The sequence below is a fragment of the Ancylobacter sp. IITR112 genome, assembly GCF_041415945.1.
GTDB lineage: Bacteria > Pseudomonadota > Alphaproteobacteria > Rhizobiales > Xanthobacteraceae > Ancylobacter.
The window spans coordinates 1,627,979-1,682,071 of the sequence record NZ_JBGCUS010000001.1 but is presented as its reverse complement, the minus strand read 5'-3'; the positions used below and the strand labels follow the sequence as shown (position 1 = coordinate 1,682,071).

Here is a 54,093-nt window from a genome sequence, read left to right as displayed (position 1 = left end):
GCCCTCCCCGCTCATGGCCGTGGTGTCGCAGAAGGCGGCGGAGGTGGCGCTGGTGGATATCGACGCGCTGAACGTCGCGGCCGTCATTCCCGTCGCCGCCGTGCCGGCCGGCCTCGCCACCAGTTCGGACGGGGCGACGCTCTATGTCACCCATCCCGACCTCAGCCTCGTCAGCCGCGTCGATCTCGCCGCACGGCGGGTCACGGCGACGTTCAAGGTCGGGCTGGAACCGTTCGGCATCGCTGTCAGCCCGGACGGGCACAGCCTGCTGGTGAGCGACTGGAGCGCCGACGCGCTGATCCGTCTCGACGCCGCCACCGGCGCCGAGACCGGCCGCGTGGCGATCGGCAAGGCGCCAGCGGGGCTGGTGCTGGATGCGGCCGGCACCCTCGCCTATGTCGCCGACCGTGAGAGCAATCAGGTCAGCGTGGTGCGCGTCGGCGACATGACCCGCATCGCCACCGTGCCGGTCGGGCGCGCTCCCTTCGCCCTCGCTCTGGGGCCTGATGGCGGGCGTCTCTATGTCGCCAATGTCCAGAGCGGCGATCTCTCCCTTATCGAGACCGGCGCGGCGCCGCGCGAGATCGCCCGGGTCAAGATCGGGCTCATGCCCTATGGGGTGGCGGTGACGCCGGACGGGCGCCGCGTGCTGGTGAGCAACCAGCAGAGCGGCCGGCTGGCCGTGCTCGATGCCGGCACCCGCACCGTGGCGCCGGAGCAGCCCCGGCTCGGCAGCTTTCCCGAGGGCATCGCGGTGGCCTCACCCACCCGCGCGGCGGCGGTGGACTGGGCCGAGGACGAGGTGGTGGTGATCGACACCGGCACAAGCGCCCTGCTCGGCCGCATCAAGGTCGGCACCAGCCCGCGCAATCTGATCGCCCTGCCCCGGAGCGGGCGCTGACGACCCTCTAGCCGCCCCAGTCGATGCGCGGCATTTCCCGCCGCACCGAATCGACGGCGGCGCGCAACTGCTCCACCCGCCATTGCCGGTAGGCATGCCCGCCGCCGGCCGTGCGGGCGATGCGGGCCGCCCAGTTCGGCGCGTCGCCCAGCGCCTCGATGGGGACAATGCCGACCTCGTGGGCGTCAATGCGGCCGAGACGGGGCAGCACCGTCTCGGCGATCCGCTGCGACACGTCGACTGGTGAAATCATGGCGATCCCCTCGCTGCGTCCCCGGCTCGTCGCGGTATGACGTGTCATTGTGAATCAATGATGGCGAGGGCGAAGCTTTCATCACCGCCCGACTCCATGTCGGACCTATTCCCGTTCGAACTTCCTCGGCCATGCGGTGTTAACCACGAGCTCAAGGAGGTAATCATGACGCTTCATCATTCAGCCAAGCCGCCGGAAGATCTTACCGATCGTAAGGTGGTCCGCTTTTTCTTCCGGGGTGACGACGATATCGTCGAATGTCTTGTGAGCTGGGAGGCGCTGGAGCGGCTGGAAAACGCCCCGCTCGCCAGCCGCGCCGACCGCCTCGCCCGGTTCGAGCAGCACCGCGCGCGCATTGAGGCGGCGGCGCTGCGCAAGATGAAACAGACAAGCGAGCGTCCGTTCGCCCTCGGGGCGCAGGAGGTGCTGGACGGGCCGGCGCTGGCTTGACCGCGCCGGGCGCCGATACCGCCTATTCCTGATCATTTCACTGTTTCCCGGAAACAGTGAAATGATCCAATTATTTGTTTTATATTGTTTTCTTCGCGCGAACCGGTATCCGCCTCACTCGAAAACGCTCCAAAGCGAGGCGGCGCGGAGTTAGCCCTGCAGCAGCTTTTCCGCCGTGTCGAGCGCGCGTCCGCAGGCCTGCGCGTCGCCGGCGGCGTCGGCTTCCTGCGCTTTCGCCAGCGCGTCGCTGAGCTGGTCGGCGGTGGAGGCGCCGCCATCGGCGGCCGTCTTCTGGCCTGCGGTCTGGGCGCGGACATCGGCGGGCGAGGCGGCCCGCCCGCTCAGCGTGTCGTTCATGCCGGCGGTGCCGCCGGTTCCCGGCGCCTCGCCGGCGCGCGGCGTGCCCGCATCGGGGGCGGTGGTGCCGGCCGCTGGTAGGTCGGTCGGGCCGGAGCCGGCATCGGTGGCGGCCACCTTCTTCTCCACCGCAGCGAGGCGGTCGGCGCAGGGGCCGGCCAGCGCCGCACCGGCGGTGAGGCTGAGCGCGGCGCCGACAAATGTGGCGGTGGCGACGGATCGAGAGGTATTCCCTAGCTTTTTCATGACGTTCCTCCTGCCAATGGATGTTGGCTGCGGGAACAACTTCCCGATGCGTCAGCCGTTCCCGCCGGGAACAGCGCACCGCGCCGGAGCCGCACGGCAGCCCGGCGCGTGTCGCGTTAAAAAGTCAAACAGTATGACTATTCAGACGGGCGGGACTGTGGCATAGATTCCCCGCCGGCAAGCGCCCGCAAGTGGCGCGACGGTGATACCTCACGGGAGAAACGCCAATGAATTTCAGGGCCTTGCTGCTCGCGTCCGCCGTGTCCGGCGCGCTGTTTTCGGTCGGCGCGCAGGCTGCCGACATGACCATCGGCTTTTCGCAGATCGGCTCGGAATCGGGCTGGCGCGCGGCCGAGACCACCGTTTCCAAGGCCGAGGCCAAGAAGCGGAACATCAATTTCAAGATCGCCGACGCCCAGCAGAAGCAGGAAAACCAGATCAAGGCGATCCGCGCCTTCGTCGCCCAGGGCGTGGACGCCATTTTCCTCGCGCCCGTGGTCGCCACCGGCTGGGATTCGGTGCTGAAGGAGGCCAAGGAGGCGAAGATTCCGGTCGTGCTGCTCGACCGCGACATCGACCCCTCGGGCAAGGAACTCTACCTCACCGCCGTCACCTCCGACAGCGTGCATGAAGGCAAGGTCGCCGGCGAGTGGCTGGTGAAGACCGTCGCCGGCAAGCCCTGCAATGTCGTCGAGCTTCAGGGCACGGTCGGCGCCTCCGTCGCCACCAACCGCAAGAAGGGCTTCGAGGACGGCATCGCCGGCGCTTCAAACGTCAAGATCGTGCGCAGCCAGACCGGCGACTTCACCCGTGCCAAGGGCAAGGAAGTGATGGAGAGCTTCATCAAGGCCGAAGGCGGCGGCAAGAACATCTGCGCCGTCTACGCCCATAATGACGACATGATGGTCGGCGCCATCCAGGCGATGAAGGAAGCCGGGCTGAAGCCGGGCACCGAGATCCTCACCGTCTCCATCGACGCCGTGCCGGATATCTTCAAGGCCATGGCGGCGGGCGAAGCCAATGCCACCGTCGAACTCACCCCGAACATGGCCGGCCCCGCCTTCGACGCGGTCATCGCCTATAAGGAAAAGGGCACCGTTCCGCCGAAGTGGATCCAGACCGAGTCCAAGCTCTACACCCAGGCCGACAACCCGATGGCGGTCTACGAATCCAAGAAGGACCTCGGCTACTGAGCCGGTGCGCGAAGGCCCGCCCGGCTTTCGCGATGCGACTGGGTTCCGTTCAAGGCTCTGAGCAGGTGACGCCGCGGTCCTCGCCCGCCGCCCCTGCCCTGCGCGAGCCGGCTCTTCCTCCGGCCGGCTCGCGCGGCTTTCCCGTCCCTTCCGAGGCCGTCATGCACCCCGCCGATCCGTCCCCCCCGCCGCTTCTGGCGCTGACCGGCTTCTCGAAGTCCTTTGCCGGCTTCACCGCGCTCGATCGTGTCGACTTCACCCTGCGCGCTGGCGAAATTCATGCTTTGCTGGGCGAGAACGGCGCGGGAAAATCCACCCTGATCAAGACCATGACCGGCGTGGTGGCGCGCGATGCCGGCCGGCTGGCGCTGGACGGGGTCGCCATCGCCCCGCGCTCGGCCGAAGAGGCGGTGCGCGCGGGGCTCGCCACCGTCTATCAGGAGGTCAATCTCGCGCCCAATCTCTCGGTGGCGCAGAACCTGTTCCTCGGCCGTCAGCCGACCCGCTTCGGGCTGGTGCGCGAGGGCGAGATGCGCCGGCGCGCCCGCGCCCTCCTCGCCGAATTCGGCCTGTCGATTGATGTCGCCGCGCCGCTGGAAAGCTATTCCGTCGCCGTGCAGCACATCGTCGCCATCGCCCGCGCGGTCGACCAGTCGGCCCGCGTGCTCATTCTCGACGAGCCGACCGCCAGCCTCGACGCGCATGAGGTCGAGGTGCTGTTCGCGGTGATGCGCCAGCTTAAGGCGCGTGGCATCGGCATCGTTTTCGTCACTCATTTCCTCGATCAGGTCTACGCCATTTGCGACCGCATCACCGTGCTGCGCAATGGCCGCCTCGCCGGCAGCGCGCCGATCGGGGAGATGCCGCGCCTTGATCTCGTGCGGCTGATGCTGGGGCGCGAACTCAGCGACGCCACCACCCAGCGCCCGGCCCGCGACGCCACGGCGCCGGCCGCCGAGATCGCCGCCTTTCGCGGCTTCGGCAAGGACGGCTATATCGCCCCGTTCGACCTCACCTTGCGCGCCGGCCATGTCGTCGGCCTCGCCGGTCTGCTGGGCTCCGGCCGGACGGAGACGGTGCGGCTGGTCTTCGGCGCCGAGCGGGCGGATCGCGGCACGGCGGAAGTCGCCGGCCGCCCGGTCACGCTCGGCTCGCCGCGCGAGGCGATGGCGCTCGGCTTCGGCTACTGCCCGGAGGAGCGCAAGACCGAAGGCATCGTCGCCGATCTCACCGTGCGCGAGAACATCGTGCTGGCGCTGCAGGCCCGGCGGGGCGCGCTCGCCCCCCTCTCGCGCCGCGAACAGGACGAGATCGCGGCGAAGTTCATCCGCCTGCTCGATATCCGCCCGCCGGACCCGGAGCGGCCCATCGGCCTGCTCTCCGGTGGCAACCAGCAGAAGGCGCTGCTGGCGCGCTGGCTCGCCACCGCCCCGCGCCTGCTGATCCTCGACGAGCCGACGCGCGGCATCGACGTCGGCGCCCATGCCGAGATCATAAGGCTGATCCGCGATTTGTGCCGGGATGGCATGGCGCTGCTCGTGGTCTCGTCGGAACTGGAAGAACTCGTCACCTATGCCGATGAGGTGGTGGTGCTGCGCGACCGGACGCAGGTCGCCCGGCTGGCGGGCGAGGCGATTAACGTGCCCGCCATTCTTGCCGCCATCGCGGACGCCCCCGCGCCCGCCCCGGCGGCGGCGTGAGGGACGGAGGATGGCCATGCGTCTTCCCCGCCTCGGCACCTCGCAGCTTGTCGCGCTGGCGGTGATCCTGCTCGCCAACTGGTTCGTCTCGCCGCAATTCTTCGACATTCGCGTGCAGGACGGGCGGCTGTTCGGCAGCCTGATCGACGTGCTCAATCGCGGCGCGCCGGTGGCGCTGCTGTCCATCGGCATGGTGCTGGTCATCGCCATGCGCGGCATCGACCTTTCGGTCGGCGCGGTCATGGCGATCTGTGGTGCCATCGCCGCCAGCCTTGCCGACAGCCATTCCCTGCCCGTTGTGCTCGCCGCCGCCCTCGGCGCCGGGCTGCTATGCGGGTTGTGGAACGGTTTTCTGGTCGCCCTGCTCGGCATCCAGCCGATTGTGGCGACGCTGATCCTCATGGTGGCCGGGCGCGGCATCGCCCAGCTCATCACCGAGGGGCGGATCGTCACCTTCACATCGCCGGAACTGGCCTTTCTCGGCGGTGGTTCGGTGCTCGGCCTGCCGACGCCGGTGGTGCTGACGCTCGGCATGATGGCGCTGACGCTCGCGCTGGTGCGCGGCACCGCGCTCGGGCTGATGATCGAAGCCACCGGCGGCAATCCCCGCGCCAGCGCGCTCGCCGGCATCGGCACGCGCCTCATCACCGTCGCGGTCTATGTCTGGAGCGGCCTGTGCGCCGCGCTGGCCGGCATCGTCGCCAGCGCCGACATTCTCGGCGCCGACGCCAATAATGCCGGGCTGTGGCTGGAACTCGACGCCATCCTCGCCGTGGTGATCGGCGGCACCTCGCTGTTCGGCGGGCGCTTCTCCATTCTGCTCGCCGTCGTCGGCGCGCTCATCATCCAGGCGATGAACACCGGCATATTGCTCTCCGGCTTTCCGCCCGAGACCAATCTGGTGGTGAAGGCGGTGGTGGTGCTCGCCGTGCTGCTCGCCCAGTCGCCCCGGCTCGGCGGTGCGCTGGCCGGGCTCGGCGTGCTGTTCAGCCGGTCGAAATCGGGAGGCAAGCGCCGATGATCCGCTCCTTGAGCCGGCTGACCCCGGTGCTCGCCACCGCTGCGGTATTCCTTGCCGGATTTGTCATCTGCTCGCTCATCTACCCCAACTTCGCCTCGCTGCGGGTGGTGATGAACCTGCTCACCGACAATGCCTTCCTGGTCATCGTCGCGGTCGGCATGACCTTCGTCATCATCTCCGGCGGCATCGACCTCTCGGTCGGCTCGGTGATCGGCTTCACCACCGTGTTCCTCGCTCTGGCGATCGAGCGCTGGGGCGTGCCGCCGCTCGCCGCCTTCGTGCTGATCCTCGTCCTGTGCGCGCTGTTCGGCGCCGCGATGGGGGCGATCATCCAGTATTTCGAGCTGCCGGCCTTCATCGTCACTTTGGCCGGCATGTTCCTGGCGCGCGGGGCGAGCTTCCTGCTGTCGACGGAATCGCTCCCCATCAACGCCGATCTCTACGCCCACCTCTCCGACCATGCCTTCCGCTTCGAGGGCGGCGCCCGGCTCACCGTGCCGGCGATGATCATGCTCGCGGTGGTGCTCGCCGGCATGGTGCTGCTGCACCTCACCCGCTTCGGCGCCAATGTCTATGCGCTCGGCGGCTCGCGCACCGCGACCGGGCTGATGGGCATCAATGTCGCGCGCACCACGGTGCTCATCTACACCCTCTCCAGCGTGCTCGCCGGGCTCGCGGGAATCGTGTTCTCGCTCTACACCTCCTCGGGCTATTCGCTCTCCGCCGTTGGTGTCGAACTCGACGCCATCGCCGCGGTGGTGATCGGCGGCACGCTGCTCTCGGGCGGGTATGGCTTCATCTTCGGCTCCTTCCTGGGCGTGATGATCCAGGGCCTGATCCAGACCTACATCAGCTTCGACGGCATGCTGTCGAGCTGGTGGGCGAAGATCGCCACCGGGCTCCTGCTGTTCGCCTTCATCGCCTTCCAGCAGCTCACCTTGCACCTGGCCCGCTGCTCGCGGCGCGCCCCGGCCGGAGTCCATCCATGAGCGCGCCCAACGCCTTGCAGATCATCGTCATCCCCACCCGCCGCTCGCATTCCAACCATGCGGAAGTGGCGCGCACCATCGGCATCGACATCATCGCCGGCCGCTATGGCGAAGGCGCCAAGCTACCGGGCGATGCCGAGCTGACGCTGCTCTTCGGCGTGTCGCGGCCGGTGCTGCGCGAGAGCGTGAAGACGCTGGTGGCCAAGGGCCTGCTCTCCACCAAGGCGCGGGTCGGCACGGTGGTGCGCGAGCGCGCGGCCTGGAACATGTTCGACGCCGATGTGCTCGCCTGGCATCTCGATGCCGGCATCGACAAGCGCTTCCTGCGCGATCTCTCGGAAATCCGCCTCGCGGTGGAGCCGCGCGCCGCCGCGCTGGCCGCCGAGCGGCGCAACGAGGAACAGCTGGCGGTGATGCGCCGCGCCGTGGCGCAGATGAAGGAGGAGCCCGGCGCCTCCGAAGGCTTCGCCGAGGCCGATCTGACGCTGCATGTGGAAGTGGCCACCGCCTCGGGCAACCCGTTCATGCGCTCGGTCGGCGCGGTGATCGAGGCCGCGCTGCGCGCCTCCTTCGTGCTCTCCGCCCCGGGCGACGCGCGCGAGCACGACATCGCGGTGGCCGCGCATGAGCGCATCGTCGAGGCCATCGCCGATGCCGATGCGGAAGCCGCCGCCGCCGCCATGACCAATGTGATCTTCAACGGCCTGCGCCGCCACGGCGCGGCGGGCTGACCGGGTGCCGACATGAGCGATGACGGAACGACCAACGATAACAAGAAGACGCTGCGCAGCCAGAAGCCTTTGCGCAGTCAGGCCTGGTTCGGCCGGCAGGACAAGATGGGGTTCTATTACCGCTCCTTCCTGAAGAATTCCGGCCAGCCGCAGGACCGTTTCGACGGACGCCCGGTGATCGGCATCTGCAACACCTGGTCGGAACTCACCCCCTGCAACATCCATTTCCGCGACCTCGCCGAACATGTGCGGCGCGGCGTGCTGGATGCGGGCGGCTATCCCCTGGAATTCCCCGTCTCCTCGCTCGGCGAGGTGACGATGCGCCCCACCGCCATGCTGTTTCGCAACCTCGCCTCGATGGATGTGGAGGAGGCGATCCGCGCCCACCCGCTCGACGGCGTGGTGCTGCTGATGGGCTGCGACAAGACCACGCCGGCGCTGCTGATGGGCGCGGCCTCTGCCGACCTGCCGGCCATCGGCGTGTCGGGCGGGCCGCAGCTTCGCGGCAATTACCGTGGCCAGATCATCGGCTCGGGCACCAACATCATCTCGATGAGCGAGCAGTTGCGCGCCGGCGAGATCACCATGGCCGAGTTCCACGAGGCGGAAGCGGGCATGAACCGCTCCTCCGGCTCCTGCATGACCATGGGCACCGCCTCCACCATGGCCTCGATGGTGGAAGCGCTCGGCATCGGCCTGCCGGAGAACGCCGCCATCCCCGCCGTCGACGCCCGCCGCAATCTGCTGGCGCGCATGGCCGGCCGGCGCATCGTCGACATGGTGCAGGAAGACCTCAAGCCCTCCGACATTCTCACCCGGGAAGCCTTCGAGAACGCCATCCGTGCGCTGGCCGCCATTGGCGGCTCGACCAATGCGGTTGTGCATCTGCTCGCCCTCGCCGGGCGCGTGGGCGTCGATCTCACGCTGGCGGATTTCGACCGGCTCGGGCGCGACATTCACTGCCTTGTCGACCTGATGCCGTCCGGCCGCTTCCTGATGGAGGATTTCTACTATGCCGGCGGCCTGCCGGCGGTGCTGCGGGCGCTGGGCGAGCGCGGCCTGCTGAACAAGGACGCCCGCACGGTGAACGGCCGCACCCTCTGGGAGAATGTGGCGACCGCGCCGAACTGGAACCCGGAAGTCATCACCCCCTTCGAGGCGCCGTTCAAGCCGGAGGCCGGCATCGCCATCCTCACCGGCAATCTCGCCCCGGACGGCGCGGTCATCAAGCCGTCGGCCGCCTCGCCGGAACTGATGCAGCACACCGGCCGGGCCGTGGTGTTCGAAAGCGTCGAGGAGATGCACCATGCGGTCAATGACGAGGCGCTGGATATCGATGCCTCCTGCATCATGGTGCTGAAGCATTGCGGCCCGAAGGGCTACCCCGGCATGGCGGAGGTCGGCAATATGCCGCTGCCGGCCAAGCTGCTGCGCGAGGGCGTGCGCGACATGATCCGCATTTCCGATGCCCGCATGTCCGGCACCGCCTATGGCACCGTGGTGCTGCATGTCGCGCCGGAGGCCACCGCCGGCGGACCGCTGGCGCTGGTGAAGAACGGCGATCTCATCACGCTCGACGTGCCCGCCCGCTCGCTGCACCTGCATGTGAGCGACGAAGAGATGGCCGCCCGCCGCGCCGCCTGGGTGCCGCCGGAGCCGCATGCCGCGCGCGGCTATCAGCGGCTTTACATCGACCACGTGCTGCAGGCCGACCGCGGCGCGGATTTCGACTTTCTGGTCGGGCGTTCGGGTTCGCCCGTTCCCCGCGACAATCACTGAGGTGCAGGATGACCCGCCTTTCCGCCGCCGGCCCCTATAAGGGTGTGTTCCCGGTCGCGCCGACCGTGTTCGACGCCGACGGCCGGCTCGATCTCGACGGCCAGAAGCGCTGCATCGACTTCATGATCGACGCCGGCTCGCACGGCCTGTGCATCCTCGCCAATTTCTCCGAGCAGTTCGTGCTGGCGGACGATGAGCGCGACCTCATCATGACCACGGTGCTGGAACATGTGGCGGGGCGGGTGCCGGTCATCGTCACCACCACCCATTTCGCCACCCATATCTGCGCCGAGCGCTCAAAGCGGGCGCAGGAGGCGGGCGCGGCGATGGTGATGGTGATGCCGCCCTATCACGGCGCCACCTTCCGGGTGCCGGAGTCGTCCGTCTACGCCTTCTACAAGGCGGTGTCCGACGCCATCGACATTCCGATCATGGTGCAGGACGCGCCCGTCGCCGGCACGCCGCTCTCCGTGCCGTTCCTGGCGAAGATGGCGCAGGAAATCGAACACCTCGCCTATTTCAAGATCGAGGTGCCGCAGGCGGCGAACAAGCTGCGGGCGCTGATCGAGGCCGGCGGCGACGCCATTATCGGCCCGTGGGACGGCGAGGAGGCGATCACGCTGATGGCCGATCTCGATGCGGGGGCCACCGGCGCCATGACCGGCGGCGGCTTCCCCGATGGCATCCGAGAGATCATCGACCCGTATTTTGCCGGGGATCGGGAAGCGGCGCTCGACGCCTATCAGCGCTGGCTGCCGCTGATCAATTATGAGAACCGCCAGGCTAGCTTCGCCACCGCGAAAATCCTGATGCAGGAAGGCGGGGTGATCCGCCACGACACGCTGCGCGCGCCGCTGCCGCCCGTGCACCCGGCAACGCGGGCCGGCCTGCTGGAACTTGCCCGCCGGCTCGATCCGCTGGTATTGAGGTGGGGTAAGTGAGCGCGATGGACATGACCGAACTCACCGGCGCTGCTCTCATCGGCTCCCGCGACCTCACCGGCGGGGCGAGCTTCCGCGCGGTCGATCCCGCCACCGGCGCGGCGCTGGAACCGGCGTTCTTCGAGGCCGGCCCGGCCGAGGTGGCGGAAGCCACCGCGCTTGCCGCCGCCGCCTTCCCGCTCTACCGCGCCACCACGCCTGCGGCGCGCGCCGCCTTTCTCGACGCCATCGCCGCCAATATCGAGGCGCTGGGGGATGCGCTGATCGCCCGTGCGGCGCGCGAGACCGGCCTGCCCGTCGCCCGGCTCACCGGCGAGCGCGCCCGCACCACCGGCCAGCTCCGGCTGTTCGCAAGCTGGGTGCGGGCGGGCGGCGCCGACGAGCCGCGCCTCGACAGCGCCCTGCCCGACCGCAAACCCCTGCCGCGCGCGGATCTGCGCCTGCGCCATATCGGCCTCGGGCCGGTGGCGGTGTTCGGCGCCTCGAACTTCCCGCTGGCCTTCTCGGTGGCGGGCGGCGACACCGCCTCGGCGCTGGCGGCGGGCTGCCCGGTCATCGTCAAGGGACATCCCGCCCATCCCGGCACCTCTGAACTCGTCGGCCGCGCCATCCGTGCCGCCGTCGCTGAGGCTGGTCTGGCGGAGGGCGTGTTCTCGCTGCTCACCGGCACGTCGCATGAACTGGGTTCCGCGCTGGTGGCCGATCCCCGCATCAAGGCGGTCGGCTTCACCGGCTCGCGCGGCGGCGGCCTCGCGCTGTGCCGCATCGCCGCCAACCGGCCCGAGCCGATCCCGGTCTTCGCCGAGATGAGCAGCATCAACCCGGTGTTCCTGCTGCCGGCCGCGCTGGAAGCCCGCGCCGAGGCGCTGGCCACCGGCTTCGTCGGCTCGCTGACCATGGGCGCGGGTCAGTTCTGCACCAATCCCGGCCTCGTCATCGCCATCGCCGGCGCGGCGCTGGACCGCTTCATTGCGGCGGCCGCCACGGCGGTGTCCGCCGCCCCGGCGGCGACCATGCTCACTCCCGGCATCGCCAGCGCCTATGCCAAGGGCGTCGCCACGCTGGAGGGCAGCGCCGACGTCACCGAGGTCGCCCATGGCGCGGAGGGCGGCGTCAATGCCTGCCGCCCGGCGCTGTTCGTCACTGAGGCCGCTGCCTTCCTGCGCGAACCCGTCCTCTCGCACGAAGTGTTCGGCGCCTCCTCGCTGGTGATCCGCTGTGCCGACGAGGCAGACATGGCGGCGGTGGCCGGGGCGCTGGAAGGCCAGCTCACCGCGACGCTGCATCTCGATCCCGCCGACCACGCGCTCGCCGCCTCGCTGCTGCCGGTGCTCGAAGACAAGGCCGGGCGCATCCTCGCCAATGGCTGGCCGACCGGCGTCGAGGTCTGCCACGCCATGGTGCATGGCGGGCCGTTCCCCGCGACCTCCGATCCGCGCTCGACCTCGGTCGGCACGCTCGCCATCCGCCGCTTCCTGCGCCCGGTCTGCTACCAGGACCTGCCGGAAGCGCTGCTGCCCGCCGCCGTGCAGGCGGAAAATCCGCTCGGCCTGCCGCGCCTCGTCGACGGCACGCTGGTGCTCGCCGGGGAGGCCCGCCCATGAGCCCGATCCGTCTCGCCCTTGTCGGCCTCGGCAAGATCGCCCGCGACCAGCACCTCCCCGCCATCGCCGCGACGGAGGGTATCGAGCTGGTGGCGGTGGCCAGCCGCAATGCCTCGCTCGACGGCGTCGCTCATTTCGCCACGCTGGCGGAATTGCTGGCGAGCGACACGCCGGTGGACGCGGTGGCGCTGTGCACCCCGCCGCAGGGCCGCCACGACCTCGCGGCGCAGGCGCTGGGCGCCGGCAAACATGTGCTGCTGGAAAAGCCGCCCGGCGCCACGGTGAGCGAGCTTGGCCCGCTGGTCGCGGCGGCGCAGGCGTCGGGGCGGACGCTGTTCGCCACCTGGCATTCGCGCTTCGCCCCGGCGGTGGAGCCGGCCCGCGCCTTCCTCGCCGAGGTGGCGCCGCGCGCGGTGCGGGTGACATGGAAGGAGGATGTGCGCGTCTGGCATCCCGGCCAGCGCTGGATATGGGAGCCGGGCGGGCTCGGCGTGTTCGACCCCGCCATCAATGCGCTGTCCATCCTCACGCGCATTCTCCCACGCCCGGTCTTCGTCACCGGCGCGGAACTGTCCTTCCCGTCCAACTGCGCCGCGCCCATCGCCGCCACCGTCGCTTTCGCGGATGCGGACGGGCTGCCGGTCGAGGCCGATCTCGATTTCCTGCAGACCGGCCCGCAGAGCTGGGACATCGAGGTCGATACCGACCGCGGCACGCTGCTGCTCGCCAAGGGCGGGGCGGAACTCTCGCTCGACGGGCAAGTGCTCAGCGCCCAGCCGGAGGCGGAATATCGCAACATCTACCGGCGCTTCGTCGACCTCGTTCAGACGGGGGGATCGGATGTCGACCTCGCCCCGCTGCAACTGGTCGCCGACGCCTTCCTGCTGGGGCGGCGCGTCGAAGTCGCGCCGTTCCATGACTGAGCCTTGAGGAGACACGCATGGACGGCAAAGCCACCAAGAGCGACGCACCCCTTCGCGACCGGCCCCTGCGCTCCCGCGCCTGGTTCGACAACCCCGACAATATCGACATGACCGCGCTCTATCTCGAGCGCTACCTCAATTTCGGCCTCAGCCAGGAGGAGCTGCAGAGCGGCCGGCCGATCATCGGCATCGCCCAGACCGGCTCCGACCTCTCCCCCTGCAACCGCCATCATCTCGAACTCGCCAAGCGGGTGCGCGACGGCATTCGCGAGGCCGGCGGCATCGCCATCGAATTCCCGGTCCACCCCATTCAGGAAACCGGCAAGCGTCCCACCGCCGGGCTCGACCGCAACCTTGCCTATCTCGGCTTGGTCGAGGTGCTCTATGGCTACCCGCTCGACGGCGTGGTGCTGACCATCGGCTGCGACAAGACCACGCCCGCGCTGCTGATGGCGGCGGCCACCGTGAACATTCCCGCCATCGCGCTCTCGGTCGGGCCGATGCTGAACGGCTGGTACAAGGGCGCGCGCACCGGCTCCGGCACCATCGTCTGGAAGGCGCGCGAATTGCTGGCGGCGGGCGAGATCGACCATGCCGGCTTCGTCAAGCTGGTGGCGTCCTCCGCGCCCTCGACCGGCTATTGCAACACCATGGGCACGGCGACGACGATGAACTCGCTCGCCGAGGCGCTGGGCATGCAGCTTCCCGGTTCCGCGGCCATCCCGGCGCCCTATCGCGACCGGCAGGAAGTGGCCTACCGCACCGGACTGCGCATCGTCGAGATGGTGCATGAGGATCTGAAACCGTCCGACATCCTCACCCGCGACGCCTTCCTCAACGCCATTCGGGTGAACTCGGCCATTGGCGGCTCGACCAATGCGCCGATCCACCTCAACGCGCTGGCGCGCCACGTCGGGGTGGAACTCTCCATCGACGACTGGCAGACCTATGGCGAGGAGGTGCCGCTGCTGGTGAACCTGCAGCCGGCCGGCGAATATCTTGGCGAGGATTACTATCATGCCGGCGGCGTACCGGCGGTGGTGAACCAGCTGATGGGCCAGGGCCTCATCGCCGAGGACGCGCTCACCGTGAACGGGCGCAGCATTGGCGAGAACTGCGCCGCTACACGCATCGAGGACGAGGCGGTCATCCGCCCCTATGACCAGCCGCTGAAGGAAAAGGCCGGCTTCCGCGTGCTGCGCGGCAATCTGTTCTCCTCCGCCATCATGAAGACCAGCGTCATCAGCGCCGAATTCCGCGTGCGCTACCTCTCCAACCCCGACGACCCGGAGGCCTTCGAGGGCCGCGCCATCGTCTTCGACGGGCCGGAGGATTATCACGCCCGCATCGACGATCCCGCGCTCGCCATCGACGATGGCTGCATCCTGTTCATGCGCGGCGCCGGCCCCATCGGCTATCCCGGCGCGGCGGAAGTGGTGAACATGCGGGCGCCGGACTACCTCATCAAGGCCGGCGTCCATGCCCTGCCCTGCATCGGCGACGGGCGGCAGTCCGGCACGTCGGGCTCGCCCTCCATCCTCAACGCCTCGCCGGAAGCGGCGGTCGGCGGCGGGCTCGCGCTGCTGCGCACCGGCGACCGCGTGCGCATCGATCTCCGGCGCAACAGCGCCAATATGCTGGTGCCGGAGGAGGAGCTTGCCCGCCGCCGCGCCGAGCTGGACGCAGCCGGCGGCTATGCCTACCCCGCCAGCCAGACGCCGTGGCAGGAAATCCAGCGCGGCCTCGTCGGCCAGCTGGAAACCGGCGCCGTGCTGGAAAACGCGGTGCGCTACCAGCGCATCGCCCAGACCAAGGGGATGCCGCGTGACAACCATTAGCGCGCCCGCTCCCGAGACGGCCACCGTCGCCCTCCTCTGCGCCGAGCGCTGCCATCTCGGCGAGGGCCCGGCCTATGACGCGGCGATCGACACCGCCTGGTGGTTCGACATCGTGGAGAAGCGGCTCTATGAGGCGCGGCTCGCCACGGGCGACATCACGGTGCACGCGCTTCCTGTCATGGCCAGCGCCCTGGCTCTTGTCGATGCCGAGCGCCAGCTGCTCGTCACCGAGGCCGGGCTGATGCTGCGCGACATCGCCTCCGGCCGGCTGGAAACGCTGGCCGCGGTGGAGGCCGACAAGGGCGGCAACCGTTCCAACGACGCCCGCGTCCACCCTTCCGGCACCTTCTGGTTCAGCACCATGGGCCGCAACGCCGAGACCGGCGCCGGCACCGTCTATGCCTTCCATGCCGGCGCGGTGGTGCCGCTGTTTCCCGCCGTCACCATTCCCAACGCCATCTGCTTCTCACCCGATGGAGCCATCGGCTATTTCGCCGACACGGCGATCGGCGAACTCTACCGTGTGCGGCTCGATCCCGGCTCCGGCCTGCCGCTGGAAGCCCCCACCCTTCTCCACCGCCATGGCGGCGAAGGCGGGCTCGATGGCGCCGTGACCGATGCCGAGGGGCTGATCTGGTGCGCCATCTGGGGCGGGGCGCGGCTCAACGCCTATACGCCGGCGGGCGATCTTGTCCGCAGCGTGCCCACCCCGGCGCACCAGACCAGCTGCCCGGTCTTTGTCGGCACGGGGTTCGACCGCGTGCTCGTCACCTCGGCCTGGGAGCACATGGACGACGACGCCCGCGCCGGCGACCCGGAACATGGCCGCACCTTCCTGCTCGACATCGGCGCCAAAGGCCGCGCCGAGCCGCGCGTCCTTCTGGGGGCGCGGTGATGGGCGGCGTCTCGCACATCGTCGTCGACTGGGGCACGTCGAGCTTCCGTCTCTGGGCGCTCGACGCCGGGGGCGCCGTGCTGGCGGAACGCCGCAGCGCGCAGGGGCTCGCTGCCTCAGGCGCCGAGGGCTTCGAGACGGTGCTGGAATCCCATCTCGCCGCGCTCGACATTCCCGACGGCGTGCCCGTCATGATGTGCGGCATGGTCGGCTCGCGCGCCGGCTGGGTCGAGGCCGCCTATGTTGCCACCCCCGCCGGGCTCGACGGGCTGACGGAGCAGGCGGCGCATGTGCCCTCCGCCCGACGCCTCATCCGCATTCTGCCCGGCATCGCCCAGCGCGGCGCGGCGGGGGCCGATGTCATGCGCGGCGAGGAAACCCAGCTTCTGCCGCTGCTCCGCGACGGCTTCGCCGGCACCGCCTGCCTGCCCGGCACCCACTCCAAATGGGTGCGGGTCGAAGAGGGCGCGGTCGCCGGCTTCGCGACCTTCCTCACCGGCGAACTGTTCCATTTGCTGCGCAGCGCCTCCGTCGTCGCGCCGGCGGTGGAGGGGGCGGCGCCCGTCGACCCCGCATCGGCGGATTTCGCCACCGGCGTCGATGACGGCCTCGCCGCGCCGGAGCTGCTCGGCCGCGACCTGTTCCGCCTGCGCGCCGGCTGGCTGCTGGACGGCGCATCGCCGGAGGCGACGCTGGCGCGGCTGTCCGGCCTGCTCATCGGCGCGGAACTCGCCGGCGCGGCCCGCATCGCCGGCACGGGCCCGGTAGCGCTCATCGCCTCCGGCGCGGCGGCGGCGCTGTACGGCACCGCGCTGAAACGGGCCGGGTTCGCCGCCGTCACCCTTCACGACGCCGAAGCCTGCGTGCGCGCCGGACTGCACGCGGCGGCGCTTCGGGCGTTCCGGCTGGAAAGGATCTCTGCATGAACGCCCCCTTCGCCCCCCGCGTGCCCTGGCCGCAGCTTCGGCGCGGGCTGGTGGCCATTCTGCGCGGCCTGCGCCCGGAAGAGGCGGAAGCCATTGTCGGCGCGCTCATCGAGGAAGGGCTGGAGGCGATCGAGATTCCGCTCAACTCGCCCGATCCCTTCGCCTCCATCGAGGCCGCTGCCCGGCTCGCCCCAGAGGGCGTGCTCATCGGCGCCGGCACGGTGCTCACCGTCGAAGAGGTGGACCTGCTCGACTATGCCGGCGGCCGGCTGATGGTGAGCCCGAATGTCGACGCAGCGGTGATCGCCCGCGCCGCCCGCCACGGCATGGTGACGATGCCCGGCGTGCTGACCCCGACCGAGGCGTTCGCGGCGCTGAAGGCGGGGGCCTCGGGGCTCAAATTCTTCCCCGCCAATCTGCTTGGGCCCGCGATCATCCAGGCGATTTCCGTGGTGCTGCCGCCGGGCACGGTGGTCGGCGCGGTGGGCGGGGTGGGTGAGGCGGAATTCGCCGCCTATGCGCGCGCCGGCATCCGCACCTTCGGCCTCGGCTCCAGCCTCTACCGGCCCGGCGCCACCGCCGCCGAGGTGCGGGCGAGGGCGCGGGCCATGGTCGCGGCCTATGACGCGGCCTTTCCGACCGAAACACGAGGCGGCGGATGAACCGCGCGCCTTTCCGCGGGCTTCCCCGCCAAGAAACCGGACCGCCCAAGGCGGCCGTTGAAAACACCAAAGTTGAAACGCTCAAGGAGCTGACGATGAAACGCCTGACGACGCTTTTCTCCGCAACCGCCTTCGCGCTGGGCGCGCTGGCCCTCGCCCTCCCCGCCTCGGCGGCGGACAAGGGCACGGTCGGCATCGCCATGCCCACCAAATCCTCCGCCCGCTGGATCGCCGATGGCGACAACATGGTGAAGGTGCTCAAGGAGCGCGGCTACAACACCGATCTGCAATATGCCGAGGACGACATCCCCAACCAGCTCGCGCAGATCGAGAACATGGTGACCAAGGGCGCCAAGGTGCTTGTCATCGCCTCCATCGACGGCACCACCCTGTCGGACGTGCTGAAGCAGGCGCATGACAAGGGCATCAAGGTCATCGCCTATGACCGCCTGATCCGCGAGACGCCCAATGTCGATTATTACGCGACCTTCGACAATTTCCAGGTCGGCGTGCTGCAGGCGCAGTCGCTGCTCAAGGGTCTCGGCTATCCCGAGAACAAGGGCCCGTTCAACATCGAGCTGTTCGGCGGCTCGCCGGACGACAACAACGCCTATTTCTTCTATGACGGCGCCATGTCGGTGCTGAAGCCGCTCATCGACAATGGCACGCTCAAGGTCGCGTCCGGCCAGATGGGCATGGACAAGGTGTCGACCCTGCGCTGGGACGGCGCCACCGCCCAGGCCCGCATGGACAATCTGCTGAGCGCCTACTACTCCGACAAGACGCTCAACGGCGTGCTCTCGCCCTATGACGGCCTCTCCATCGGCATCCTGTCCTCGCTCAAGGGCGTGGGCTATGGCTCGGGCGACATGAAGATGCCCGTCGTCACCGGCCAGGACGCGGAAGTCCCGTCGATGAAGTCGATCCTCGCCGGCGAGCAGTATTCCACCATCTTCAAGGACACGCGCGAACTCGCCAAGGTGACGGCCGACATGGTCGACGCCACCCTGTCGGGCAAGGAACCGACGGTCAACGACACCAAGACCTATAATAACGGCGTCAAGGTCGTGCCGTCCTATCTGCTCAAGCCCGTCGTGGTCGACAAGGACAATTGGGAAGCCGTGCTGATCGGCTCCGGCTACTACAAGCCCGGCCAGATCAACTGATCCCCCTACCCGCCTTACGCCGCGCCGGCCCCGTGCCGGCGCGGCCCGGCTTTTGGACCGATCCATGAACGCTCTTCTGGAAATGCAGGGCATCAGCAAGCACTTCGCGGGTGTGCGGGCGCTGAGCGATGTCACATTCTCCGTCCGGCCCGGCGAGATCCACGCCCTTGTCGGCGAGAACGGCGCGGGCAAGTCGACGCTGATGAAGGTGCTGAGCGGGGTCTACCCGCACGGTTCCTATGAGGGCGCCATCGTCTTCGACGGCGAGGAGCGCCGCTTCGGCGACATCACCGATTCCGAGGCGCTGGGCATCATCATCATCCATCAGGAACTGGCGCTGGTTCCGCTGCTCTCCATCGCCGAGAACATCTTCATCGCCAACCCGCCCGGCCGCTTCGGCATCATCGACCGCGGCGCGGTGCAGCGGCGGACGCGCGACCTGCTCGCAAAGGTCGGGCTGGACGAATCCCCGGACACGCTGGTGACCAATATCGGGGTCGGCAAGCAGCAACTGGTGGAGATCGCCAAGGCGCTGTCGAAGAAGGTGCGCCTGCTCATTCTCGACGAGCCCACCGCCAGCCTGTCGGAAAAGGACAGCGCGGCGCTGCTCGACCTGCTGCTGGAGTTCAAGGCGCAGGGCATCGCCTCCATCCTCATCTCGCACAAGCTGAACGAGGTCTCCAAGGTCGCCGACCGCATCACCGTGCTGCGCGACGGGCGCACCGTCGACACGCTCGACTGCCATGAGGGCGCAGTGGAGGAGGATCGCATCATCTCGAAGATGGTCGATCGCGATCTCGAACACCGCTACCCCAAGCGCCAGCCCAGCATCGGCGAACCGATCTTTCGGGTGAGCGACTGGTCGGCCTATCACCCGCTGCATTCGGACCGGCAGGTGATCCGAAACGTCGATTTCGAGGTCCGGCGCGGCGAGATCGTCGGCATTGCCGGGCTGATGGGCGCCGGCCGCACCGAATTCGCCATGAGCATTTTCGGCCGCTCCTGGGGCCAGAAGATCAGCGGAAGGGCGGAGATGGAGGGGCAGCCTGTCGACCTCTCCACCGTGCGCCGCGCCATTGACGCCGGCCTCGCCTATGTCACCGAGGACCGCAAGCATCTGGGCCTGCTGCTGGCCGAGGACATCGCCAAGAACGTCACGCTGGCCAATCTGCCCGCCGTCGCGCCGGGCCGGGTGATCGACGATCTGAAGGAACTGCGCGTCGCCTCCGATTACCGCGCCCGCATGCGCATACGCTGCCACAGCGTCTATCAGGAGACCGGCAAGCTTTCCGGCGGCAACCAGCAGAAGGTGGTGCTGTCGAAATGGCTGTTCACCGACCCGAAGGTGCTGATCCTCGACGAGCCGACGCGCGGCATCGACGTCGGCGCCAAGTACGAAATCTATTGCATCATCAACGAGCTGGCGGATGCCGGCAAGGGCGTGGTGGTGATCTCCTCCGAAATGCCGGAACTGCTCGGCATCTGCGACCGCATCTGCGTGATGAATGAGGGCGCCTTTGTCGGCGAATTCCCCGGCGCTGAAGCCTCGCAGGAGAAGATCATGCGCGCCATCATGCGCAAGGGAGAGCAACGCCCCATGGAGGCATTGGCATGAGCGACACCGCTCTCAAGGACAAGGCGAGCCACGCCGGCTTCCTGAAAAACAACCTGCGCGACTACGGGATGCTGATCTCGCTGTTCGCCATCATGATCTTTTTCGAGGTGGTGACCAACGGCACGCTGCTGCGCCCGCTGAACCTCACCAATCTGGTGCTGCAGAACAGCTACATCGTCATCATGGCGCTGGGCATGCTGCTCGTCATCGTCACCGGCCATATCGACCTCTCGGTCGGCTCGGTGGCCGGCTTCATCGGCGCGGTGGCGGCGGTGCTGATGGTGAAGTTCGGCGTCCATTTCATCCCGGCGACGCTGATCTGCCTCGCTCTTGGCGGGCTGATCGGCGCGGCGCAGGGCTATTGGGTGGCCTATTTCAAGATCCCGTCCTTCATCGTCACCCTGGCCGGCATGCTGGTGTTCAAGGGGCTGGCGCTGGCGATCCTGGCGGGGCAGTCGGTCGGGCCGTTCCCGCCCACCTTCCAGAAACTGTCCTCCGGCTTCATTCCGGAACTCGTTCCCGAGGCCGCCGGGCTCTACCCGACCTCGCTTGCCATCGGCGCGCTGCTGGCGCTCGCCATGGTGTGGCTGAATTTCCGCGGCCGCGCCCGGCAGGAAGCCCACCACATCCACACCGAGCCCTATGGCTTCTTCCTCGCCAAGAACGCGCTGCTGTTCGCGGTCATTCTCTATTTCGCCTATCTCATCGCCTCGCATCGCGGCCTGCCGAACGTGCTGGTCATCATGACGGCGCTGATCGCGCTCTATGCGTTCGTGACCACCCGCACCACCATCGGCCGGCAGATCTATGCGGTGGGCGGCAATGAGAAGGCGGCCAAGCTCTCCGGCATCAAGACCGAGCGGCTGACCTTCCTCACCTTCGTCAATATGGGCGTGCTGGCGGCGCTGGCCGGCCTCGTCTTCGCCGCGCGGCTCAACACCGCGACGCCGAAGGCCGGCCTCGGCTTCGAACTCGATGTCATCGCCGCCTGCTTCATCGGTGGCGCCTCGGCCTATGGCGGCGTCGGCCGCGTCGGCGGCGCGGTCATCGGCGCGCTGATCATGGGCGTGATGAACAACGGCATGTCGATTCTCGGCATCGGCATCGACTACCAGCAGGTGATCAAGGGGCTGGTGCTGCTCGGCGCCGTCTGCCTCGACGTCTATAACCAGCGCCGCGCCTGAGCGGAGCGGCACCCGGCCCCCGCAGGGGCGGGCGGGTGCCGCGTCCCGGCTTGACAAGGGCGCCGCGCTGGGGGACCCCGGTTGTCCGCACCCCACCCCGCACCCGGCGCGCCATGTTCCGCTTCCTGCATTCCAGCGACCTGCATCTGGGCAAGCGCTTCGGCAATTTTTCCGGCGACCTGCCCGGCCGGCTGCGCGAGGCGCGCCATGGCGTGATCGCCCGGCTGGCGCAGCACGCGCGCGAGCAGGGCGCGGGCACCATCCTGCTCGCCGGCGACACCTTCGACACCGAAACCCCGGCTCCGGAGGTGCGGCGGCAGGCACTGGCGGAAATGCGCCACCACGCGCCGCTCACCTTTGTGCTGCTGCCGGGCAATCACGATTCGCTGCAAGCCGCGCCGCTGTGGGCGGCGCTGAAGGCGGAAGCGCCGGACAATGTGATCCTCGCCACCGAGCCGCGCCCGCTGGACCTCGCCCCCGGCGTGGTGCTGCTGCCCGCCCCCTGCACCACCCGCCGGCCGGGCCGCGACCTCACGGAGTGGATGGATGCGCACCCGACCCCGGAGGGCACGCTGCGCCTCGGCCTCGCCCATGGCGCCATCCGCTCCTTCTCCGAGGACGCGGTTGCGGGCGAGGTGATCGCGCCCGACCGCGCCCGCCGCGCCGGCCTCGCCTATCTCGCGCTCGGCGACTGGCACGGCGCGGTCGAGGTCGACGCGCGCACCCGCTACAGCGGCACGCCGGAGCCAGACCGCTTCAAGCATGGGGCGCCCGGCACGACGCTGCTCGTGCGCCTCGCCGGTCCCGACGCCCTGCCTGAGGCGACGGCCCTGCCGACCGCCAGCTTCGCCTGGCGCGACCTCGACCTGCATCTGCTGGAAACCGACGACCCCGAGGCGGCGCTCGCCGCCCTGCTGCCGGAGCCGCGCGCGCGCCGGCAGACGCTGGCGCGGCTCATCGCCACCGGCCGCACCCGGCTCACAGGTGAGGCTGCGCTGGGGGCCGCCGTCGCCGCCGCCGCGCCGGACTTCGCCTTTCTGACGCTCGACCTTGCCGACCTCGCCACCGCCTGCGAGCCGGGCGATCTCGACCGCATCGACCGGGCCGGCGCGCTGCGCGAGGCGGCGGAGGCACTGCTGGCGGAGGCCGGCGATGCCGCCCGCTCGGCGGAAGAGCGCGAGGTGGCGCGGGCGGCGCTGGCGCGGCTGTTCTCCTATGCGCAGGGGCACGCGCCATGAAGATCTCCGCGCTGCGGCTGTTCAATGTGAAGCGCTTCGCCAATCGCGGCGTCGCCATCGAGAACATTGGCGACGGCGTCAACGTGCTGTGCGCCGCCAATGAGTTCGGCAAGTCGACCAGCTTCGAGGCGCTGCACGCGCTGTTCTTCCAGCCGCACAGCGGCACGCCGGGCGATGTGCAGCGGCTGCGGCCCTATAGCGGCGGCAGCCCGCTGGTCGAGGCCGACATCACCACGCCCGACGGGCGTTACCGCCTGACCAAGCAATATTATGCCGGCCGCTCCGCCCGCGTCACCGATCTCGCCACCGGCCGGCTGCTGGCGCAGGCGGACGAGGCGGAAGCCTTTATCGCCGGGCTGATCCGTGGCGGCACCGCCGGCCCGGCCGGGCTGCTGTGGGTGCGGCAGGGCCTCACCGGAATCGAGAAGCGCAGCAAGTCGGAAGAGGACAGCGAGAAGCAGGTGCGCGCCAGCCTGCTGGAATCGGTGCAGGGCGAGGTCGAGGCCGTCACCGGCGGGCGGCGCATGGCGGAGATCATGGCCGCGACCGCCGAGGCGCTCTCCGAACTCGTCACCGCCACCGGCCGGCCGAAGGCGGGCGGGCGCTATGCCGCCGCGCTCGACGCCCGCGACCGGCTCGCCGAGCAGGAGCAGCGGCTGGCGGCCGATGTGCGGGCCCTGCGCGAGGCGCTCGACCGCCGCGCCGTCGCGCTGAAGCGGCTCGCCGAGCTGGAACAGGCCGGGGAACGCGAGGAGCGGCGCCGGGCGGTGGCCGGCGCGCAGGCGGCGTTCGAGGCGGCGAAGGCGCAGGGCGAGGCGCTGCGCACCGCCGAGGCGGAAGAAAAGCTGGCGCGCGAGCGCCGCGACGCCGCCCTGCGCGAGCATTCCGCCTTCCGCACCATGCTCGCCACCTCGGACAGCCACGAGGCCGCGCTGCGGGAGGCCGGGCAGCGGCGCGTTGAGGCCGTTGCCCGCCGCCAGTCCGCCGGGGCGGAGCTGCAACGGGCGCAGGCCGAACTGGCGGCGGCCGAAGCAGCGGAGGATGCGGCGCGCCAGCGCCTCGCCCGCGGCGAGGCCGCGCTCAGGGCGCGGGAGGCGCAGGCCCGGCAGGCAGCGCTGCGGGAACGCCTCGCCGACGCGGAAGCCACACGCAGCGCGCTGGAACAAGCCGAGGCGGCGATGGCGCGGGCGACACTCCCCGCCGCGGCGATCGACGAGCTGCAGGCGCTGGAAATCGAGCTCGCCCGGCTGAGGGCGGTGGAAGAGGCGGCGCGCCCCTCGGTGGTGGTGGCTTATGAGCCGGGTGCCCACGCCCGCATCGTCATGGATGCCGCCCCGCTGGGCGAGGGCGAGGAGCGCGGCTATGACGGGCAGGCCCGCCTCGTCATTCCCGGCCTCGGCACCCTTGTTCTGCGCTCCAACCGCCAGCCGCAGGCCAATAGCCGGCTGGAACAGGCGCAGGCCCGCCATGGCGCGCTTCTCGCCGCGCTCGGCGTGGATGACCTCGCCGCCGCCCGGGCCCGGCAGGCAAGCGCCCAGCAGATCGAGGCGGAGCGGCGCGAACTGGCCGGCCGGCTGGCGCTTCTCGCCCCGGAAGGGCTGGCGCGGCTGCGCGAACAGGCGGCGATGGCCGAGGGTGCCCCGCCGGCTGAGCCGGAGGAGGACATCGCCGCGCTGCGCGCCGTCCTCAACACGGCCGAGCAGCGCCGCGCCCTCGCCCGGCAGGCGCTGCGCGCCGCCGAGCCGCCGCGCGCCCGCGCCGACGAAGCCTTCGTCGCGGCGGAAACCGCGCTCGCCGCGCTCACCGCCGAGCGGGCGCAGATCGACGCCGTGCTCGGCCCGGCGGAGAGGCGCGGGGCGCGGCTCGCCGAGCTGGCCGAACGCCGCGACACGCTCGAACACGCCCATGCGGACACTGAGGCGGTGCTGCGGCGGCTGCGCGCCGGCGCGGTCGATCTTGAGGCCGCCGAGGCGGCGCTGCGCCGCGCCCGCTCGGTGGAGGACGCCGCGACCAAGGAAGCCGCCGCGCTACGCGAGACCATTGCCGGCCTCAACGCCCAGATCGCCACCCGCGCCGACGAGGCGGTGGAGGAGGGCTGGGGCGAGGCGAAGGAGGCGCTCGCCGCCGCCGAGGCCCGCGTCGCCGGCTTTGCCGCCGAGGTGCGCGTGCTGCAGCGCCTCGCCTCGGCGCTGGAGACGGCGCGGGCGCAGGCGCGCGATCTCTACCTCAAGCCGGTCATGGCCGAACTCACACCGCTGCTCGGCCTGCTGTTCGACGATGCCGCCATCACCTTCGACGACAGGACGCTGCTGCCACAGACGCTGCGCCGCAACGGCCATGAGGAAGAGGTGGAGCGGCTCAGCGGTGGCATGCGCGAACAGCTCTCGGTGCTCACCCGCCTCGCCTTCGCCCGCCTTCTCGCCCGCGACGGGCGGCCGGCGCCGGTCATTCTCGACGATGCCTTGGTCTATTCCGACGATGACCGCATCGAGCGCATGTTCGATGCGCTGCACCGCCAGTCGCGCGACCAGCAGATCATCGTCTTCTCCTGCCGCCAGCGCGCCTTCCAGAAGCTCGGCGGCCATGTGCTTGCTATGACCGACTGGCAGCCCGAGCGGAGCTAGAACCGCACCACCTTGCCGGGGTTCATCAGGTTGGCCGGGTCGAGCGCGGCTTTCAGCGCCCGCATCATGTGGAGCTTGGCGGGGTCGCCATAGCGCTCCAACAGGTCGAGCTTGACGGTGCCGATGCCATATTCCGCTCCGAAGGAGCCGCCCATCGCCACGGCGAGGTCATAGAGGCGCGGCGACACCTCGCGCTCGAACCACGGCTTGTAGACGCCGGGCTCGGCGCCGACCGGCGCCACCACGTTGAAATGCACATTGCCGTCGCCGACATGGCCATAGATCGACAGCCGCCCGCCGGCGCCGTGCGTCTCCACCAGCCCGCTCGCCTCGGTGATGAAGGCCGGCAGCCCCGAGGTCGGCACGGAAATATCGTGCTTGAGCGAGCCGCCATTGGCGACTTCCGCCTCGGGAATATGCTCGCGCAGATACCAGAGCTGGTCGCGCTGCTGCCCGCCATTGGCCAGCGTGCCGTCGCTCACCCAGCCCTCGCCCATCGCCTCTTCGAGAAAGGCCGCCATCGCCTCCTCAAGCCCGAGCAGCGGCGAGCAGCTCTGCGCCTCCATCAGCACATAATGCCGCGCTGCCGTCTCCAGCGGATGCCGCAGCCCCGGCTGGGCGGCGAGCAGCAGGCTGAGCGAATGGTGCGAAACATATTCGAACGAGGTGATGTTCTCGCCGGTCAGAATCTGCGCGCGGGCGAGCAGCGTGGTCAGCGCGCCGATCTCCTCGATGGCGAGGAAGGCAGTCACCGTCTGCGCCGGTTTCCGCGCCAGCTTCAGCGAGGCGGCGGTGATGATGCCGAGCGTGCCCTCGGCGCCAAGCAGCACCTGCTTCACGTCATAGCCGGTGTTGTTCTTGCGCAGCGGCTGCAGCACGTCGAGCACTTGCCCGTCCGGCAGCACCGCCTCCAGTCCCAGCACGAGGTCGCGGGCCATGCCGTATTTCAGCACGGAAATGCCGCCGGCATTGGTGGAAAGCGTGCCGCCGAGCTGGCAGGACTGGCGTGAGCCGAGATCGAGTGGCAGCATCAGCCCGGCTTCGTCGGCGGCCTCCTGCAGCACGCTCAGCACGCAGCCGGCCTCGGCGGTGAGCGAGAGATTGGCGGCGTCGAGCGCGCGCACGGCGTTCAGCCGCTCCAGGCTCAGCACCAGTTCCCCGCCGTCGGGCGAGGGGGTGGCGGCGGCGCAATAGGAGGTGTTGCCGCCCTGCGGCACCAGCTTCACGCGGTGTTCGGCACAGAGGGCGACGATGGCCTGCACCTCCGCTGCGGAGCGCGGGCGCAGCACCGCGCGGGCGGCGCCGGTGCGGAAGCGGCGGAAATCGGTGAGATAGCGCGCGACCACGTCCGGGTCGGTGACGGTGAGCTCCGCCGGCAGGCTGCCGAGTACGCGGTTGATCGGGTCCATGCGTGCCGCCCTTCTTACCCTGCCCTCGCGCGGGCCGGGGGGAGATAGCCCCGGCGCGGGGCGGCAGGCAAGCCGTCGCGTGAGGGCGGCGCTCAGATGCGGGCGAGGATGGCGCCGGCGAGGCGGGCGACGGTGGCGACATGGGCGTGGCTCGCCGCATAGGCGCCCTCCCCGTCGCGCCGCACCAGCGCGGCGTGCAGCAGCCGCATTTCGGCGATGGCGTCGGCGTGGCGGCCGGTCTGCGCGATGGTCATGGAGCGTAGATGGTTGATGCGGGCATTGAGCGAACGCACCACATCCCACGCCACTTCCTTGCCGGCGGCGACGAACAGCTTCTCATAGAATTCCGTGGTTCGCCGCAGCACCTCGCGCGGGCTGCCGGTGCGAAAGGCGGCGTCGATCTCGTCGATCACCCCGCCAAGCTCGGCAATCGCCGCCTCCGGGGCGTTCAGCGCGCAGGCCCGCGCCGCCTCGCTCTCCAAGAGTGCGCGGATTTCATAAATCTGCGCCGCCTGCGCCGGGTCGGGCTTGGTCACCGCCGGGCCCTGATGCGGAATCGTCTCCACCAGCCCCTCGGCTTCGAGATGGCGCAGCACCTCGCGCACCACACTGCGGCTCACCCCCAGCCGCTCGCAGAGCTGGCGCTCGACCAGCCGCTCGCCGGGCTTGAAGCGGAAATCGAGAATGGCGTCGCGCATTTTCTCCAGCGTCAGGCTGCGCAGCGTCGGCACGCTGCGCTCGACCTTCATCTCTTCGCCGGCAGCGTTGGATTCGGTAGTCGCGACCATGGCTGTCTCCGTTCCCGCCTCTTGTCGCCCGAGCGGCGCGGGATGACAATTGACTCGATTGTCTTATGGTATACCATCATACGGAACTTGAGGCCATCGTCGCTGAACGACTGCCCGCATGGCGCCGCTCAGCCCGTCTTTCGTGAGACCGATCATGCCGTTGCAGCTGCGCAAGCTCGTCACCTATGCCGAGACCACTTTCATCGAGGGCGGCCGCGCCGCCGCCTCGCCGCTGCGTCTCTATGCGGCGGCGGCGGTGCTCACCAATCCGTGGGCGGGGCGCGGCTTCGTCGACGACCTTAAGCCGGAGATTCACGACATCGCCCCCCAGCTCGGCGCGCTGCTGACCGAGGAAATCCTGCGCATGGCCGGCTCGGGCGAGGCGGTGGAAGCCTATGGCAAGGCGGCGATCGTCGGCACGTCCGGCGAGGTGGAGCACGCCTCGGCGCTGATCCACACGCTGCGCTTCGGCAATCACTACCGCAAGGCGGTCGGCGCCAAGAGCTATCTCGCTTTCACCAACACGCGCGGCGGCCCGAACGCTTCCATCGCCATTCCGCTGATGGACAAGCTGGATGAAGGGCGCCGCTCGCACTACCTCACCATCCAGTTCGCCATAAACGACGCGCCGGCGCCGGACGAGATCGTCGTCGCGCTCGGCGCCTCCATTGGCGGGCGGCCGCATCACCGCATCGGCGACCGCTATCAGGACCTGAAGGAACTCGGCTCCACCCAGGGCCTCGACGCCGCCCCGGCGGACGGCTCCCATGGCTGAGAGGCTCACCCTCGCCTATGCCGGCCGCGACGGCGCCCCCGCTTGTGTCGCCTATCGCCGCGCGGGCGTGGCGGGGGCGCCGCCGGTGGTGCTGATCCATGGCGTCGGCATGGCGAACGAGGTGTGGGCGCCGCAGATCGACGCGCTGGCGGCAAACCATGACGTGATCGCGCTCGACATGCCCGGCCATGGCGGCTCCAGCCTGCCGCCGGAAGATGCGCGCCTGTCCGATTACGCCGATCAGGTGGTGGCGCTGCTGGACGGGCTGGGCCTGCCCTCCGCTGCGCTGGTCGGTCATTCCATGGGCGCGCTGGTGGCGCTGGAAGTGGCGCTGGCGCATCCCGCCCGGGTGCGCGCCGTCGCCGCGCTCAACGCCGTGTTCTGCCGCACGCCGGAACAGCGCGCCATTGTCACCGCCCGCGCCGGTTCGCTGGAGGCGGAAGGCCGCGCCGCCTCGCATGAAGCCGCCGTCGCCCGCTGGTTCGGCGCGCCGGTGCCGGTTGAGCTTGAGGCGAGCGCGGCGCAGGTATCCGCCCTGCTCGCGGCGGGTGATCCCGTCGGCTATGCCCGCACCTATGCGCTGTTCGCCGCTTCCGACGACGCCCATCGCGACCGGCTGTCCAGCCTCGCCGTGCCGGCGCTGTTCATGACCGCCGAGGGCGACCCCAACTCCACCCCCGCCATGTCGCGGGCGATGGCGGCGCTGGCCCCGCACGGCACCGCCGAGGTGCTGGAGGGCGCGCGCCACATGATGACGCTGACTCACCCCGCCGAGGTGAATGCGCGCCTGCTCGCCTTTCTCAATGCCCCGGCCGCGCCGTTCGACGCGAAAGCCTTCCGCCGCGCGCTCGGCGCCTTCCTCACCGGCGTGACCGTGGTGACGACCCGCAATGCGGCGGGCGAGATGCGCGGCTTCACCGCCAATTCCTTCTCCTCCGTCTCGCTCGACCCGCCGCTGATCCTCGTGTGCCTCGCAAAAACCGCGTCGAGCTTTCCGGTGTTCTCAGAGGCGGCGAACTTCGCCGTCTCCGTGCTGGCGGCGGAGCAGAAGGACGTGTCGGCGCTGTTCGCCTCCAAATCGCCCGACAAATTCGCCGGCGCGCCGTGGCAGCTCGGTCCGGCCGGCAGCCCGGTCATGTCTGGCGCGGCGGCGTGGTTCGACTGCACGCGCCATGAGGTGGTGGAAGCGGGCGACCATGTGATCCTGATCGGCCATGTGCAGGGCTTCGGCAGCAGCGATGCCGCCCCGCTCGGCTATTGCCGTGGGGCCTATGTCGATGTCTCGCTCGGCCTGCAGGCGCTGGCCAAGCGCGACGAACCGGCGCGTGTCGGCGCCATTCTGGAGGCGGACGGCGCGCTTTTGATGGTCGAGGACGGCAAGGGCGGGCTGAGCCTGCCCACCGGCTCCTGCCTGGAACCCGCCTCCAACCCGCGCAGCCTGCGCGGCGCGCTGGCCCGGCTCGGCGTCGAGGGCCACCTCTCCTTCCTGTTCGCGGTGTTCGAGACGCCCGCCGCCGGCGACGGCCCGCCCACCGTCTCGCTCTATTACCGCGGCAGCTTCGCCGGTACGCCGCAGGCCGGTGCGGTGCGCGTGCCGCTGGACGCGGTCGATCTCGCCCGCTTGGCCGACGAGGCCACCCGCTCCATGCTCGCCCGCTATCTGCGCGAACGGCGCGAGGATGCGTTCGGCATCTATGTCGGCGATGCCGCGCAGGGCGTCGTCCATCCCCTCGCCACCCAAGCGCCGCACTGAGTCACCGGGATCACCGCCATGAAGTTCTCCCTCTTCGTCCATATGGAGCGCACCGATCCCGCCATTCCCCATGCAAGGCTGTTCGCCGAGCTGGAGGAACTGGCGCTCACCGCCGAGGGCGCGGGCTTCGAGACGGTGTGGATCGGCGAGCACCACGCGATGGATTTCACCATCGCCCCCAACCCCTTCATCCAGCTCGCCCATCTCGCTGCCAAGACGAAGACCATCCGCCTCGGCACCGGCAATGTCATCGCCCCGTTCTGGCACCCGATCCGCCTCGCCGGCGAGGCGGCGATGATGGACATCGCCTGCGACGGCCGGCTCGATCTCGGCGTCGCGCGCGGCGCCTACAGCTTTGAATATGAGCGCCTGCTGCCCGGCCTCGACGCCATGGGCGCCGGGCTGCGCATGCGCGAGCTGGTGCCGGCGGTGAAGCAGCTTTGGGCCGGCGATTACGCTCATGAGGGTCAGTTCTGGAGCTTCCCCGCCTCCACCGCCTCGCCCAAGCCCGTGCAGAAGGACGGCCCGCCGATCTGGATCGCCGCGCGCGATCCCAACAGCCACGCCTTCGCCGTCGCCAATGGCTGCAATGTGCAGGTGACGCCGCTCGCCTCCGGCGATGGCGAGGTGGCGAGCCTGATGCAGCGCTTCAACACCGCCGTGACTGAGCATCCCGACGTGCCGCGCCCGAAGATCATGCTGCTGCAGCACTGTTTCGTCGCGGATTCCCCCACTGAAGCCGACCAGCTCGCCGACGATCTCTCCGCCTGGTACGGGCTGTTCGGCGCGTGGTTCGCCAATAAGCGGCCGATCCATCAGGCGATCATGGCACCGCTGACGCCGGAGGAGCGCGCCGCCGCCCCGCACTTCGCACCGGAGGTCGTCCGCAAGAATCTCGTCATCGGCGAGCCCGACGAGGTGATTGCGCGGCTCAAAGGTTATGAGGCGCTCGGCTTCGACCAGTTCTCGCTGTGGATCGACGCCGGCATCAGCCATGCGCGCAAGGCGAAGTCGCTGGACCGCTTCATCCGCCACGTCCTGCCGGCCTTTGCGTGAGGATGAAGCGATGACCGCGCTGCGCGACGATTTCCGGCTCTATATTGACGGCGCCTTCGTCACCGGCGGGTCGAGCTTCGAAAGCTATGACCCCGCCACCGGCCAGCCCTGGGCGGTGATGCCGGCGGCCACCAGCGCCGACGTGAACCGCGCCGTGGAAGCCGCTCACCGCGCTTTCGAGGCGCCGGAATGGGCCAACCTCACCGCCACGGCGCGCGGCAAGCTGCTGATCAAGCTCGGCGACCTCGTCGCCGCCCATGCGCAGGAACTCGCCGCGCTTGAGACCCGCGACACCGGCAAGATCATCCGCGAGACGCGGGCGCAGATCGGCTATGTCGCGGAATATTATCGCTATTTCGGCGGCCTCGCCGACAAGGTCGAAGGCTCCCACCTGCCTGTCGACAAGCCGGATATGGAAGCCTGGCTGCGGCGCGAGCCCATCGGCGTCGTCGCCGCCGTGGTGCCGTGGAACTCGCAGCTCTTTCTCTCGGCGGTGAAGCTCGGCCCGGCGCTGGCGGCCGGCTGCACCGTGGTGCTGAAAGCCTCGGAGGAAGGCCCCGCCCCGCTGCTCGCCTTCGCCCGGCTGGTGCATGAGGCCGGCTTTCCCCCCGGCGTCGTCAACATCATCACCGGCTTCGGCGAGGAGTGCGGCAAGACGCTGACCGCGCACCGCCTCGTGTCCCGCGTCGCCTTCACCGGCGGGCCGGGCACCGCGCGCCATGTGGTGCGCAACACGGCGGAGAACCTCGCTTTTACGACGCTGGAACTCGGCGGCAAGTCGCCGGTGCTTGTCTTCGCCGATGCCGACCTTGAGAGCGCGGCGAATGCGGTGGTGGCCGGCATCTTCGCCGCCTCCGGCCAGAGCTGCGTCGCCGGCTCCCGCCTCTTCGTCGAGGAAAGCGTCCGCGACAAGCTGCTCGCCATCCTCAGCGAGAAGGCGCGCCGCATCCGCATCGGCGACCCGCAGGAGCCAGCGACGGAGATGGGCCCGCTCGCCACCGCGCGCCAGCTTGAGCATATCGAGCAGGTCGTCGCCGCCAGCCTCAAAGCCGGCGCCACGCTGGTGACCGGCGGGCAGCGGGCGGAGGGCTTTGCGTCGGGCAATTACTACGCCCCCACCATCCTCGCCTGCGCCGGCAATGAAGTGCCCTGCGCGGCGGAGGAACTGTTCGGCCCCGTGCTCAGCGTCATCAGCTTCGAGGGCGAGGCCGACGCGCTCGCCAAGGCCAATGACAGCCCGTTCGGCCTCGCCGCCGGCGTGTTCACCCGCGATCTCACCCGCGCCCACCGGCTGATCCGCCGCCTGCGCGCCGGCATCGTCTGGGTCAACACCTACCGCGCCGTCTCCCCCATCGTGCCCTTCGGCGGCTACGGCCTGTCCGGCCTCGGCCGCGAGGGCGGGGCGGACTCGATCCGCGACTACACCCGCACCAAATCGGTCTGGCTGCGCACCTCCGACGCGCCGATCGACGATCCCTTCATCATGCGCTGAGGCCCCGCCATGCTCTACGAGATGCGCACCTATCGCCTGAAGACCGGCGCCGTCCCCGCCTATGTGAAGCTGGTGGCGGAAGAAGGCATCGCCCTGCAGAAGAGCCATCTCGGCCAGTTGGTCGGCTATTTCACCAGCGAGATCGGCCCGCTCAACGAGATCGTCCATATCTGGGCCTATGCCAGCCTCGATGACCGCGCCGCCCGCCGGGCGCGGTTGAACGCCGATCCCGCCTGGCTCGCCTTCCTGCCGAAGATCCAGGCGCTGATCGAGACCATGGAAAACAAGATCCTGCTGCCGACGGCGTTCTCGCCGCTGGACTGACGGCGCCCCGCGCCGCTCCGCCTTCCCTGAACGAACCGAGCGCCCCAACGCGCCGCCTTCCACGCCAAATGCCAACCAAAGGGGACTAACATGTCGCGCAGATCCCGGACTCTCGGAATTGCCGCCCTCGCCCTCGCCGCCGGCCTCGCCGGCGCGGCGGTGGCGCAGTCGGGCTCGATCGTCTTCACCAGCTGGGGCGGCACCACCCAGGACGCCCAGAAGAAGAGCTGGGCCGTGCCCTTCACCAAGGAAACCGGCATCACCGTCAAGCAGGACGGCCCGACCGACTATGGCAAGCTGAAAGCCATGGTCGAGAGCGGCAATGTCTCCTGGGACGTGGTGGATGTGGAGGCCGATTTCGCCGCCGCCGCCGCCAAGGACGGGCTGATCGAGCCGATCGACTTTTCCATCGTCAAGCGCGGCGAGATCGACCCGCGCTTCGTCACCGACCATGCGGTGGGCAGTTTCTATTATTCCTTCGTGCTCGGCTTCAACCCGGCGAGTCTCAAGGGCAAGGCGCCCAAGAGCTGGGCGGATGTGTTCGACACCAAGAGCTTCCCCGGCAAGCGCACCTTCTACAAATGGTCGGCGCCGGGCGTGCTGGAAATCGCCCTGCTGGCGGATGGCGTGCCGGCCGACAAGCTCTACCCGCTCGACCTCGACCGCGCCTTCAAGAAGCTCGACAGCATCAAGAAGGACATCGTCTGGTGGGGCACCGGCGCGCAGTCGCAGCAGCTGCTCGCCTCCGGCGAGGCGCCGATCGGCCAGTTCTGGAACGGGCGCATCTTCGCCCTGCAGCAGAGCGGCGAGAAGGTCGACCTGTCCTGGGAGCAGAACCTGACCGCCGCCGACATGCTGGTCGTGCCCAAGGGTTCGAAGAACAAGGAAGCGGCGATGAAGTTCATCGCCGAGGCCACCAGCCCCGAGGGGCAGGCGAGCTTCGCCACCGAGAGCGGTTATGCGCCTGTGAATGTGAAGTCTGCCGCGCTGATGCCGAAGGACGTGGCCGCCAACCTGCCGGACAAGCACACCGGCTCGCAGATCAATCTCGACATGGGCTACTGGGCCGCCCATCGCGACGAGATCGGCAAGCGCTGGTACGCCTGGCAGGCGGAGTGACCCTGCGGCACCTTGCCTGATGAGAGCCGCGCTCCCCGTCCCACGGGAGCGCGGCAAGGCGCCGGGCGAGGACGGGCAGCCCATTCCGTCCTCCTCGGCCTCATCGTCCACCTCACTGCACTCATCGAACCGTCCTGATCGAGCCCTCATGACCGTCACCGACGCGCCGATCGCCCGCCCTCCCGCCGCCGCACGTCCGCGCGCCGGCGGGATCGCGCCCGTAGTGCCGGCGCTCGCTCTGGTTGTGTTCGTCTTCGTGATTCCGGTGCTGGCGCTGCTGCTGCGCAGCGTGCTGGAACCGGCGCCGGGGCTGCAGAACTACGCCGCCTTCTTCGGTTCGACGACCTATCTCAAGGTGCTGGGGAACACCTTTCTTGTCGCTTTCACCGTGACGGCGGTGACGGTTCTTCTCGGCTTTCCAGTGGCCTGGTTCCTCGCCATCGCGCCGTCCTTCTGGTCGCGGCTGCTGTTCGCCATCGTCATCCTGTCGATGTGGACCAACCTTCTCGCCCGCACCTATGCCTGGATGGTGCTGCTCCAGCGCACCGGCATCATCAACCGCACGCTGATGGATCTCGGCCTGATTTCCGAGCCGCTGCCGCTGATCAACAACCTCGTCGGCGTCACCATCGGCATGACCTACATCATGCTGCCCTTCATGATTTTGCCGCTGCACGCCACCATCCGCTCCATCGACCCCGCCATCTTCCAGGCCGCATCCCTTTGCGGCGCCAGCCGTTTTCAGGCTTTCACGCGCGTCATGCTTCCCCTCACCGCCTCCGGCATCGCCGCCGGCGCGCTGATGGTGTTCGTCATGTCGCTCGGCTATTTCATCACCCCGGCTTTGCTCGGCGGCACCGCCAACATGATGCTGGCGGAACTGATCGCGCAGCTGGTGCAGTCGCTGCTCGACTGGGGGCTGGCGGGCGCGGCGGCGCTGGTGCTGCTGGTGATCACGCTCGCCATCTATATGGTGCAGCTTCGCTTTTTCGGCTTCGGTCAGGCGAGGGGCTAGGCGCCATGCTGCTCGATTTCGCCCGTCTCGGCCCCTGGCGGGTCGCCCTCGGCCTCATCGCCCTGCTGGTCGGCGCCTATCTGCTGCTGCCGATCCTGCTCATCGTCGCCCTGTCCTTCGGCTCCTCGCAATGGCTGCAATTCCCGCCGCCGGGCTGGACGCTGCGCTGGTATGAGGAACTGTTCGACGATCCCGAATGGATCGCCTCCTTCTTCACCAGCTTCAAGATCGCTGCCGTGGTGACGGTGCTGTCGGTCGGCATCGGATTGATGGCCTCCTTCGGCCTCACCCGCGGCACGTTTCGCGGCCGTGAGGCGCTCAGGGCGCTGTTCCTCACGCCGATGATCCTGCCCGTCGTGGTGCTGGCGGTCGCGCTCTACGCCTTTTTCCTGCGGCTGCACCTCAACGGCACGTTTCTGGGCTTCGTGCTGGCGCATCTGGTCATCGCCCTGCCCTTCTCCATCATCGCGATTTCCAATGCGCTGGAACGGTTTGACAGGGATATCGAGACCGCCGCCATCGTCTGCGGCGCCAGCCCGCTGGAAGCCAAGATCCGCGTCACCCTGCCCGGAATCCGCCTCGGGCTGATCAGCGCGGCGATCTTTTCCTTCCTCGCCTCCTGGGACGAGGTGGTGATCGCCATCTTCATGGCGAGCCCCGACCTGCAGACCTTGCCGGTGCGCATCTATGGCACGCTGCGGCAGGATCTCTCGCCGGTCATCGCCGCCGTCTCGACGCTGCTGATCGCCCTCACCGCCAGCCTCATGGCGCTTGCCGCCTTTCTCCGCAAGGACGCCCGCTCATGACCTTTCTGGAAATAGCGAATATTTCCAAGACGTTCGGCAATGTCACCGCCGTCAACGACGTGTCGCTGGAGATTGCGCGCGGCGAATTCGTCACCTTTCTCGGCCCCTCGGGCTCGGGCAAGAGCACGACGCTCTACATGATCGCCGGCTTCTTCGAGCCGACGCGGGGCGATGTGCGGCTGGAGGGGCGCAGCATCCTTTCCGAGCCCTCGAACAAGCGCAATATCGGCATGGTGTTTCAGCGCTACACCCTGTTCCCGCACCTCTCCGTGGCGGAGAACGTCGCCTTTCCGCTGCGCGTGCGCCGCCGCCCGGCGGCGGAGATCGCCCGCAAGGTCGAGGAGATGCTGGCGCTGGTGCGGCTGGAGAGTTTCGCCGGCCGCATGCCCGCCCAGCTTTCCGGTGGCCAGCAGCAGCGAGTCGCCCTGGCGCGGGCACTGGCCTACAACCCTCCGTTGCTTCTGATGGACGAGCCGCTGTCCGCGCTCGACAAGAAGCTGCGCGAGGAAATCCAGGACGAAATCCGCCGCATCCACCGGCAGACCGGCGTGACGATCCTCTATGTCACCCACGATCAGGAGGAAGCACTCAGCCTTTCCGACCGTATCGCCTTGTTCAATCACGGAAAAATCGAGCAGCTCGGCAAGGGACGCGAGCTCTATGAGGCTCCCCGAACCCGCTTCGTCGCCGATTTCATCGGCCATTCCAATTTTCTCGACTGTACCATCACCCGCAGCCAAGGTGCGTTCGCGGATATCACGCTTCCGGATGGCAGCGCGCTGGAAGGCGTCGCGGTCCACGGCGCTGCAACCACCGGCGGTAATGCTGGCTTGATGATTCGGCCGGATCGGCTCCGACTGTCGCCGCTCGGAGCCGTAAGTGGGCCCGGCATCGACGTGGTTCTGTCCGATGCCACCTTCATTGGCGAAACCTATCATTTCGTGCTGGTGACGGGCTGGGGCGCCAACGTCGATGTGCGCATGCCGGCGAGCCAGGTCCGCTCAGACGAGATCAGCATCGGCTCGCGCCTGCGCCTGCACTGGGACGCCGTCGACGGCCAGCTTTTCGGCGTTTGACCTGGCTCCGGCGCAAGGCGGCCAGAAGCCCGGCCGTCTGTGCTACGACAATGCATGCTTTAGGCGCGGATGATGCTAGCCTGCGGCGTGGCCGCCGCCGGCCGGCCGCTGCTCGTGAATGTTGGTGGACCAGCGTCGATGTGGGACCGGCATCCGATCCGGCTGTCTTTGCTGCACATGCTTCCGCAGGTTGCCGATGCGCACGGGCTGGCGCTGGCGCCGCTACTGGACCGCGCCGGCATAACGGGGGCGCTGGACGGGGCAGGCGTCGTCGCGCGCGGCCAGGTCTCGACCGTGCTGCAGGAAGCTGCCCGCCGGGCAGGCGAGCCGACCTTCGGCCTGGCTCTCGCCGCGAAGGCGGATCCGGTGCAGCTCGGCCCCTCCGGCCACGCCCTATTCGCCGGGCGGACGCTGCGTGAATGCCTTGCCGCCCAGGCCCGTCACATGCCGACCCTGCAGGGCGGCGTGCGGCTCCAGCTCGTTGAGGCCGAGGGGCGTGCCTGGTGGCATCACCGTTTCGACGATGCCGATCCTGCTCACAGCGCGGTGCTGAGCGAAGGCGTCGCAGGCTTCATGGTCGCGGCGCTGCGGGCCCTTGCCGCCGCGCCGGCCGGCAGGATCAGGGTGAGCCTGCCGCATCAGGCGCGGGCGCCGTCCCGTGCCTATGAGGACATGCTGGCGTCTGATGTCTCCTTCGGCAGCAACCAGGGTCTGGTGATCGGCTTCGACGCGGATTGGCTGGACCGTCCCAACCCCCATTTCGCGGCATGCTGGCCGCAGGTCGACGGCGTGCCTTCCGCGGTGATGCTGCAGGAGGGGCACGACGATGCCGCGCTCCTGGCCGCGCTGGAACGCATCGTCGCCGCGGCCGCGCGCGCCGGCTCGCTGTCGCTCGTCGATGCCGCCCGCAGCCTCGGCCTGTCGCCGCGCACGCTTCAACGGCGGCTCGCGCGTCTCGGCACACGTTTCGAGGTGCTGGTCGACCAGTGGCGGCACCAGCAGGCTCGCCAGCACCTCGCCGCCGGCGGGCTGCCGGTGGCTTCCATTGCCCGCCTGCTGGGCTACAGCGATCCCGCCCATTTCATCCGTGCCTTCCGCCGGTGGGAGGGCGATGCGCCGCAGCTCTGGCGCCGGTCGCAACTGGCGCCAAATGGCAATTGAGCCTGGTTCCGGCGCGGTGCTAGCGTCCTGATCCGCGGCCTTTCCAGGCTGCGGCGCCGGGCCGGAGCGTGCAGGCTGCGGCACCGGCGTGAGGGCAGCGGAGCCGCGATGCAGGTGACATTTCTGGCCGAGGGCGACTGCGACCCTGCGGCGCCGAGCCCGGTTTCCATGGCGTGGATTCCCGGGGGGCTCTTCACCATGGGCTCCGACCGCCATTACCCTGAGGAAGCGCCCGCCCACCGGGTCGCCGTCGATGGATTCTTCATTGACCGCACGCCGGTGACCAACCGGGCCTTCGCCGCCTTCGTCGCCGCCACCGGCTACCGGACCCTGGCGGAGCGTGAGCCACGGGCTGAGGATTATCCGGACGCCGATCCGCGCCTGCTCGCGCCAGGCTCCCTCGTCTTCACCGCGCCGGAAGCGCCGGTGGCGCGTGAGGACTGGACCCGTTGGTGGCGCTTCGTGCCGGGTGCCGACTGGCGCCACCCGCAGGGGCCGGGAAGCGGCGTCGACGATCGCCTCGACCATCCGGTCGTGCATGTCGCCCATGAGGACGCTCTGGCTTATGCGCACTGGTGCGGCAAGGAGCTGCCGAGTGAGGCGGAGTGGGAATTCGCTGCCCGTGGCGGGCTCGACGGCGCGGAATTCGCCTGGGGCGAGACGCTGGTGCTGGGCGGTCTTCATCGTGCCAACACCTGGCAGGGCATGTTTCCGCACGAGAATCTGGGCGAGGACGGCTATATCGGCACCTCGCCCGTCCTCGCCTTCCCTGCCAATGGCTACGGCCTGTTCGACATGATCGGCAATGTCTGGGAGTGGACTGACGACTGGTATGCGCCCAGCCATGGCGAAACGCTTCCGGCCGCCAAGCCCTGCTGCGTGTCGCGCAACCCGCGCGGGGCACGGCGGGCGGACAGCCTTGACCTGTTTGCCCCCGGCCGGCCGCTGCCGCGCAAGGTGCTCAAGGGCGGTTCGCATCTGTGCGCGCCAAGCTATTGCCGGCGCTACCGTCCCGCCGCGCGCCACCCCCAGACGCTCGACACGGCCTCGGTGCATATCGGTTTCCGCTGCATCCGCCGTGTTGGCTCCCCTGATTTCCCACGCGCCTGACGAGCCGAAGCCGAGGAAACGCCGTGACCGAACGTGATCTTCCCTCCACCGCCGCGCCCGCCGGCGCGCCCAGCCGGCGGGATGTACTTGCCGGCAGCGCCGGTTTTCTCGCCGCCGTTTCCGGCCTCTCCCTGCTCGCCGCGGGGGCGCGGGCGGAAAATGCGCCGCGCCCGCATATCCTCTACATCATGGCCGACGATCTCGGCTTCGCCGATGTCGGTTTCCACGGCTCGGACATACGCACGCCGCATCTCGACAGGCTGGCGGCGGAAGGTGCGCGCCTCGGCCAGTTCTACACCCAGCCCATGTGCACGCCGACCCGGGCGGCGTTGATGACGGGGCGCTACCCCATGCGCTACGGGCTGCAGGTCGGCGTCATCCCCTCCGGGGCCGATTATGGGCTGGCGACCGACGAATTCCTGCTGCCGCAGGCGCTTAAAGAAGTCGGATATCGCACCTCCCTGGTCGGTAAATGGCATCTCGGCCATGCCGAGCGGAAATACTGGCCGCGCCAGCGCGGCTTCGATTCCTTCTACGGGCCGCTGGTCGGCGAGATCGACCATTTCAGGCATGAGGCGCATGGCGTCACCGACTGGTACCGCGACAACGCGCTGCTGAAGGAGGAGGGCTACGACACCGAATTGTTCGGCGCCGAGGCGGTCCGCCAGATCAGCGGGCATGATGCGGCGACGCCGCTTTTCCTCTATCTCGCCTTCACCGCCCCCCACACGCCCTATCAGGCACCGCAATCCTATCTCGACCAATACGCCGCCATTGCCGATCCCCAGCGGCGCGCCTATGCGGCGATGATCACCGCCATGGACGAGCAGATCGGCAAGGTGGTCGCCGCGCTCGATGCGCGCGGCCTGCGCCAGAACACTCTGATCGTCTTTCACAGCGACAATGGCGGCACGCGCAACAAGATGTTCGCCGGCGAGGGAGCCGTAACCGGCGAACTGCCGCCCAGCAATGCACCGCTGCGCGAGGGCAAGGGCACGCTTTATGAAGGCGGCACCCGCGTGGTCGCGCTGGCCAACTGGCCGGGGCGCATTGCGCCGGGCACGGCGGAGGGCGTGATGCATGTGGTCGACATGCTGCCGACGCTGGCGAGGCTCGCCGGCGCCAGCCTCGGCCGTGCGCCGGTGCTGGATGGCGGCGATGCCTGGCCGGTGCTCGCGGCCGGCGCGACCGGCCGGGCGGAGGTGCTCTACAATGTCGATCCCACCCAGGGCGCTCTGCGCGAGGGGGAGTGGAAACTGGTCTGGCATGTCGCCCTGCCGCCCAGGGTCGAGCTGTTCGATCTTGCCAGCGACCCTTCCGAGAGCCGTGACCTCTCCGCCGCCCGTCCCGACAAGGTGGCGCAGATGCAGCAGCGCGTGGTGGATTTCGCCCGCACCATGGCACCGCCCCTCTTCTACAGTGCGGCTTTGAAGACGACATTGTCGGCGCCTCTGGCGCAGCCCGGCGAGGCGCTCTACGAGATGGGCCTGGAGAACGATTGATGCGCGCGCGCTCGCTGTCGACCCTCGGCTGTTGTCGCCTCATGCCGCTTGCGGCGGCTGCCCTGGTCGCCCTCGCCCATTCTCCGGCACAGGCGGCGGATGTCGACGCCGTCGTGCCGGCCGTGCGCCTGCCGGATCCGGTGGCAACCAGCGACATGCCGATGTTCTCCGCTACCCTCTATCTCTGGGCCAGCGCGCTTAAGGGCACGAGTTCCACCCTTCCGCCGCTGCCCGCGGTCGACATTGATCTGCGCTTCCGCGACATCCTGCAGGATTTGAACGGCGCGGTGATGGGCGCGGGGGAAATGCGCGTCGGCCGCTGGGGTTTTCTCGCCGATCTCATGTTCACGCAGGTGACCCCGACCGGCGCGCTGCCCGGCCCTTATGGGGCCGAGGTCGAGGTGCGCTCGCGCAGCCTGACTCTGCAGGGCGACGTGCTGTACCGGCTCTATGAGTCCGACATGCTGGACCTTGATGCCGGCGCCGGCCTTCGCTTCTGGCACCTCGACAACCGGCTTACCGTGGCGCCGGGACTGCCCTCGGTACTGGAATATGCCCAGTCGGAAAGCTGGGTCGACCCGGTCATCGCCGGCCGCGCCATCGCCCGGCTCGGCGGGCCGTGGAGCCTCACGCTGGTCGGCGACATTGGTGGTTTCGATGTCGGCTCAAGCCTCACCTGGCAGGCGATCGCGACGGTCAATTATCAGTGGAGCGACCAGCTCGCGCTGCGTGCCGGCTATCGCGCCCTGTCGGTCGACTATCAGAGCGGCGCCTTTCTCTACGACGTGCTGATGCAGGGGCCGATCCTGGGCGTGACCTACCGCTTCTAGAGCCCGTCACGATCCGATGGCATGCCGATTGGACCGGGAAAACACTCTCTCGAAATGACGTCGACATCCGGTCAGCCCCCACCCCGCCGCTCGCCCTCGTCGCGCGGTGGGATGGTGGCGGAAGGGGTGGGATTCGAACCCACGGTGGGCTTGCACCCACGGCGGTTTTCAAGACCGGGAGGCAGAAGACGGTTTCGTGTTTCTGTCCAACTGGTTACCGCCCTTCCCTCCTGCTGTTTCGGGATTTTCTTCGGGAGAATGTGCAGCGGCCATGGCGTCCCTCAGCTCGTCGAGCATGTAGTGGGCGTACTTGGTGGTGGTCGAGATTCGGGAGTGGCCCAGATGCCGCTGGGCGGCGCGGAGATTGCCACCTGAGGCGCGCAGCGTGCGGGTGCCAGCGACGTGGCGCAGGTCATGCGGGCGCAGATCGGGAAGCCCGGCGGCGACGGCGGCGGCCTTGAACTCGTTATAGAAGGTCTCCGGCGTGATGGGATAGCGCTGGCCACGCACCCTGCCCTCTCGGGTTCGCCGGGCGACATAGGTGAAGACGGCATCCGGAAGGTGGCCGATCTCGTTGCCCAGCAGTGTTGCCATGGCGGCAGTTATCGGCAGCACGTGCATGCGCCCGCCGGGCTTGCGGGACTTCTGCATGACGGTGATCAGCCCCATGGCGAAATCGACATTGGCGGGATCGAACGGCAGAGCGTTGCCGGCGCGCAGGCCGGACAGGATGAGCCATCGCGCCGCGGCGCGGAAATCGGGGCGCATGCGGGCGATGATGTCGGCCTCGATGTCGCGGGAGATGTCGATTACCCGCTCATCCGCCTCGGGCAGCATGAGCTCATCCCATGCCGGGAGATGCACCGGCATTTTCCAGACGCGCTGGGCACGCCGGAGAATGCGGCGCAGGATCTGCAATTCGCGGTTCACGCTGGCATTCGACAGCAGCTTGCCATTCCGCCCCTTCGTGCCGCGCCGGGTGGCGACATAGGAGGCGATTACGTCCGCGTCGATCTCGCTGATCGCGGTGGAGCGGTTGCGGGCCTGCAGCGCCTTTGTCAGGCCGTCCTGCAATGCCTCCATGCGGGCGAAGGTGGTATCGGACTTGGCGTCGTGCTGGCCCTTCTCGTCCCAAAAACGCGCCCAGGCGTGGGTGATGGCCACGTGCTCGGTAGCGGCGGCCTTCGGGAGGGCGGCGGCCTTCTTGACCTCTAGGCGTTCGAAGGCTTCTGCTTCGCGGCGCGTTTTGCAGCCCGTAGAGCCGTAAAATCGACGACCGGCCCGCTGGAAGTCGTAGTGGAAGAACGGCGACCCCTTGGGTTTATAGACGGACATGGCTCGCTTCTCCGGCGGCGCTCGACGAAGGTATCAAGGTCGCTCTCCGCAAACATGCGCCGGATTTTCTCCGTGCCCCGCCCCATGGCGATGAAGGTGATTTCGCCATGGCGCACATGTTCGCGCAAGGTGCGCGGCGAGATGCCGAGGCGCTCGGCCGCCTCGTCGATGTTGAACAGGCGCGCCTGCATCGCCCCACCCTCCCCTAGAACGGAATCTCATCGTCCATATCGGTCGCGGCGCCCTGGTCGCCGAAGCGGCGGGTGGCGCCGGCGGCTTCGCGCGGCGGATCGGTGCGGGTGTAATCCTCCGGCGTGCCGCGCGTGCCGGTTTCCTGCCGATCGAGCAGGGTGATTTCACCCCGGAAGGGGCGCAGCACCACCTCGGTGTAATAGCGCTCGACACCGGCCTGATCGGTGTGCTTGCGCGTCTCGATCTGCCCCTCGACATAGACCTTGCTGCCCTTGCGCAGGTACTGCTCGGCCACCTTCACCAGCGGCTCGTTGAAAATGACGACGCTGTGCCACTGGGTGCGCTCCTTGCGCTCGCCGCTGTCCTTATCGCGCCAGGTTTCCGAGGTGGCGAGGCGCATCGAGGCGATGCGCCCGCCGTTCTGGAAGGTGCGGATTTCCGGATCGCGGCCGAGATGGCCGATGAGAATTGCCTTGTTGACGCTGCCGGCCATCAGAGCAGGCTCCCTTGTGTCTCGCGCGCCCTGCGCGCTTCCATGACGCGGGCGAGGCGGGCCTCGCCGATGAGAACGATGGCGGGGTCGGTGCTGGCGATCTGCCGGCGTGCCTGCCATTCGAGGCCGCCGAACTGGTCCGTTTCAACGGCGCCGGCCGACACCGCCAAGGCGCGCTTGGCCTTGGAGATGTCGAAATGCACCCACGACGCCTTGCGCGCCTGCGGCAGCGAGAGCGTGGGGTGGCCCTGAATCCACTTCCGCTGCACGCCGATGCGGTCGGCCATGCCGAGCAGCTCGTCGAGCGTGTCCGCCCACATGTGGCACATGAGCATGCGGCCGAAGGGCCAGACGGCGGGGTCGACATAGACCGTCATGGCGCCGTCTCCCGCTCGGCGCGGAGCTTGGCGCGCTTGGCCTCAAAGGCGTCGGCGATCGCGGCGAGGTGGCGGCCGAAGGATGCCGGGGACCAGACCGCCCATGTGACGAGGAAGGCTATTGTGAGGCTGAAGCCGCTCATGATCGCGCCTCCGGCATGGCGTTGTGTTCGACGCCGTCGAGCAGGCGGCCGGCGGCGCGCTTGCCCTCCCGCACCATGAGGGCCGGACGAACGCCCTCGCGGCCGGAGGCGAGGCGCGTCCAGCGGTCTTCCAAAAGCTCTTTGAAATGGGCCTTGTCGGGCGCCCAGCGCCACTCACCCCACTGCTTGAAGAAAAAGGCCGTGCCGGCGGCGGCGCACTGGTCGCGCAGGGAACGCGCCCAATCTGGATGCATGGGGCGGGCCTTGGGGCCGCTCTCGCCGCCCACGATGGCGAGGTTGATCAGGGAGAAGTCGCCGACGATCGGGCCGAGCAATGGTTCGGCGGAGATGAAGCGCACCACCGCCGGCGTCGCCTTCAGATCCGGCACCCGCGCATCCCATTCCGCCTGCCGCTCGGTCGACGCGCCGAGCCAGACATTCTCCAGCGGCGCCGGTACGCCGGGCGCGGTGAGCCGGGCGAGGCGATCACGGGCCTGCCGTGATGCATCGGTGCGCTGCGGAAAGAGCCCGTCTACCGAAGCGCACCGCCAGTTCCGGCGGTCTTCTGCAAGGTACTGGCGCATGCGAGCCGAGCGCTTCGTCAGCACCATGAAAGTGTGCTGCGGAGCCAACGCCATGACGGCGAAGACGCGATCAATCCAGTGGTCGGGCGCGTCCTCGTGAAAGAGGTCGCCCATGGAATTGACGAAGATGCGGCGCGGGCGGCTCCAGTGCAGGGGCTGGGTGATGATGTGATCCGGCGCGAGCGCCAGCTTGCCCGACCAGACGGCGCCGGCCTTGGTGGGTTTCGTCGTGCCGGCATAGTGCGAACCGGGCTGCATGGCCTCGATGCGCGCGGCCATGCCCATGGCGTAGCAGTTGGTGCAGCCGGGGGAGAGAACCGAGCACCCGACGATGGGATTCCATGTCGCGTCTGCCCATTCGATGCCGGTGTGATCAGCCATGGGAATCGGCCTCCTCGGCGCGCCGCGCCGGCGCCTTGTCGTGGCGCCAGGCGGGCGGCATGGGGAATTCGGCGGTGACGTTGGCGGCCATCTTCTCAAGCGCCGGGCGGGCATCGGCCGGCAGCAGCGGCGCGATGACGGCGCGCAGGCGGGCGATGCCGGTGTGGGCGCCGGCGACATAGGCTCGGCGGTGGCGGCGGCTGTTCTTGCTCATGAGCCGCCTCCGAACAGGGCGCCGAGGGCGCGGGGGATGAGGCCGGTGTGCTGGAAATCCAGCACCACCAGCGACAGGGCGATGAGGTAGAACAGCGCCTTGTTGATGGGGCGGGCGGGGTTCTCGCTCATGTCGCGGCCTCGGCCTTCGCCTCTGCCATCACCGGCACCAGCTTCGCCTTGCGGCCCGCCACCTCGAGGCGGAAGGCGGCGTGGCCCCACTTGGCGAAGCCGATCTCGAGGGTGATGGGCTCATCGCCTGCCCGCAGATCGTGCATGTGGGCGTTGTTGCGAGCGAGGCCGTCGAGGCTGTCGTCGCTGTTCTCGTAATCGTCGAGATCGAAGACGAGGGTCCAATCCGCAGGCTCGCCCGACGCCAGCTTCCACGTTCCATCGGGGAAAATGGTGAGCGTGTCGTGGCCGCGCGGCTCGTGCCAGTCGAAGCCGATTTCGGCGCCGGGCAGTACGAGGAAGCAGGTGTAGTCCTTACGCTCATCTTCCTGCGGCGAACCGATGATCCAGCCTGCCCCGCAGAAGCCGACAATCCATTCATCCGGCGACACGGTGCCGCCGGGCATGATCTCATCAGCATATTCCGCCGGCCACCAGCGGCGGGCCGTCGGCGGGACGGGCGTTTCCACATAGACCATCACCGGCGGGTGCTGGGTGCCGAGAACGCGGAGCAGCACCGGGGCGCCGGCGCGCTGGGCTTCGATTTCTTCAGGTGACGGTTGCCAGGCCGAAACCATGCAGGGCGTGGCGTCGCCGTTGACGGCGCAGTCGACCACCTCGTCGCGCAGCGGCAGGCCGATATAGCCCTGGCTTTCGCCAATGGTGCGGGTGGCGCCTTCGATCTGCTTCGGGAGCATTGTCAAACCCTCATCGGCATGAGGACGCATTTCGCGTCGGTGGATTCGGGGCGGCGGAAGATGGTGGGGGAGCCGGGATCGTTGAGCGCGATCTCGACAGGGCCGGTCTTGGCCGTGGCGCCCAGCAGGTCGGAGACATAGCGGCCATTGAAGCCGATGCTCATTTCCTCGCCGGCATAGGCGATATCGAGCTCTTCCGAGGCGTTGCCGGCATCGGGGTTCACCACCTCCAGCACCAGCTTGCCGGCGGAAAAGGTGAACTTCACCGCCCTGCCCCGCTCGCTGGCGACGGTGCCGACGCGATCGACGGCGGACGCCAATTCTTCCGCCTGCAGCGTGGCCACATGCGCGTTGCCCAGCGGGATGACGCGGCCATAGTCCGGGAAGGTGCCGTCGATGAGCTTGGTGGTGAAGCGGGCGCGGCCGAAGGTGGCGGCGAGCTTGGCGCCGGAGATCTGCAAGGCGAGCGGCGCCTTATCCGCCGCCTGGGCCATGCGGGTGAGTTCTTCCACCGCCTTGCGGGGCACGATGACCCCGAGGAAATCCGGCAGGCCATCGATCGCCAGCGAGGCGAGCGAGAGGCGGTGCCCGTCCGTCGCCACCAGGCGCAGCTTGCCGGAGCCCTCCGGGTCGCGGTGCAGATAGATGCCGTTGAGGTAGTACCGCGTCTCTTCCGTCGAGATGGCGAACTTGACCCGATCCAGCACGTCCGCCAGCGCGTGGCCGGGCACCTCGAAGGCGGCACCGTCTTCCACCCGAGCGAGGCTGGGGAATTCCGCCGACGGCAGCGCCTGCAGGGAGAAGCGGGAGCGGCCGGCGCGCAGGGTGGCGGTGCCCTTGGCGGTGTCGAACTCGAGCTTGATCTGCACGCCCTCGGGCAGCTTCTTGACGATGTCGAGCAAGGTGTGCGCCGGCAGGGTGCCCTCGCCCTCGGCCGCGCATTCGGCCGGGAGCGTGTCTTCGATCTCGATATCGAGATCGGTGGCGATGAGGGTGAGGCTTCCGCCCTCGGCGCGCAGAAGCACGTTGGCGAGAATGGGGATGGTGTTGCGGCGCTCGACGGCGCGGTGGGCGCGCTGGAGCGCGGCGAGGAATGCGGCGCGCTCGACGGTGATGTTCATGATCTGCGTCTCGCGTGAGGGGGATGGGGTGAGCCGGGCGGCGGGGCTGGGCGGGATCACCGCCCGGCTCGGTTTCGCGGCGTGAGGGGCGCCGCGAAGAGGATGAGAAAGGCCGGGCGGCGCGCATGCGCGGGGCGCCGCCCGGCGGGGGTCCCGGCGCCTCGCCATAGGCGCCGGGGGGAGGATCAGGATTCGGGGGAGCCTTCGAAGGTCGGCAGGCCGGTATCCTTCCCGGCCTTGAGCAGGTCGTTCTGCACGCGGGTGCGCAGCCAATATTCCCAGCGGTACAGCTGGTAGAACCACGTCACCCCGCCCTGCCCCGCGCGATAGCGGATGCGGGCGGGAATGCGGACGACATCGCCATCGACGAAGGGCGGCAGCTGGATCATGAAGATGCCGGGAATATCGATCGGCTCGCCCTTGGCATTCATGTGCTCGGTCTCGAACACGATCTGCCGCTCGCCCGTCTGCAGCCGGTAGCCCTGCTTCATCTTGGCGCCGACATTGACCTCGAGGTGCCGGGACAATTCGAGCAGCTCATTCGGCAGGGCGAAGCGCTCCTTGAAGAGCGGCTGATAGTCCGTCTTCTCCTGCTCGAACGGGGCGGAGAGTTCGGACGCGTGCTCCTCGAGGAACTCGGCGAAGGCCTGCTGCTCCATCGGCTTGCCGTTGCCGGCCACCCACGCCTTGAATTCCTCGGTGAGGGGGAAGGCATAGGCCACGCGGTGCTGCTTGTGCGCCGTGCCGTGGGTGAGGGTGTAATAGTCGATCACCGCCGTGAGCGAGGGCTTGGGCCACGACGTCGCGGCGAAGATGACGCTGTCCTCGCTCTTGTGCCGGTTCACCAGCCCGATGAAGCTTTCCAGCGTGTCGACGACAGCGGTGCCCTTGATGCGCGCCGGCCCCTGGCGATAGCGCTCGATCTCGTCAAAGACCGGGATGACGCGCTGGCTCTTGCGGTCCCACAGGGCCGGAACCGTGGCCGGCAGACCGGCGCCCAGCCCTGCGGTCGGGATGCTGATAAGCGTCGGCGCCTCGGCGTCGCGGGCGAGTTCGGCGATGTACCGCGCGGATGCCGCGGGCGGCAGGTCCGGCTTTTGCTCGGTGATGGACACGGGAGGGTGCTCCTGTCAGCGGGGTGAATCGAGGGTGTGGAGTCAGGCCGGCTCGGCCGTGCGGCGGCGCTCGCCGACTTCGGACGGGCCGCCGAACATGTCGGACTGGCTGGGGTGCTGAACGGACAGGCCACCCTCGACCACCCAGAACGGGGTGGAGGTGAAGCCCTTCTCTTCGGGCAGCTTGGCCTTGACCTGGGGCTTCATGTCCATGCGGTCGCCCAGCTTCACGAAGTCGATGGTGAGGGTGAGCGTGCCCTTGGCCTTCTCGTCGGGGTGCTCCTGCAGCGCGTCGATGAGGCGCTGCATTTCGGCGTTGGCCTTCTCTTCGAAGCGCCCCCGATTGGAGAGGCCGAGCGCCTGAAAGAGGCTGCGAATGATGCGCGTGGTCATAGGAATCCCCTGCGGGCCGGCAGTCAGCCGTGGTTGACGGTGAAGAGATCGAGATCGGCGGCGAGGCTGCCAGTGCGGGTGGCGGCGTTGGCCTTGCGGCGGGCGGCCTTGGCTTCCGCCACCTCGCTGCGCAGAAGGCGGTGTGTCAGCTTCTTGAGCTGCTGCTCCACCTCCGAAATCGGCGCGAACTTGCGGCGCCGGGCGGCATAGTCTTCCGCCAACTGGCGGCGGCGCTGGCGATCCTGGGCGAGGCTCATGCGGACCTCTGCGTGATGGGCGCGGCGCGGGCGCTTTGGGCGCGGGCGCCGGGCAGGTGGCTGATGAAAAGTTCATGCAGCGCCAGCGACGCGGCGGGCGGCGGCAGAAGGCGCTGGCGGCTGGAAAGCGCAGGCACGGCCTCGATGTCCGCGCCCCATGGCATCGGTGGGGGCGCGAGGAAATCCCGCCGCTCGGTGTTGAGCGCGACGATGTCGCAGTGCTTGACGAAGGCGCGCTCCGCCTCGCTGGGCGGGGCAATGCCGGCGGCGGCATAGATGGCGGTATCATGCCGACGCTCGATTTCCGCCATCAGCTGGCGCAACGAGTCCTCAAAGGGGAGGCCGAACATCTGCCGGGCAACGGCGAATTCCATCGCCTTGACCGGGGTGGCCTTGTCGCCAATGCGGGTCTCAAGCGCGTCGTGCAGCAGCACGAGCGCCCTCTCCCGCTCGGTGGCGCCGGCACGCTCCGCCGCGCGGAAGGCGATGAGCGTGTGGTTGGCGACCGAGACGGCGACGGTGGAAGCGCCGACGTACCGATTGATCAGCGACAGCTGGTCCGCGATCTCGGCAAAGCTCACCTCTTCCGCGCGCGGCTCGACAAGATCGAGCGCGCGGCCATAACGGGACTGCTTCCAGACGCGGGGCGGGAGGCTCATTCGCCGTCTTCCTCCGCCAGGCCGAAGCAGAGGTGATAGGCCATGGCGACGCCAAGGCCGATGAGGGCGCAGAAAAACGCGATGGCGAGGCAGAGCGCGGCGGTGCCCATCACGCGGCCTCGCAAAGGCGGGCGGCGGCCTTCTCGGTCTTGGCCTTGCGGGATTGCCAGTAGCGGGCCTGGGCGACCTTCATCGCCTCCGCCAGCTGGGCCGCCGTCATGCCCGCCTCGGTGATTTCCGCCGAGGTGTAGCCCTCGCAGGCCAGCACATCCGCCGTGACGGGGATGCCGGCGAGATCGAGCCGGCGCATATCCAGCGCCATGCGGTCCACCAGCGCCTCGAAGGGGCGATCACGCTGCGCGAGGCGGCGGGTGTCGGCGACCTCGGCCGCCAGCTGGGCGAAGGCGTGGGCGTCGCCGCTGGCGGCCATCCAGTCGTCAACCGGAAAGACGTGGTTGCCGAAGGCGAAGGCGCCGCCCTCCGCCGGGGTGGCGCGGAAATGCGCCTCGCGCATCGCGAAGCCCATGGCCAGCACCAGGCCGTGGCGTTCGATCAGCCCGTCACATTCCGTGTGGGGGGCGACAAGGCCATGGCGGCGGAAGAACGCGGCAAGCGCAGATTCGTGGTGGGCGGGGTGCATGCGTCGCTCCCAATCGCGTGGATTGGGGGCGACTATGATGCGGGATATGTCCCGCGTCAACAACAAAGACGGGATATGTCCCGCTTCGCTGGAGGTGTCACGATGCGCAATACTCGTTTGGCGATAGGGAGGCGGGAATGGGGCTTCTGGACTGGTTCGGTGCGAAGGGTGCGCCAGAGGAGCCGTGGCGCAAGTTTGCACGGGCCGACATCGTCGAGGTCACGAACGCCGACACTGGCGAGATGATCGAGATAAACCCGGGCAACGATGACCCCACCGACGCAGAGGGCCTATTTATCAGCTTCGATTATGTCGACTCTCAGGGTCAGTGGACCAGTCGTGACGTGCTGTGCCACCAAGTATTCTGGAATGGCGGCGGCGTATATGTGCGAGGGCTTTGCACTATGCGCGAGTCAATGCGGACGTTCCGCGTGGATCGAATGGAGAGTGTTCGCGAATTACGCTCTGGACATCTGGTAAGTGATCATATCGCGTTCTTCGATAAACTTGCCATTTATAACGAAGACGCGTTCGACCGAAGGCCCGCAAAGGCTGCTAAACCAAAGGTTGACTATTCCGCCCGCCATGAAGCGCGTGTCGCGCATAGGGCGCGTGCGGAAGAGGCAAGAGATGCGACCCTGCCAGGCCTCAAGATACTGGCTTATCTGAGCCTGCTTGATGGGGGCCGGTCGGAGGCGGAGGCCCGCATTGAGGTGGCGTATGTGAGGGAACGGCTCGCAGGTGTCGGCCTCGATGGCGACGCAGACCTAGTGGCGGAAATGGCGTTTCTCGCGCAGGGGCTTACGCCAACGCGCCGGTCCTATGTGCAGGCTGTTGGGAAGATCGCGCGGGACGACGACAATCTGGCACTCATCGGGCGCTACGCACTCGAGTTGGCACGGCACGACGGGGCTGTCGACGCTGTCGAAAGGGAGGCGTTGAACCTGCTGCTGGCGACGGCCCGGAAGAAGCGGGCCTAAAGCCGTGCGGGGCCGGGGCGATAAAGGTCTGTTATGACCCTGATGACCCTGCCGACCACCTCGATTCGCTCGGATGGGTAGATAGTCGGATGGTCCGATGTCGAGTAAGCCTCGAGCCGTTGCGGGCCCTCTTTGGCACGGTAGCGTTTGAACGTCGTGCCGTCGGTGCCCATGAAGACATAGAACGCGCGGTCGAGAAGTTCCTTGTCGTTCAGCCTGACGATGATGGTCGACCCATCGACGGCAATGCGGTTCATTGAATCGCCCTGCACCTTGAGGGCAATGTACTCGCCCGCCGGAAGATCAGGGACATTGATGGTGGGTAGGTCGGCCGGAAGCCCGGCGCCAAACGTGGTTTCGGCAAAAGCGGACGCCGCCACCCACGAGACCAGAGGGACCGGCCTGAGTCCCTGAGCGACTAGGCCGGGGTCTTCCCACCCGCGACCAAAGGCAAGCCATTCCGGGGTCGTCCGCAACGGCACGGCAAGTGCGGCGAGAGTGTCTAGCCGGGGGAGAACCCCTTCCCGCCTCCGAATGTCACGGATCGCATCGCGGCCAAGGCCAGCCTCGCGACACACGGCCGCTTCCGACTTGCCGTCCGTCTCCCTGACGACGGCAAGCCGCGCCTCTATCCGTGAAAGTATCGGTCGATTCATAGCGGGATTATTCCCGCACAGGTCATCAATGGCGAACGGGACATATCCCGTTGACAGGTGCGGGATATGTCCCGCATAGTCCGCCGCCATGGACGCCATCGAACACCTGTTCCGCATTTGCACCTCCTACAGCGCCGCAACGGGGCTGTCAGAGGCGACGATTTCCACCCGCCTGTTCCGGGACGGCAAAGGGCTGGCCCGGATTCGTGCCGGTGGTGACATCGGCGCCCGGCGTCTTGAGCGGGCCATGCAGTGGTTCGCCGCCAACTGGCCAGAAGGCGCGGAGTGGCCCGCCGACGTGCCCCGCCCCGACACGCCGACCCTCGCACCGGGGGCGCCGGACGAAAACGATAATCCGGCGGCGGAAAGTCTCACCCCAGAGGAGTGCGGCGCATGACAGAGGTGCGCATTCTGCCCCCCGACTATCTGCGCTTTCAGCCCGCCTATGCCCTCGCCGGCACCGACGGCGGGCTGTGGCGGCGCGTTCTGGCGATGGACTGGCTAGCCAACCTCGGCGGCGATCTTGTCGACCGCAGCGCGGGCGGCGGCGAAGATGGCGAAGGGGTAATCCAATTCGCCGGGGGGCGTGGTGCGCAGGATTTCCGCCTCGATGTGGCTGAGAGCCTGTCGGGCCTGGGCCAGCATGCGGCCGGAGCCCGCCTTCTCCCGCAGGAGAAGGGTGACGAGGATTTCCAGCGTCATCAGCCGCCCCGGCAGTTGCACGTTCAGTTCGTTCAGCGGGTTGCCCGCTGTATTGCCTTGGTCCGCCACGCGCTTCTCTACCTGCTCAATCGCTGGCGGCATTATGGTGAGGGGCGCGGCGAATGACAAAGCCTGTCAGCCCGGCCCCTACGCCGCTTACCCTGACCATGCGGCTCAACGCTAGGCCCGCCGAGCGGGCGCTGGCGATCTTGGTGACGCTGTCCAAAGAGGACAAGCTGTCCACGGCGGCGCGCATGGCGTTGGCGCATGAGATTGGGGCGTGTTTCCAGCTTCGTGGAATTCATGGCTACGACTTCAGCGCAGACTTCGACGTGTGCCATGTGCTCGCCGTTCTGGAGCCCAGCGACCGGTTGCGGGCGCTGGTGCCGGAGCTTGAGGCGGGGTTGCCGCTGCCCGGCGAGGTGCCGGCATGACCAAGCGGCCCGCCATCGGCTCCGCCCACGAGGCACTTGACCGGATGTTCGACCAGATCGGCCGCGAGCACGGGCCGAACGGGGCGCCGAGCGAAGGCATGATCCTCGCCTTGGGCTTTCTCAACATTGCGCGCTCGACACTTTACCGGCAGATGGACCCGGACCAGCCGGGCGAGTTCGCCTTCGCCCATGCCTGCCAGCTGGCCGAGCGCTTTCGCTGCACCGAGGCGGCGGCATACCTCGCCGCGTGCGCCGGCGGCTTTTTCGTGCCCGCGCCGCCGGAAGGTGACGCCGCCGTGCAGCTGACCGCCGAAGCCATGCGCGAGACCAGCGAGGCGGCGGCCAAGATCTTCGCCAGCGCGGCGCTGGACTCCGAGGGCGGGGTGGAGATCACCCCGGCTGAGGCCCGCGCCGCACTGCCTGATGTGCGCGACGCGCTGATGGCGATGTCGAGCCTCTATGCCCGGCTTTCCGCCAAAGCGAATGGGGGGCGGTGATGGGCCGGCACCCGCGCGGATGGACCGAGGAAATGGACGCGGCCTTGCGCCGGCTGGTGGCCAAGGGGCTGCCCTATGCCCGCATCGTCGCACTGATGGAGGCGGAAGGGCTGGGGCGGCGCTCGCCCGACGCGGCGAAGCAGAGGGCCTTCCTTCTCGGCATCGGGCACGACAGCGAAGACGGCCCGCTCGACTGCCGTAAGGCCGGCGCCGGCACCGACCCGCTGCTGGCCGCGCTTGCCGCACGGCACAAGGCCCCGCCCGCCGATGCCGTGCCCTCCTCCGGCGATGCCCGCCCGTTGGCGTGGCGGCGGTTGCAGCCGGCCGGCGGCTGCGCGGGGAGCCCGGCGGCGCAATGCGCCGATCTCGGCAGCCGGACGCAGTGGTGACCCATGCTCGCGCGCACGCCGGTGATCTTCATCGTCAAGCGGCCCTGGCGGCGGGTGGTGCCCGTGGTGCGGCGGCTGCACGCCCTCGGCCGGCCGCGCTGGGAGATCGCCCGGCAGCTGCGCATCAGCGCCGGCTATGTCGAGCGCGCGCTGGCACCGGGGGCGGGCATCTGGTCACCGAAGGAATGGGAGCGCCTGACGACGGCGCTGA

General features: G+C 68.8%; 59 protein-coding genes, 1 tRNA gene and 1 pseudogene (2 of these 61 only partly in view). 39 read left to right on the top strand and 22 right to left on the bottom strand.

Annotated elements, in window-relative coordinates:
- Positions 1–901, top strand: partial view of a cytochrome D1 domain-containing protein gene (locus AAC979_RS08085; RefSeq protein ID WP_371346298.1) — the 3' portion only. 110 nt of this gene lie to the left of the window's left edge; only the last 901 of its 1,011 coding nucleotides appear in the window; the start codon falls outside the window, past its left edge; it ends in the stop codon at positions 899–901.
- Positions 902–908: 7 nt separating this feature from the next.
- On the opposite strand, the gene AAC979_RS08080 is transcribed toward AAC979_RS08085, so the two are convergent.
- Complete coding sequence (locus AAC979_RS08080; RefSeq protein ID WP_371346297.1) at positions 909–1,154, bottom strand: hypothetical protein; 246 nt, start codon at positions 1,152–1,154, stop codon at positions 909–911.
- A gap of 165 nt (positions 1,155–1,319) precedes the next feature.
- Here AAC979_RS08080 and AAC979_RS08075 point away from each other — a divergent pair, with 165 nt between their 5' ends.
- Positions 1,320–1,604 (top strand): DUF1488 family protein, encoded by a 285-nt coding sequence (locus AAC979_RS08075; protein WP_371346295.1) that lies wholly within the window; start codon positions 1,320–1,322, stop codon positions 1,602–1,604.
- A gap of 150 nt (positions 1,605–1,754) precedes the next feature.
- Here AAC979_RS08075 and AAC979_RS08070 read toward each other — a convergent pair whose 3' ends face one another.
- Entirely contained in the window at positions 1,755–2,207 is a 453-nt protein-coding gene (locus AAC979_RS08070) for a hypothetical protein (protein ID WP_371346293.1), read from the bottom strand.
- A gap of 227 nt (positions 2,208–2,434) precedes the next feature.
- Here AAC979_RS08070 and ytfQ point away from each other — a divergent pair, with 227 nt between their 5' ends.
- The 18 genes from ytfQ to AAC979_RS07980 all read left to right on the top strand — a co-directional run bounded on the left by ytfQ (position 2,435) and on the right by AAC979_RS07980 (position 25,236).
- A complete protein-coding gene (gene ytfQ / locus AAC979_RS08065) occupies positions 2,435–3,400 on the top strand; it encodes a galactofuranose ABC transporter, galactofuranose-binding protein YtfQ (RefSeq protein WP_371346292.1) in 966 nt (321 codons plus the stop codon).
- 161 nt (positions 3,401–3,561) lie between these two features.
- Complete coding sequence (locus AAC979_RS08060) at positions 3,562–5,100, top strand: sugar ABC transporter ATP-binding protein (protein ID WP_371346291.1); 1,539 nt, start codon at positions 3,562–3,564, stop codon at positions 5,098–5,100.
- A 10-nt stretch (positions 5,101–5,110) separates the two neighbouring features.
- On the top strand, positions 5,111–6,121 hold the full coding sequence (locus tag AAC979_RS08055) for an ABC transporter permease (RefSeq protein ID WP_371346290.1): 1,011 nt from the start codon (positions 5,111–5,113) through the stop codon (positions 6,119–6,121).
- Positions 6,118–7,110, top strand: a complete 993-nt coding sequence (yjfF, locus tag AAC979_RS08050) for a galactofuranose ABC transporter, permease protein YjfF (RefSeq protein ID WP_371346289.1) — start codon at positions 6,118–6,120, stop codon at positions 7,108–7,110. The genes AAC979_RS08055 and yjfF overlap by 4 nt, the downstream gene beginning before the upstream one ends.
- Positions 7,107–7,841 (top strand): FadR/GntR family transcriptional regulator, encoded by a 735-nt coding sequence (locus AAC979_RS08045; protein ID WP_371346288.1) that lies wholly within the window; start codon positions 7,107–7,109, stop codon positions 7,839–7,841. The genes yjfF and AAC979_RS08045 overlap by 4 nt, the downstream gene beginning before the upstream one ends.
- 12 nt (positions 7,842–7,853) lie before the next feature.
- Positions 7,854–9,620: an IlvD/Edd family dehydratase gene (locus tag AAC979_RS08040; RefSeq protein ID WP_371346287.1), complete on the top strand. Its 1,767-nt coding sequence runs from the start codon at positions 7,854–7,856 to the stop codon at positions 9,618–9,620.
- 8 nt (positions 9,621–9,628) lie between these two features.
- On the top strand, positions 9,629–10,561 hold the full coding sequence (locus AAC979_RS08035; RefSeq protein ID WP_371346286.1) for a dihydrodipicolinate synthase family protein: 933 nt from the start codon (positions 9,629–9,631) through the stop codon (positions 10,559–10,561).
- Between the two features lie 5 nt (positions 10,562–10,566).
- Positions 10,567–12,165: an aldehyde dehydrogenase (NADP(+)) gene (locus tag AAC979_RS08030; protein WP_371349022.1), complete on the top strand. Its 1,599-nt coding sequence runs from the start codon at positions 10,567–10,569 to the stop codon at positions 12,163–12,165.
- Positions 12,162–13,088, top strand: coding sequence for a Gfo/Idh/MocA family protein (locus AAC979_RS08025; protein WP_371346285.1), 927 nt, complete (start codon positions 12,162–12,164; stop codon positions 13,086–13,088). Before AAC979_RS08030 ends, AAC979_RS08025 begins: the two co-directional genes overlap by 4 nt.
- A 17-nt stretch (positions 13,089–13,105) precedes the next feature.
- A complete protein-coding gene (locus AAC979_RS08020) occupies positions 13,106–14,926 on the top strand; it encodes an IlvD/Edd family dehydratase (protein WP_371346284.1) in 1,821 nt (606 codons plus the stop codon).
- Entirely contained in the window at positions 14,913–15,821 is a 909-nt protein-coding gene (locus tag AAC979_RS08015; protein ID WP_371346283.1) for an SMP-30/gluconolactonase/LRE family protein, read from the top strand. Before AAC979_RS08020 ends, AAC979_RS08015 begins: the two co-directional genes overlap by 14 nt.
- A complete protein-coding gene (locus tag AAC979_RS08010; RefSeq protein WP_371346282.1) occupies positions 15,821–16,747 on the top strand; it encodes a 2-dehydro-3-deoxygalactonokinase in 927 nt (308 codons plus the stop codon). The genes AAC979_RS08015 and AAC979_RS08010 overlap by 1 nt, the downstream gene beginning before the upstream one ends.
- Complete coding sequence (locus tag AAC979_RS08005; RefSeq protein WP_371346281.1) at positions 16,744–17,409, top strand: 2-dehydro-3-deoxy-6-phosphogalactonate aldolase; 666 nt, start codon at positions 16,744–16,746, stop codon at positions 17,407–17,409. The genes AAC979_RS08010 and AAC979_RS08005 overlap by 4 nt, the downstream gene beginning before the upstream one ends.
- Positions 17,410–17,498: 89 nt before the next feature.
- Positions 17,499–18,575, top strand: a complete 1,077-nt coding sequence (chvE, locus tag AAC979_RS08000; RefSeq protein ID WP_371349021.1) for a multiple monosaccharide ABC transporter substrate-binding protein — start codon at positions 17,499–17,501, stop codon at positions 18,573–18,575.
- Positions 18,576–18,639: 64 nt separating this feature from the next.
- Positions 18,640–20,190, top strand: coding sequence for a multiple monosaccharide ABC transporter ATP-binding protein (gene mmsA / locus AAC979_RS07995; protein WP_371346280.1), 1,551 nt, complete (start codon positions 18,640–18,642; stop codon positions 20,188–20,190).
- Entirely contained in the window at positions 20,187–21,374 is a 1,188-nt protein-coding gene (gene mmsB, locus AAC979_RS07990) for a multiple monosaccharide ABC transporter permease (protein WP_371346279.1), read from the top strand. The genes mmsA and mmsB overlap by 4 nt, the downstream gene beginning before the upstream one ends.
- A 113-nt stretch (positions 21,375–21,487) precedes the next feature.
- Positions 21,488–22,612, top strand: coding sequence for an exonuclease SbcCD subunit D (locus AAC979_RS07985; RefSeq protein ID WP_371346278.1), 1,125 nt, complete (start codon positions 21,488–21,490; stop codon positions 22,610–22,612).
- Positions 22,609–25,236, top strand: a complete 2,628-nt coding sequence (locus tag AAC979_RS07980; protein WP_371346277.1) for an AAA family ATPase — start codon at positions 22,609–22,611, stop codon at positions 25,234–25,236. The genes AAC979_RS07985 and AAC979_RS07980 overlap by 4 nt, the downstream gene beginning before the upstream one ends.
- On the opposite strand, the gene AAC979_RS07975 is transcribed toward AAC979_RS07980, so the two are convergent.
- Both AAC979_RS07975 and AAC979_RS07970 read right to left on the bottom strand, forming a co-directional pair.
- Positions 25,233–26,645 (bottom strand): FAD-binding oxidoreductase, encoded by a 1,413-nt coding sequence (locus AAC979_RS07975; protein WP_371346276.1) that lies wholly within the window; start codon positions 26,643–26,645, stop codon positions 25,233–25,235. The two genes, AAC979_RS07980 and AAC979_RS07975, sit on opposite strands and share 4 nt — an antisense overlap.
- Before the next feature lie 92 nt (positions 26,646–26,737).
- Positions 26,738–27,433, bottom strand: a complete 696-nt coding sequence (locus AAC979_RS07970) for a GntR family transcriptional regulator (RefSeq protein ID WP_371346275.1) — start codon at positions 27,431–27,433, stop codon at positions 26,738–26,740.
- A gap of 154 nt (positions 27,434–27,587) precedes the next feature.
- Here AAC979_RS07970 and AAC979_RS07965 point away from each other — a divergent pair, with 154 nt between their 5' ends.
- From AAC979_RS07965 to AAC979_RS07905, 13 genes are all read left to right on the top strand, one after another.
- The gene (locus AAC979_RS07965; RefSeq protein ID WP_371346274.1) at positions 27,588–28,208 is read left to right on the top strand and encodes an amino acid synthesis family protein; all 621 of its coding nucleotides are present in this window, start codon (positions 27,588–27,590) and stop codon (positions 28,206–28,208) included.
- Positions 28,201–29,961 (top strand): alpha/beta fold hydrolase, encoded by a 1,761-nt coding sequence (locus AAC979_RS07960; RefSeq protein ID WP_371346273.1) that lies wholly within the window; start codon positions 28,201–28,203, stop codon positions 29,959–29,961. The genes AAC979_RS07965 and AAC979_RS07960 overlap by 8 nt, the downstream gene beginning before the upstream one ends.
- A gap of 18 nt (positions 29,962–29,979) precedes the next feature.
- The gene (locus tag AAC979_RS07955; RefSeq protein ID WP_371346272.1) at positions 29,980–31,017 is read left to right on the top strand and encodes an LLM class flavin-dependent oxidoreductase; all 1,038 of its coding nucleotides are present in this window, start codon (positions 29,980–29,982) and stop codon (positions 31,015–31,017) included.
- Positions 31,018–31,027: 10 nt separating this feature from the next.
- Positions 31,028–32,509, top strand: coding sequence for an aldehyde dehydrogenase (locus tag AAC979_RS07950; protein WP_371346271.1), 1,482 nt, complete (start codon positions 31,028–31,030; stop codon positions 32,507–32,509).
- 9 nt (positions 32,510–32,518) lie between these two features.
- The gene (locus AAC979_RS07945) at positions 32,519–32,833 is read left to right on the top strand and encodes an NIPSNAP family protein (protein ID WP_018391084.1); all 315 of its coding nucleotides are present in this window, start codon (positions 32,519–32,521) and stop codon (positions 32,831–32,833) included.
- 90 nt (positions 32,834–32,923) lie between these two features.
- Complete coding sequence (locus tag AAC979_RS07940; RefSeq protein ID WP_371346270.1) at positions 32,924–33,952, top strand: ABC transporter substrate-binding protein; 1,029 nt, start codon at positions 32,924–32,926, stop codon at positions 33,950–33,952.
- A gap of 148 nt (positions 33,953–34,100) precedes the next feature.
- Positions 34,101–34,967, top strand: a complete 867-nt coding sequence (locus AAC979_RS07935; protein ID WP_371346269.1) for an ABC transporter permease — start codon at positions 34,101–34,103, stop codon at positions 34,965–34,967.
- 5 nt (positions 34,968–34,972) lie between these two features.
- Positions 34,973–35,773 carry an ABC transporter permease gene (locus AAC979_RS07930; RefSeq protein ID WP_371346268.1) on the top strand — a complete coding sequence of 267 codons (801 nt, stop codon included), beginning with the start codon at positions 34,973–34,975 and terminating at the stop codon, positions 35,771–35,773.
- A complete protein-coding gene (locus AAC979_RS07925; protein ID WP_371346267.1) occupies positions 35,770–36,849 on the top strand; it encodes an ABC transporter ATP-binding protein in 1,080 nt (359 codons plus the stop codon). Before AAC979_RS07930 ends, AAC979_RS07925 begins: the two co-directional genes overlap by 4 nt.
- Before the next feature lie 138 nt (positions 36,850–36,987).
- The gene (locus AAC979_RS07920) at positions 36,988–38,010 is read left to right on the top strand and encodes an AraC family transcriptional regulator ligand-binding domain-containing protein (protein WP_371346266.1); all 1,023 of its coding nucleotides are present in this window, start codon (positions 36,988–36,990) and stop codon (positions 38,008–38,010) included.
- A gap of 108 nt (positions 38,011–38,118) precedes the next feature.
- Positions 38,119–39,120 carry a formylglycine-generating enzyme family protein gene (locus AAC979_RS07915; protein WP_371346265.1) on the top strand — a complete coding sequence of 334 codons (1,002 nt, stop codon included), beginning with the start codon at positions 38,119–38,121 and terminating at the stop codon, positions 39,118–39,120.
- Between the two features lie 23 nt (positions 39,121–39,143).
- The gene (locus AAC979_RS07910) at positions 39,144–40,622 is read left to right on the top strand and encodes an arylsulfatase (RefSeq protein ID WP_371346264.1); all 1,479 of its coding nucleotides are present in this window, start codon (positions 39,144–39,146) and stop codon (positions 40,620–40,622) included.
- A complete protein-coding gene (locus tag AAC979_RS07905; protein ID WP_371346263.1) occupies positions 40,622–41,452 on the top strand; it encodes a hypothetical protein in 831 nt (276 codons plus the stop codon). Before AAC979_RS07910 ends, AAC979_RS07905 begins: the two co-directional genes overlap by 1 nt.
- Positions 41,453–41,567: 115 nt before the next feature.
- Here the strand turns inward: AAC979_RS07905 and AAC979_RS07900 are convergent.
- From AAC979_RS07900 to AAC979_RS07825, 16 genes and pseudogenes are all read right to left on the bottom strand, one after another.
- Positions 41,568–41,679, bottom strand: a tRNA-OTHER gene (locus AAC979_RS07900).
- Positions 41,680–41,812: 133 nt separating this feature from the next.
- A pseudogene (locus tag AAC979_RS07895) lies at positions 41,813–42,220 on the bottom strand (tyrosine-type recombinase/integrase); the annotation flags it as partial.
- Between the two features lie 443 nt (positions 42,221–42,663).
- Positions 42,664–42,978: a helix-turn-helix domain-containing protein gene (locus tag AAC979_RS07890; protein WP_371346262.1), complete on the bottom strand. Its 315-nt coding sequence runs from the start codon at positions 42,976–42,978 to the stop codon at positions 42,664–42,666.
- Between the two features lie 14 nt (positions 42,979–42,992).
- The gene (gene ssb, locus AAC979_RS07885) at positions 42,993–43,472 is read right to left on the bottom strand and encodes a single-stranded DNA-binding protein (RefSeq protein ID WP_371346261.1); all 480 of its coding nucleotides are present in this window, start codon (positions 43,470–43,472) and stop codon (positions 42,993–42,995) included.
- On the bottom strand, positions 43,472–43,849 hold the full coding sequence (locus AAC979_RS07880) for a DUF4031 domain-containing protein (protein ID WP_371346260.1): 378 nt from the start codon (positions 43,847–43,849) through the stop codon (positions 43,472–43,474). The genes ssb and AAC979_RS07880 overlap by 1 nt, the downstream gene beginning before the upstream one ends.
- Positions 43,846–43,992, bottom strand: a complete 147-nt coding sequence (locus AAC979_RS07875) for a hypothetical protein (protein ID WP_371346259.1) — start codon at positions 43,990–43,992, stop codon at positions 43,846–43,848. The genes AAC979_RS07880 and AAC979_RS07875 overlap by 4 nt, the downstream gene beginning before the upstream one ends.
- On the bottom strand, positions 43,989–44,957 hold the full coding sequence (locus tag AAC979_RS07870) for a phage Gp37/Gp68 family protein (protein WP_371346258.1): 969 nt from the start codon (positions 44,955–44,957) through the stop codon (positions 43,989–43,991). The genes AAC979_RS07875 and AAC979_RS07870 overlap by 4 nt, the downstream gene beginning before the upstream one ends.
- The gene (locus AAC979_RS07865) at positions 44,950–45,171 is read right to left on the bottom strand and encodes a hypothetical protein (RefSeq protein WP_371346257.1); all 222 of its coding nucleotides are present in this window, start codon (positions 45,169–45,171) and stop codon (positions 44,950–44,952) included. Before AAC979_RS07865 ends, AAC979_RS07870 begins: the two co-directional genes overlap by 8 nt.
- Positions 45,168–45,302: a hypothetical protein gene (locus AAC979_RS07860; RefSeq protein WP_371346256.1), complete on the bottom strand. Its 135-nt coding sequence runs from the start codon at positions 45,300–45,302 to the stop codon at positions 45,168–45,170. The genes AAC979_RS07865 and AAC979_RS07860 overlap by 4 nt, the downstream gene beginning before the upstream one ends.
- On the bottom strand, positions 45,299–46,039 hold the full coding sequence (locus tag AAC979_RS07855) for a hypothetical protein (protein WP_371346255.1): 741 nt from the start codon (positions 46,037–46,039) through the stop codon (positions 45,299–45,301). The genes AAC979_RS07860 and AAC979_RS07855 overlap by 4 nt, the downstream gene beginning before the upstream one ends.
- A 2-nt stretch (positions 46,040–46,041) precedes the next feature.
- The gene (dnaN, locus tag AAC979_RS07850; RefSeq protein WP_371349020.1) at positions 46,042–47,160 is read right to left on the bottom strand and encodes a DNA polymerase III subunit beta; all 1,119 of its coding nucleotides are present in this window, start codon (positions 47,158–47,160) and stop codon (positions 46,042–46,044) included.
- Between the two features lie 185 nt (positions 47,161–47,345).
- Complete coding sequence (locus tag AAC979_RS07845; RefSeq protein ID WP_371346254.1) at positions 47,346–48,275, bottom strand: DUF2303 family protein; 930 nt, start codon at positions 48,273–48,275, stop codon at positions 47,346–47,348.
- A gap of 42 nt (positions 48,276–48,317) precedes the next feature.
- Entirely contained in the window at positions 48,318–48,668 is a 351-nt protein-coding gene (locus tag AAC979_RS07840; protein ID WP_371346253.1) for a hypothetical protein, read from the bottom strand.
- Positions 48,669–48,691: 23 nt separating this feature from the next.
- The gene (locus AAC979_RS07835; RefSeq protein ID WP_371346252.1) at positions 48,692–48,925 is read right to left on the bottom strand and encodes a hypothetical protein; all 234 of its coding nucleotides are present in this window, start codon (positions 48,923–48,925) and stop codon (positions 48,692–48,694) included.
- Positions 48,922–49,584 carry a hypothetical protein gene (locus tag AAC979_RS07830; RefSeq protein ID WP_371346251.1) on the bottom strand — a complete coding sequence of 221 codons (663 nt, stop codon included), beginning with the start codon at positions 49,582–49,584 and terminating at the stop codon, positions 48,922–48,924. The genes AAC979_RS07835 and AAC979_RS07830 overlap by 4 nt, the downstream gene beginning before the upstream one ends.
- Before the next feature lie 109 nt (positions 49,585–49,693).
- Positions 49,694–50,224, bottom strand: coding sequence for a hypothetical protein (locus tag AAC979_RS07825; protein ID WP_371346250.1), 531 nt, complete (start codon positions 50,222–50,224; stop codon positions 49,694–49,696).
- Positions 50,225–50,361: 137 nt separating this feature from the next.
- Between AAC979_RS07825 and AAC979_RS07820 the strand changes: the two genes are divergently transcribed.
- Complete coding sequence (locus AAC979_RS07820; protein WP_371346249.1) at positions 50,362–51,204, top strand: WYL domain-containing protein; 843 nt, start codon at positions 50,362–50,364, stop codon at positions 51,202–51,204.
- Here AAC979_RS07820 and AAC979_RS07815 read toward each other — a convergent pair.
- On the bottom strand, positions 51,201–51,950 hold the full coding sequence (locus AAC979_RS07815; protein ID WP_371346248.1) for a helix-turn-helix transcriptional regulator: 750 nt from the start codon (positions 51,948–51,950) through the stop codon (positions 51,201–51,203). The two genes, AAC979_RS07820 and AAC979_RS07815, sit on opposite strands and share 4 nt — an antisense overlap.
- On the opposite strand from AAC979_RS07815, the gene AAC979_RS07810 reads away from it, so the two are divergent.
- Entirely contained in the window at positions 51,949–52,257 is a 309-nt protein-coding gene (locus tag AAC979_RS07810; RefSeq protein WP_371346247.1) for a hypothetical protein, read from the top strand. The genes AAC979_RS07815 and AAC979_RS07810 overlap by 2 nt on opposite strands.
- A 104-nt stretch (positions 52,258–52,361) precedes the next feature.
- On the opposite strand, the gene AAC979_RS07805 is transcribed toward AAC979_RS07810, so the two are convergent.
- Complete coding sequence (locus AAC979_RS07805; protein WP_371346246.1) at positions 52,362–52,631, bottom strand: hypothetical protein; 270 nt, start codon at positions 52,629–52,631, stop codon at positions 52,362–52,364.
- A gap of 53 nt (positions 52,632–52,684) precedes the next feature.
- Here AAC979_RS07805 and AAC979_RS07800 point away from each other — a divergent pair, with 53 nt between their 5' ends.
- The 4 genes in view from AAC979_RS07800 to AAC979_RS07785 are tightly spaced (at most 32 nt apart) and all read left to right on the top strand, a layout consistent with a single transcriptional unit that may run on beyond the window.
- Positions 52,685–52,996, top strand: a complete 312-nt coding sequence (locus AAC979_RS07800) for a hypothetical protein (RefSeq protein WP_371346245.1) — start codon at positions 52,685–52,687, stop codon at positions 52,994–52,996.
- Positions 52,993–53,493: a hypothetical protein gene (locus tag AAC979_RS07795; RefSeq protein WP_371346244.1), complete on the top strand. Its 501-nt coding sequence runs from the start codon at positions 52,993–52,995 to the stop codon at positions 53,491–53,493. The genes AAC979_RS07800 and AAC979_RS07795 overlap by 4 nt, the downstream gene beginning before the upstream one ends.
- 32 nt (positions 53,494–53,525) lie before the next feature.
- A complete protein-coding gene (locus AAC979_RS07790) occupies positions 53,526–53,882 on the top strand; it encodes a hypothetical protein (protein ID WP_371346243.1) in 357 nt (118 codons plus the stop codon).
- Positions 53,883–53,885: 3 nt separating this feature from the next.
- Positions 53,886–54,093, top strand: partial view of a hypothetical protein gene (locus AAC979_RS07785; protein ID WP_371346242.1) — the 5' portion only. 20 nt of this gene lie beyond the right edge of the window; only the first 208 of its 228 coding nucleotides appear in the window; the start codon lies at positions 53,886–53,888; its stop codon lies beyond the right edge, outside the window.

Coding starts and splice junctions, on each gene's coding strand:
- AAC979_RS07955 (WP_371346272.1), top strand. CDS start 29,980: ATGAAGTTCTCCCTCTTCGTCCATATGGAGCGCACCGATCCCGCCATT.
- AAC979_RS07815 (WP_371346248.1), bottom strand. CDS start 51,950: ATGGCGGCGGACTATGCGGGACATATCCCGCACCTGTCAACGGGATAT.
- AAC979_RS07835 (WP_371346252.1), bottom strand. CDS start 48,925: ATGAGCCTCGCCCAGGATCGCCAGCGCCGCCGCCAGTTGGCGGAAGAC.
- mmsA (WP_371346280.1), top strand. CDS start 18,640: ATGAACGCTCTTCTGGAAATGCAGGGCATCAGCAAGCACTTCGCGGGT.
- AAC979_RS08025 (WP_371346285.1), top strand. CDS start 12,162: ATGAGCCCGATCCGTCTCGCCCTTGTCGGCCTCGGCAAGATCGCCCGC.
- AAC979_RS07930 (WP_371346268.1), top strand. CDS start 34,973: ATGCTGCTCGATTTCGCCCGTCTCGGCCCCTGGCGGGTCGCCCTCGGC.
- AAC979_RS08080 (WP_371346297.1), bottom strand. CDS start 1,154: ATGATTTCACCAGTCGACGTGTCGCAGCGGATCGCCGAGACGGTGCTG.
- AAC979_RS08020 (WP_371346284.1), top strand. CDS start 13,106: ATGGACGGCAAAGCCACCAAGAGCGACGCACCCCTTCGCGACCGGCCC.
- AAC979_RS07840 (WP_371346253.1), bottom strand. CDS start 48,668: ATGACCACGCGCATCATTCGCAGCCTCTTTCAGGCGCTCGGCCTCTCC.
- AAC979_RS07915 (WP_371346265.1), top strand. CDS start 38,119: ATGCAGGTGACATTTCTGGCCGAGGGCGACTGCGACCCTGCGGCGCCG.
- AAC979_RS07985 (WP_371346278.1), top strand. CDS start 21,488: ATGTTCCGCTTCCTGCATTCCAGCGACCTGCATCTGGGCAAGCGCTTC.
- AAC979_RS07855 (WP_371346255.1), bottom strand. CDS start 46,039: ATGCTCCCGAAGCAGATCGAAGGCGCCACCCGCACCATTGGCGAAAGC.
- AAC979_RS07830 (WP_371346251.1), bottom strand. CDS start 49,584: ATGAGCCTCCCGCCCCGCGTCTGGAAGCAGTCCCGTTATGGCCGCGCG.
- AAC979_RS07865 (WP_371346257.1), bottom strand. CDS start 45,171: ATGAGCAAGAACAGCCGCCGCCACCGCCGAGCCTATGTCGCCGGCGCC.
- AAC979_RS07795 (WP_371346244.1), top strand. CDS start 52,993: ATGACCAAGCGGCCCGCCATCGGCTCCGCCCACGAGGCACTTGACCGG.
- AAC979_RS08005 (WP_371346281.1), top strand. CDS start 16,744: ATGAACGCCCCCTTCGCCCCCCGCGTGCCCTGGCCGCAGCTTCGGCGC.
- AAC979_RS07810 (WP_371346247.1), top strand. CDS start 51,949: ATGGACGCCATCGAACACCTGTTCCGCATTTGCACCTCCTACAGCGCC.
- AAC979_RS07975 (WP_371346276.1), bottom strand. CDS start 26,645: ATGGACCCGATCAACCGCGTACTCGGCAGCCTGCCGGCGGAGCTCACC.
- mmsB (WP_371346279.1), top strand. CDS start 20,187: ATGAGCGACACCGCTCTCAAGGACAAGGCGAGCCACGCCGGCTTCCTG.
- AAC979_RS07790 (WP_371346243.1), top strand. CDS start 53,526: ATGGACGCGGCCTTGCGCCGGCTGGTGGCCAAGGGGCTGCCCTATGCC.
- AAC979_RS08075 (WP_371346295.1), top strand. CDS start 1,320: ATGACGCTTCATCATTCAGCCAAGCCGCCGGAAGATCTTACCGATCGT.
- dnaN (WP_371349020.1), bottom strand. CDS start 47,160: ATGAACATCACCGTCGAGCGCGCCGCATTCCTCGCCGCGCTCCAGCGC.
- AAC979_RS07890 (WP_371346262.1), bottom strand. CDS start 42,978: ATGCAGGCGCGCCTGTTCAACATCGACGAGGCGGCCGAGCGCCTCGGC.
- AAC979_RS07970 (WP_371346275.1), bottom strand. CDS start 27,433: ATGGTCGCGACTACCGAATCCAACGCTGCCGGCGAAGAGATGAAGGTC.
- AAC979_RS07960 (WP_371346273.1), top strand. CDS start 28,201: ATGGCTGAGAGGCTCACCCTCGCCTATGCCGGCCGCGACGGCGCCCCC.
- AAC979_RS07820 (WP_371346249.1), top strand. CDS start 50,362: ATGGGGCTTCTGGACTGGTTCGGTGCGAAGGGTGCGCCAGAGGAGCCG.
- AAC979_RS07945 (WP_018391084.1), top strand. CDS start 32,519: ATGCTCTACGAGATGCGCACCTATCGCCTGAAGACCGGCGCCGTCCCC.
- ytfQ (WP_371346292.1), top strand. CDS start 2,435: ATGAATTTCAGGGCCTTGCTGCTCGCGTCCGCCGTGTCCGGCGCGCTG.
- AAC979_RS07965 (WP_371346274.1), top strand. CDS start 27,588: ATGCCGTTGCAGCTGCGCAAGCTCGTCACCTATGCCGAGACCACTTTC.
- AAC979_RS08040 (WP_371346287.1), top strand. CDS start 7,854: ATGAGCGATGACGGAACGACCAACGATAACAAGAAGACGCTGCGCAGC.
- AAC979_RS07935 (WP_371346269.1), top strand. CDS start 34,101: ATGACCGTCACCGACGCGCCGATCGCCCGCCCTCCCGCCGCCGCACGT.
- AAC979_RS07980 (WP_371346277.1), top strand. CDS start 22,609: ATGAAGATCTCCGCGCTGCGGCTGTTCAATGTGAAGCGCTTCGCCAAT.
- AAC979_RS08070 (WP_371346293.1), bottom strand. CDS start 2,207: ATGAAAAAGCTAGGGAATACCTCTCGATCCGTCGCCACCGCCACATTT.
- AAC979_RS07950 (WP_371346271.1), top strand. CDS start 31,028: ATGACCGCGCTGCGCGACGATTTCCGGCTCTATATTGACGGCGCCTTC.
- AAC979_RS07905 (WP_371346263.1), top strand. CDS start 40,622: ATGCGCGCGCGCTCGCTGTCGACCCTCGGCTGTTGTCGCCTCATGCCG.
- AAC979_RS08010 (WP_371346282.1), top strand. CDS start 15,821: ATGGGCGGCGTCTCGCACATCGTCGTCGACTGGGGCACGTCGAGCTTC.
- AAC979_RS07925 (WP_371346267.1), top strand. CDS start 35,770: ATGACCTTTCTGGAAATAGCGAATATTTCCAAGACGTTCGGCAATGTC.
- AAC979_RS07940 (WP_371346270.1), top strand. CDS start 32,924: ATGTCGCGCAGATCCCGGACTCTCGGAATTGCCGCCCTCGCCCTCGCC.
- AAC979_RS08060 (WP_371346291.1), top strand. CDS start 3,562: ATGCACCCCGCCGATCCGTCCCCCCCGCCGCTTCTGGCGCTGACCGGC.
- AAC979_RS08055 (WP_371346290.1), top strand. CDS start 5,111: ATGGCCATGCGTCTTCCCCGCCTCGGCACCTCGCAGCTTGTCGCGCTG.
- AAC979_RS07825 (WP_371346250.1), bottom strand. CDS start 50,224: ATGCACCCCGCCCACCACGAATCTGCGCTTGCCGCGTTCTTCCGCCGC.
- yjfF (WP_371346289.1), top strand. CDS start 6,118: ATGATCCGCTCCTTGAGCCGGCTGACCCCGGTGCTCGCCACCGCTGCG.
- AAC979_RS07860 (WP_371346256.1), bottom strand. CDS start 45,302: ATGAGCGAGAACCCCGCCCGCCCCATCAACAAGGCGCTGTTCTACCTC.
- AAC979_RS08035 (WP_371346286.1), top strand. CDS start 9,629: ATGACCCGCCTTTCCGCCGCCGGCCCCTATAAGGGTGTGTTCCCGGTC.
- AAC979_RS07920 (WP_371346266.1), top strand. CDS start 36,988: ATGTGGGACCGGCATCCGATCCGGCTGTCTTTGCTGCACATGCTTCCG.
- AAC979_RS07875 (WP_371346259.1), bottom strand. CDS start 43,992: ATGAGCGGCTTCAGCCTCACAATAGCCTTCCTCGTCACATGGGCGGTC.
- AAC979_RS07880 (WP_371346260.1), bottom strand. CDS start 43,849: ATGACGGTCTATGTCGACCCCGCCGTCTGGCCCTTCGGCCGCATGCTC.
- ssb (WP_371346261.1), bottom strand. CDS start 43,472: ATGGCCGGCAGCGTCAACAAGGCAATTCTCATCGGCCATCTCGGCCGC.
- AAC979_RS08030 (WP_371349022.1), top strand. CDS start 10,567: ATGGACATGACCGAACTCACCGGCGCTGCTCTCATCGGCTCCCGCGAC.
- AAC979_RS07800 (WP_371346245.1), top strand. CDS start 52,685: ATGACAAAGCCTGTCAGCCCGGCCCCTACGCCGCTTACCCTGACCATG.
- AAC979_RS08045 (WP_371346288.1), top strand. CDS start 7,107: ATGAGCGCGCCCAACGCCTTGCAGATCATCGTCATCCCCACCCGCCGC.
- AAC979_RS07870 (WP_371346258.1), bottom strand. CDS start 44,957: ATGGCTGATCACACCGGCATCGAATGGGCAGACGCGACATGGAATCCC.